This is a genomic window from Sphingopyxis terrae subsp. terrae NBRC 15098 (assembly GCF_001598815.1).
Lineage (GTDB): Bacteria > Pseudomonadota > Alphaproteobacteria > Sphingomonadales > Sphingomonadaceae > Sphingopyxis > Sphingopyxis terrae.
In genome coordinates this window covers 1-56151 of record NZ_BCZQ01000031.1, presented here as the reverse complement: position 1 = coordinate 56151, position 56151 = coordinate 1, and the positions used below count along the sequence as shown (strand labels likewise).

Here is a 56151-nt window from a genome sequence, read left to right as displayed (position 1 = left end):
GCGCCAAGGTCATCGTTGGCGTCGACGCGAGTGCGGGTGTCAACAGCCAGACCGATCCGCTGCCCGTCGTTCTGCGTGTCACCGGACCCGCGCGCTCAGTTTACCAGAACGGTCGGCTGCTCACGACCAAGATCGAAGGCTGCCTCATTAACGGCGCGGCGCGTGCGGAGCTCTCGAGCGAGAAGGTCTATGTGAAGCTTCAGAAGATGACCTGTCCACAACCCGGTGGCCGCTACGCGGTCTCCGAGGTCAAGGGCTTCATAGCCTTTGCCGGCAAGACGGGCATTCGCGGAAGAGTCGTTTCGCGCGAGGGATCGCTGGTCACCCAAGCCTTCATTGCTGGCCTCGCGGGCGGGTTCGGCCGCGGCTTCTCAGCGAACGCGAACTCAGTGTTCCAGGGCACCAACATCAGCACGAACGGCAAGCGTGACAAGCTTTCGGCAGGCGAAATTCTCGAAGGCGGCTTCGGCGAAGGCGTCGCCCAGAGCGGCGACATGGTCTCAAAATATCTGATCGAGCGCGCCGAGCAATACCAGCCGGTGATCGAGATGCCGACGGGCATCGATGTGGAAATCGTCTTTCTGGAGGGTGTCTATGTCCGCAACTGATTATTTGCGACGGCTCCGCGTACGCGCCCGACCGGCGCCCGTCGTCGCTGCTGCCGGCGCGCTTTGCCTCGCCGGGATCGCCCTCGCGGCGGACGCCGGAGGAATCCAGGAAGCCCAGGTGACCGGGCTTCTCAAGACCCGACTTCCCAAGACCGAGCTCACGAAGGTCAATTGTGGGAAGATCGAGGGCCTCTGCGAGGTAACAGCTGGTGCGAACCTCTTCTATGTCAACCACGGCGCGCGCTACCTGATCATCGGCCGTGTCTATGACATGGAGACGCGGCAGGACCTGACCGCCGCCCGGCTGCTCGAGATCAATCCTGACATGCTCGTGGGGGGCGCAGCCAAGGCGAATGCGGCGGCCGCGGACGGGGATAACGGATCGGGCGAAGCTGCGCCACTGGCACCCGTCGCGGCGGCCGCTGGCCGGGCAACGAAGCCCATACGGCCCGAGGCTTTGAGCCTCTCCGGTCTGCCATCCGAAGGAGCGATCGTCTGGGGGAACCGGGCCGCCAAGCAAAGCATCACGATTTTCACCGACTTCCGCTGCGGCTATTGCAGAGCGCTGGCCAACGTGCTCCGCGGCATGGATGTGAGAGTCATCGAGCGGCCCATATCGGTGCTCGGCAGCCGCGATATTGCGGACCGTGTCTATTGCGCGAAGAACCAGGAACAGGCGCTGCATGCAGCCTATGCAGGCGAGCCGTTCAAGGCGCCCGCCGCGTGTGACACGAGCGGCCTTGATGCAAACGAGCGCTTCGCGCGTCAGCACGGCCTGAACGCGACGCCGGTCATTGTCCGCAGCGACGGCGCGGTCCTCGAGGGATATCGGCCCAAGGACGTCCTCGAGGCCTGGCTTCGTGGAGGCAAGCCGTGAAGGCCGCGAGTGCCGGCCACGCGCCGCTCATTCGCGCTTCGACCGCACTCGCGGCACTTGCCTGCCTCAGCGGATGCGCAACGTTCGGTGGAAACGTGAAGGGCAGCTTCTCGTGCGCAGCCCCTGACGGAATCTGCGCGCCCTCCTCGTCGATTGACGATCGCGCGCTCGCGATGATCGCAGGTGAAGGCGCCGCAGAGCCGGCTCCCGCGCGGTCGGCGTCCGCCGGCCGGGGCGCGCCGCTCTCCCGCACCGCCGCCACTGGGCAACAACTGCCGCTTGGCCAAGTCGATGCTCGGCGGACGCAGGAACGGGTGCTACGGATCGTGTTCCAGCCCTATATCGACGAGCGTGGCCGCCTGCACGAGGCAAGCGCCGTTCATGCCGTCGTCCAAAGCGGCGAGTGGCAGCAACAGACGCTGGCCGACGCTGCGCCTATCCCTGATCGGTCCCTCGCCGCGCAAGTTCCCGGACCAGGCTCGCTTGCGGATGCCGTGGACCGTTCCGACCTCGCGAGCGAGCAGGCGGTCGATCCTGGCATTCCCGATCCTGCGGTCGTTGCCGCCGCCCGCGCGCGGCGCACCGATCCGGTGGAGGCGATCCAGAATGACGTTGCGGCTCGTCTCGCCCCTAAGGCGCGTCGCACGCCCGTGCAGCCGGCGATCGCCAAGTCCGCAAAGCCCGCGGGCCGCCAAGCCGAGGGAGGGTCGCCACAGGTGACGGCGCATATGCCGGTGGCTGGCGCCGGCGGCACGGGTCCCCAATCAGCCTCCTCCGCTTCAGCACCATCGTCAGCCGGGAACATGAGCTCGGACACCGAGGCGCTTGCCCGCGTCAAGGCTGCACCTGAATACAAGGCACAGGCGTCGAAAGCTCAGAGCGATGCCCGAGCGGCCGCCGGCGAAGGCGGGGACGTCGATGCACCCAAAGGGAAGGCCACGGTCCGCGCCGCTGGGTTTCCCGCCGCCGTGCCCGAGGAAAATTGAGATGGGGACACTCCTTGACGATCTCCTCTCCGGCATCTTCGGCGACAGCAAGCGGCCAGACGCGCAGCGCCCGGACCTCGCCGTTCCCATGCTTGCGCACTGGCTGCCCTACCGCAGCTATGATCCGAAGACCGGCATCTTCTACAACAGCGCATCGCGCGGTTTTGTCGTCGAGGTGGCGCCGCTGGTCGGCGCCGACGAGCGGACCGGCGAAATCCTCTCGCAGTTTCTTTCAGAAGGCATCCCTGCGCCGGGCTGTCTTCAGTTCCACCAGTGGATGTCACCACGTGTCGGCGAGCAACTGTCCAAATGGTATGTGCCGCGCTACTCGGCTCGCGGCGTCTATGAGCGCATGGCCAAGCATCGGGTTGATTTCCTGACCGGTGGGGTTTGGGAGTCGCTTTCGGCCGACGCGCCCTTTTGCCTTCGCAACCATCGTGTCGCCATCTCCTATTCGACGCCGGAATCCTCCAGCGTCACGATCGAGCAGATCGTCTCGTTGATGGAAGGGCTGATTTCGGCGCTCCAGTCGATTGACGTGTCGGCACAAACGATGGACCCAGTCGCGCTCATCGGCTGGATCGACGATATCACTTCGCCGACCACGGCCGCCGGGGACGATGCCGTCAGCTACAATCCGCTCGATCCGATTGCCGATCAGGCGATCCGCCGCGACATCGAGCTGTCGGTCGAGCCGGATCGCATGCTGCTGCGCACCGAGCGTTTCCGCCCAACCGGAAAGACCCTGAAGGGCGCGCCCGAGATCGGGGAGATCTACCCGGATGTCTTCGACATCCGCTCATTTTCCGTCCGCAACCTTCCAACCCGGTGGGCGCCTTGGGATGTGGCGCGCCTGATTGGCGACATGTTCACCGACAAGCTGCGCATGCCGTGTCCAGTCGCGACCAACCTCTGCATAGAGTTTCCTGACCAGCAGGCCTCAACCAACAAGGCAAGCTACAAGTTCATGCGGACCACCAGTCTCGCGGACTCCAAGTCGTCACGGTTCCTGCCCCAGTTGCGCGAGCAGTCGCAGGAATGGCGCTATGTGAACGAGGAGATCCGCCAGGGCAGGAAGCTTGTCCGTGTCTTTTACAGCGTCACGTCGTTCTCGCCCAAGGGCAGGGGTGACAGCAATGAGCGCGTTCTGAAGTCGGTCTATCGGGCGGCCGGCTGGGACCTCCTCGACGACCGCTACCTGCAGGTGATGGGTCTACTCTGCGCCATGCCCATGACGATGGCAAACGGTCTTTCGAGGGATCTTGAGCGCATGAAGCGGATGCGCACGCTCCTGACGACGACGGCAGCCAACCTCGCGCCGCTCCAGGGCGAATATCTGGGCGGCACGATTCCCCATTTGCTGCTCATCGGTCGCAGGGGTCAGCCGTTCTTCTGGAGCCCGTTCGAGAACAGCGCGGGCAACCACAATGTCGCGGTATTCGGCAAGTCGGGGTCGGGCAAGTCTGTCGCCCTCCAGGAACTCTGCGGGTCCCTCTGCGGTGCCGGCGCCAAGGTGGTGGTGATCGACGATGGCCGTTCATTCGAGCACTCCGCCAAGCTGCAGGGCGGCGCCTTTGTCGAGTTCACAATGAGCTCCGGCTTTTGTCTCAATCCCTTCTCGATGATCGACGAGGCTCAGGCGGCCGAGGACGAAGACTATCTCATCGACTGCATGGCCATGCTCAAGGCGATCATCAACCAGATGTCCCGCCACATCAACGTGCTCGACGACACCGAGCGGGGTCTCATCGACGGCGCGGTCAATCACGTCTGGGAAGCGCATGGGAGCAAGGGGTCGATCGATCTGGTGATCGAGGCGCTCGAAGCTACCGGCAACCACCTGGCATCGAACCTCGGGATCGCAATGCGTCCCTTCTCGGCCGCGGGCACCTACGGCCGCTTCTTCCAGGGCGAGGTGTCCTTCGAATTGTCTGCCCAGCTTACTGTGTTCGAGCTCTCCGATCTCTCTGCGCGAGAGGAGCTGCGCAGCGTCGTCCTCACCGCCATCATGTTCATGTCGCAGCAGATGATGCGCAAGCTCGACCGCTCGATCCCGAAGGCATTGCTGCTCGACGAGGCGTGGCAGATGCTCCGCGGCGGGGCGATGGCCGACTTCATCGAAACCTACGCCCGCACGTGCCGAAAATATGGTGCCTCGCTCGTCACGGCCACACAGTCGCTCAATGACTATTACAAGTCGGCAGGATCGATCGCAGCGCTTGAGAACTCCGACTGGTTCGTGATTCTTCAGCAGAAACCGGAGACCATCGCCGACTTCAAGAAGCACGATCGCTTCGAAATGGACGGCTACACCGATGCGCTCCTGCGCTCGCTGAAGCGCAATGGCTTTGAATATTCGGACATCATGATCAAGGGCCCCGATACCGTCGCGGTCGGGCGCCTGGTCCTCGACCCCTATTCGGCAACGCTCTTCTCGTCGAGCCCAAAGACATTCGCCGCGATCGATGCGCTGATCGCCGGGGGCTTGAACATGGACGAAGCAATCGAGCGAATTGCCTTCCCCGACAATCCCGAAAAATGGGCGGCCAACCTTGTCCAGGCGGACGAGGTTCCGATCGCAGCGGAGTAGATGACATGGCGACAGGAATCGATGATGGCGGCGATCGCCCCCGGTTTGGGCCGAAGCTCACGCACCGAGAGTGGCAGTCGGTCCTCTATTTCATGCTGCACGGCCTCGGCTTTGTGGCCTCGGTTCTTCTGACGACCTGGGGGCTGTTCTTCCTGTTCTTCCTCGCGATCGGAGGCTTCTCGTTTGACGGGTTCATCCATCAGCTGAACAATTTCACTACGCGTTACGTCGCGGCGGACACCGCGAGGACCGGCGCTTTCCTCAACATGTTCGCGATCGCGCATATGATCCTATCCACCGCCCTCATCATCTTCCGCCGTGATCGCATCCTCTCGGCGCGCCGCGAAGAGGGAGTTCCGCGTCATGGCTGACCAACCCCAACTCGATCTTCCCCCTCCCGCGCCTATGACCCCGGCAGCGAAGCGCGGGGTAGGCTTCGGAGGGTTCACGCGGGCCCAGATCCTCGCCGGAGTTTTGCTGATCGCAGTCATCGTCTGGGGAATGTGGGTGACGCGTACACTCACTGCGCCGAAACAGGACCATATCGTCGCTGCCCGCCTCTCGGCCCTTGTGGGCGAATATGTCGAGGCCCAGCGCTTCTCCGGCTCGCCACCAGATCGCGTACGCGTCGAGATGCAGGCGTTCATGTCTTCGCTTGACAAGGAGCTCCAGCGCCGAAGCGCGAATGGTCAAGTTGTACTGGTCGGCGAAGCCGTCCTCACCAAGAATGTGCCGGACATTACCGACAGCTTGAAAAAGGCGGTGTTCGCCTCGGGCGTTCCCGAGCCCAAACGCCTGTCGGCCGAAGAGCTTCAACGGATGCAGGAGCTCTCCGCGGCTCAGGCAGCAATCGCGTCAGCAAGGCAAGCGACGCCGACGACAACGGGCGCAATCGATCCGATGGCCGCAATACCGACGATGGCACCTCAAATTCTCAACGGACCAGCAATTGCGCCGCAACCCACGCCCTTGCCTGCGCCAGGGGCGTCAGTCTCGACTTTCGGAGGGCCAGATGGCAGCGGCGCCCAGTGAACCGGCTGCCCCGCGGTGGCGTCCACGCAAGCGGCTGTGGACGCTTCTCGGCTTTGCCGTCGTCGGGACACTCGGCCTTGGCGCTGTTAGCGCCTGGCGGCGCGATCACGCGCTCTTGATCAACGCGACGGACTCGCTTCCTAACTGGGCGTTCCTCATCAATCTGAAGCAGGTGCCGGCGCGCGGCGACCTCGTGTTCTTCGATCCGCCGAGCAACGATCTTGTGCGACGGCACTTCGGCGCCAAGCCGCAGATGTTCGGTAAGCTCGCCTATGGCATGCCGGGCGATGTAGTCGCGCACGCAGGCGCCACCGTCACGATTAACGGCAAGCCGGTCGGACGCATGAAGTCGCTGACCAGGCTAGGTGAGAAACTGACTCCTGGCGGTGTCGGGCCTGTGCCCCAAGGGTGCCTCTATGTTGGAACGCCCCATCCCGACGGCTTCGATAGCCGCTATGCTGAGATTGGTTTTGTCTGCCGCCATCAATTCGTCGGTGTCGGGGAGCCGATCCTGTGAAGCAGCTGCTGGCAGGTGCGGGCAGCGCAGCTCTCCTGTGCGTTGTCGTGCTCGTCGGTGCGCCGCGTCCGATCGAAGCGCGCGATTATGGTCGGGCAGGGCACACCTTCCCCGTCATTGAGCCGGACCTGCTCTCGGCGATCGAAGCGCGGCTGGAGCGCGCCAAGGCGACGGGCGAACTCGCGCGAATCAACGAAATGTTCGCCAAGCGGGTTGAAGCCACGGTGCGGCGGCCCGTGCCCGTCGCGGGCGTCACCCCGGCTGTCGAAGCACGCGTTTGGGACTTCGACCCAACCGTCCGGATCGAGCGCGACATACATGACCAGAAAGGCAACCTCGTCGCTGCCGCCGGTCAGCGCATCAACCCACTCGATTTCGTCGCGATCAGGCAGGATCTCGTGTTCATCGACGGCGATGACAGCAATCAGGTCGCCTGGGCGACGAACAGATATACCGATCTGAAGGCCAAGATAATCTTCATCAATGGCTCGCCGATCGAGCGGATGTCGACCCTGAAACGCCGCTTTTACTTCGATCAGGGGGGGAAGCTGACCGCCAAGTTCGGCATCGAGCACACCCCCGCCGTCGTTCGTCAAGTCGGCCGCGTCATGCGTGTTTCCGAAGAGGTGCTGAAGAAGGGGAGGGCAGGCTGATGCCGCTGTGGCTCGATCTCCTCCGCACACCGATGGCAGCGCCCGAGACCCGTGCGCTGCGCCGATTGCGTTTGGGGTGGCAGGCGCTTTGCCTGCTCTGCTCAGCGACGGCCGGGTTCTTTGGACCGCTCCATCGTTCGATCGGCCGTCCGGCGGCCTATGGCGCTGCGGTACTGCTGGCGACAACGACAATATGGTCCGCAGTCTACCTAATCCGGAAGCATCGCGCGGATACTGCATTCCTCGAGCGAACCGGTGACGCGGCATGATGAAGCGCCTGTTCCACTCGATCGTCATCCTCGCCGGTATTGTGATCTTTGGGCTTGCTGTCTCGTCCAAAGCGGAGGCGGCGCCGACATGTCACGGGAAGTTCGTCAATCCGATCACGGACGTCTGCTGGTCCTGCCTCTTTCCGCTGTCGGTCGGTGGCCTCAAGATCTGGCCGAGCGGCCGACCCGACCCCAGCAACCCACCATCACCGGTCTGCGCCTGCGCTGATCCGCTCCCTCGTATCGGCATCGCCGTTGGCTTCTGGGAGCCGGCCCGGCTTGCCGACGTGACTATGAAGCCTTGGTGCTTCCCCAATCTCGGTGGCATCCGCATCGCTCCAGGCTTCGACATTGGGCAAGGCTATTTGGCTGGCCCGTCGATGGTCGGCGGGAGGTCCCAAAGCACCGCCAAATGGCACGTCCACTGGTACGTATATCCGCTGCTTTATTGGATGGAGATCCTCACCGACTTCGCCTGCTTCGAGCAGGCCTCGTTCGACATCGCCTACATCACCGAAGTCGATCCACTCTGGCAGGACGACTCCCTAGCCGCGCTTATCAATCCCGAAGCTATCGTCTTCGCCAACCCAATCGCGCAAGCGGCATGTGCCGGCGATTGTATCGCCGGCACCGTCAACCTGCCGCTCGACCCGCTTTTTTGGTGCGCCGGCTGCCAGGGTTCGATGTACCCGCTCAATGGAAACATCCCGGCGTCCATTGGCCATGTGCAATCGTCGCGGCTGGCACTGTCGCGCTTCGCCTACAAGATGCACCGTGAGGCGCTTGCCTGGGGAACAATGGGCTCGAAGGGCCTCTGCAAGAAGTACCTGATGCCGATAATGCGGAAGCAGCAATACCGCTTCCAGATGGTCAATCCGATCCCGACAGTGAACGGGCGCTTCGCCTGCTCCGCGATCGGTGCCTCGACGATGCCGCCGGACGCAGGCCGCGCCTATCCGGTCGGCGGCGAGGACATGGGTTACCTCGTCTGGCGCAAGCGCAACTGTTGCGTTTTCTAGGAGACTGACGGTGCGCCTTATCCCCTTGAGTGTCCTGTCCATCCTCGGCGCCGCCGGGTTGTCCGCCGTCTTGGCGCAGACGGTGGACGGGGTCGACGTCCAGGCCGTGAAGAAGCGCTCCGCCGATCTGGCTGCCGAAGCACAGGCCTTCGTAGATCAGGTCAAGGACCGGGGCGAGCAGTTCCGCGAGGAGGCTACGGCAGTCCGCGAGCAAGGCACGACCAACATGCGGCAGGTCGCGGCCAAGGATCTGCCCAAGGGGCCCGGAGGGCCCATCGACTTCGACGAGATCGTCCAGGGCGCCGCAAAAAACGCCAGTGCGATAGGCGGCGAAGCCCCCCAGTTCATCGTCTTTGCGAGCCTTTCGATCCCGGACACGGCCTTGAAGCAGCTTGTACGTGACACGGCAGCCGCTGGCGGAGTGGTGGTCTTCCGCGGATTTCCGAAAAACTCCGCCAGGGAGTTCGTCGCGCGCATTAGCAAAGTCGTCGACCAAGGTCAGTATGCCAACATCGGCATCGATCCGCGCCTCTTCCGCGCCTTCGATGTTCAGGCGGTGCCGACCTATGTGACGGTTTCCTCGGATTTCGATCTGTGCGCCGGCTTCTCGTGCGCGACCAAGGTTCCGCCGTACGACCGCATGATCGGCAATGTCACGGTCGAATATGCACTTGCAACCTTCGTCGACGGCGGCGGCCCGGGTGCGAAGGTCGCCGGCGTCGCGCTTGCCAACATGAAGCGCGCCAGACCGTGACCGCGCATCGCCTGATCAGCAGCCTGTGCGTGCTGCTCCTACTGACCGAGCCGGTCAGCGCGCAGACGATGACGGTCGACGAGGCCCGCGAAGAGGGCAAGGCGATGGCGCAGGAGAAGAGGAAGGATTCCTCGCTCGTGCCATCCAGCGACGCACAGGCAGCAGCCGTGCCAGGATATACCGGCACCAGCCAACCCCAGAGCATCTACTTCGACGATCCCGACAAACTCATCTCAGACGCGCGGACGATGAAGTCCAGCAACGAAAGCTATCGGACGTCAACCGACGCCGACAGGACCAGGCCATCCTTCAGCAACGCCGAAATCCTGGCGACGACGAAGCGCGCCACCACGGTGGAAAACGATCCCTCCACCTATCTGGAAGGGGAAGCGATCTCGAGCGGCACCGGGGCATGCACACCGCTCCCGCCAAGTATCAGTGGAACCGGCTATTTCGAGGCGACGTGCAATCAGGGCACGAAGATCACCCCGGAACCGCGATCCTGCTCGATCACGCTGACGCCTGAGACGAAGACGGTCGATGCATACAAGTTCTTTGTCGTTCCGAATGGTGCCTACGGCACCCCCTTCGCCAGGTACGATGCGATCACGCCGCACATAGCTGATGGAACCTGCAAGCCCACCGGAGTGGTGATGAAGGCATGCGCGGCCCATCGCCTCTATGGGTTTCCCACCAACAAATTCTGCAAACGCTACTACGCAACGGAATATGTCTGCTCGCGAAACCTGACCGATTTGTCCCAACTGCCGAGTCCGATCACCGGTCAGGGCTGGCATGCTAAGACGACCGAGACGCAAGTGACGATGAAGCGCCTCGACGGTTGCGGCGCGCTGGCGGCAGACTCGACGTGCACAGCCAATCCCGCCGGTGAAGTCTGCACCGAGGGTCCTGAGACCAGGATAATAGGTGGCGTACCGATCACGCAGAAGTGCTGGGCGTGGAAGCGAGACTTCACCTGTAACACACTCACGCCTGCCAATGACTGCGGCGATCTTGAAGCGAACCGCTCGTGCCGCTACATCCGTGACGAGTGCCTTGATGACCCACGCTCCGGCCCGTGTAAGGTCACCGAGAGGGTCTACCGCTGCCCAACGCCGGCGAGCAACGTCACCACCAACAAGCAGTATATATGCGGAGACGATGTCTACTGCCTCAACGGCGATTGCGAGCCGATCGTGCGCGAGGCGTCAACAGAGTTCAGGGACGCTCTGGTCGGGCTTCATGCGCTGGACCAGGCCGGCAGGGAATTCGACGATACCAACTTCCGTGTGTTCACCGGCAAACGAGACACCTGCCATAAACCGGTTTTTGGTCTGATAAACTGCTGCGCTGGCAAGGTGTCCGGCGCGATACCTGTCGCCGCGGGCGCTGCAGCCCTTGCGGGCGGTCCGGCGGCGATCGCCGCGTTCGCGACGCCATTCCTCGTCCTGTTCGCCTGCAGCCAAGACGAAATGAAGCTCGATATCAAGGACCGCATGGGCCTGTGCCACAAACTCGGCACCTACTGCTCGTCGAGCTTCCTGGGCATCTGCAAGACGAAGCGAACCGCGTATTGCTGCTTCGAGAGCAAGCTTTCGCGCGTGCTGCAGGAACAGGGGCGCGTCCAACTCGGCAAGCCGTGGGGCAGCGCCAAGAAGGAGCAGTGCCAGGGCTTCACAATCGATGAGTTCGCGTCGCTCGATCTCTCCAAGATGGATTTCACGGAGGTCTATGCGGATTTCGTCGACGCGGCGAAGCTACCCGACGAGGTCGAGACGCTCTCCGACATCCAAGACAAGATTCAGGCCTACTATGACCTTCACGGCAAATGATGCGGGTACGGCCCGTTCGCCCGCAAAGGCCTCTGTAGAGCTTCAGCGAAGGGGATAGATCATGCCGCCATCCATTCTCGAACTGCCGCTCCTTTTAGCGAGTCTGGCGCATTGGACGGCGCCCACCTTGCCCGCCGTACCGCAGCCGCTTGCGCATCGTTGTGGCGCGAACGTCAAAACCGCGGTCCCGGACTGCTGCCTGCGTCTTGCGGTTCGAAGTGATCCCGGCGTGAACGCACCGCGGCAGCTTCGGACCGAGCGTCCGTTACGAACCGATGAGGAGGTCACGAGCGATGTCAAACAACGCTAATCTGTCGATGATCGTCCTCGCCCTTGCGGGGTGGATAGCGCCCGCAGCGGCTCAGGACGCTCTCGTACCGGGCGACACCATAGAGCAGGACAAGCCCGACGACTTCTACTGCGGTGAGCGGAAACTCGGGCAATGGTTTTACTGCACCAAACCCAAGCCGGCTGACCAGGCGACCACTGCACCCCCAGTTCGGCAGGAGAGCGCCGCAGAGCGGATCGCTGCGATAACCAAGCAGCTCGACGAGCTGAAGGCGCGCGCGATCCTCGAGCCGACCGAAGCGAACGTAATTGCCTATGTGCGCTTCCAACGCGAGCAGCTTGATCGCGCGTCGACCTTCTCCGACACGTGGCAGCGCGCGCTCTGGCAAAACCCGGAGCTCGATTACACGCTACAGCGGCCGGTTACCACCGTCGGCAAGAGGCTCTGGCTCGACAATCGCAAGGCCGATCGGGATGCCGTGCTGACAAACCTGGGCCAGCGTTACGGCCTTTTCTACTTCTACGCACAGCGCTGCGGCGCGTGCGAGGTGTTCGCGCCAATCCTGCGCTCGGTCACTGACAGCCACAGGCTGACGGTGATGGCCGTCTCCATGGACGGCGGACCCAGCAAGGACTTCCCGAACTATGTGGTCGACTCCGGGCAGCGCGCCCGGATGGGCGTGCCCGGCAATGAGACGCCGGCCCTCGTCCTTTTCGACACCCAGACCAAGCGGACAATCCCTGTTGGCTACGGCGTTCTGAGTGCGGATGAGATCATGGACCGCATCTTCATGCTTACCAACACGAAGGTGGGGAGCGATTACTGATGGCACGTTCAGGAAAGAAGCGATCGGGCCGATTGCTAGGGCAGAGGCTCGCAACTGGTCTCGCCCTGGCGGCGGCATCGCATTTTGCCATGACCGGCGTGGCGCGGGCCGACGTCGCGTCCCAGATGAATGGTTTCTTCAACGATGCAGGCGGCGCCGCCAACGTCACCGGCCCAACCGCCTTCCAGGGGCAATCCGCGGGGTACTACTCGCTCGGGAATGTCTGGACGCGTTTTCCTCAGAAGAGCGTGTCGCCGTTCAATCTGCAATTACCGGGCGCGCGGGCTGGGTGCGGCGGTATCGACCTGTTCGCCGGCAGCTTCTCGTTCATCAACGCCTCGGAGATCGTGGCGATGCTGAAAGCCACGGCCAACAACGCGCTGGGTTTCGCGTTCAAGCTGGCGATCGACTCCGTGTCGCCCGAGATCGGTAAGGTCATGGATGAGTTCAGCCAGAAGGCTCAGCTTCTCAACCAGATGAATATCTCGAGCTGCGAGACGGCGCAGGCCCTGGTTGGCGGCATCTGGCCGCAGATGGAGACCACACGCGCCACGATCTGTGAGGCTGTCGGCAACAGCCAGGGCGTTTTCTCGGATTGGGCGGCCTCGCGACAGGGCTGCAACAACGGAAACAGACGCGACAGCACCATAGCTGGCAACACCGATGCCAGCATGAAGGACCAGCTCGTCGGCGAGCCCCATAACTATACGTGGGAGGCCCTGAAGAAATCCGCCAAGTTCGGCGCCTTTGACCAGTCCTTCTCGGAATATATCATGACGTTGGTCGGTACCGTCGTCACCACACCCTCAACCGACCCATCGGTTGGCGGCAAGGTCGTGATGTTCGGGCCGGCGGAAGAAGCTGTGGTGACGGCTTTGCTCGATGGCACTGCCGATGCCCCGGCGGTGAAGATGCTGAAATGCAACGACACCAATTGCTACGATGTCGGGGAGCAAACACTCACCGTGCCGGCCTCGTCTGCGTTACGGCCCCGTATAGCGTCGATGATCCGATCGATGAGTAGTAAAATCCGGACCGACACGGCGCTCGATGCTGCCGAGAAGCAGCTGCTCAACCTGGCGACCGTGCCGATTTACAAAATCCTCGCCGTTCAGGCCTACGCCCACTATGCGCTCACGGACGGCGAAATCCAGACGCTGTCGGAGATCGTGGCAGTCGATCTCCTGGCGGCCATGCTCGACAATATGCTCGACCGCGTCGAGCAGGCGCAGACGCACTACCAGACCTTCGATCAAGCGACCGCGACGCAGTGGAAACAGCAGATTGCCGCAACCCGGCAGAAGTTCGCGCAGCGCGATGTGAAGCTTTCGAACAAACTGCAGGTGACGATGCAGATCATCGATCGCAGCATCATGCTTGAGTCGACCCTTCAAAACTCGATGACACCCGGGATGTCTTCCGCCCTCAACTTTTCTCGCGGGCTAAACGCCCAAGGCCTGATGTAGGAGCGTGGGAGCGAGGCAATGCTGGAGGTTTTCACGGTCGGCGGCGGCGAGTATCTCGTCAACACCTTCAATGCCGTCGCCGCCTGGTCTGGAGGCGGGGGGTATCGATCCCTTATCCGCGTCGTCATGGTGATGGGCCTGATTTACTCGCTGCTCGTCGTTGCCTTTACGCTAAATTTCCGCGTCTGGATGAACTGGTTCCTCCAGTCCACCTTGATCTATCTCTGCTTAATGGTGCCCACCATCGACGTGAAGGTGACCGATCGAATAAACCCTTCGCTCGCACCGGCGACCGTCGCCAACGTTCCCTTGGGACTCGGAGTGTTGGCGAGCTTCACGACCCAGATCGGCGACTGGCTGACCCGAACGGCCGAAACGGTGTTCGTCATGCCTGGCGAGCTCAGCTATTCGACGAACGGCATGGTCTATGGCGCACGACTATTCGATGCGACCCGCAATTTCATCATCCGCGATGCCGAGTTCTCGACGAATCTCGAGGAGCATTTCAAGAAGTGCCTGTTCGGCGATGTCATGCTCTACCGGAAGTCGCTCACTGTCCTTGCTCAGTCGAAGAATCTGTGGAGCGACATCGGGCCGGGTTCGGAGGCCCGCTCGCAGGAATGGCTGGAGCGACAAGGAGACGGGACCGTCACCAGCGCGATCGTCACGTGCCGGCAAGCCTATCAGATGCTCGATGCCCGCTGGGCACCGATGATCGAAGCGAACACCCCGTTGTGGGGGAAGGAGCTATATCCGAAGCTCAGCAATGCGTTGGCTGCTGACAAGCTCAAACATGATCTGCCGATCGCGAACGCCGCGTTCACCGGCTCGGGCAGCAGCTATAGCGATTCCATGCGGCAGAACACGGCGATCAACGCGTTCATGCAGGCGCGAAATAGTATGGCGGGTGGATCGGGCGCGGCGACGATCGACACGTTCGCGCAGACCCGAGCCGACATCCAGGCGCGCAACACCTACAATTCGATCGCGCAGCAGGCGATGGCTTGGGTGCCGATTCTCAATATCGTGCTGACCGTCGTGTTCTTCGCGATGTTTCCGGTGATCTTCCCGCTTTTTCTGATGCCGCAAACCGGGCTCGCGTCGCTCAAGGGCTATGCGATGGGGTTCTTCTATCTCGCTGCCTGGGGACCGCTCTACGTCATCCTCCATATGATCTGCATGACGCGGGCGGAGGCTGCCTCTGCTGGCGTCGCCGCCGGCGGGGTCACGCTAGGCACCTACGCCGGCATCGGCGCGGTGAACGGGGAGACGGCGACGATCGCCGGCTTCATGCTGATGAGCATTCCGTTCCTGGCCGCGGGGCTTGCGCGCGGTGCGATGTCGATCGCGGGTCAAGCTACCTCGATGCTCGCGCCAGCGCAGAATGCTGCCGAGGCGGCGGCACTGGAGCAGACTACGGGCAACTATTCCTACGGCAATGTGAGCTGGGCAAACGCGACGTCGAACATGCGGCAGAGCGATCAGTGGTCCGTAGCGCCGAGTTTCATGGGCGGCGCGACCAGCGTCGGTTGGCGACAGGACAATGGCGCGGTCGTGTCGGGCTTTGGCAACGGCCAGGACGTAATTGATATGAACGGGGCAATATCGCGCCTCGGCTTTACCCCGACCATGAACAGCGGGACGGTCGCCGAATGGCGGGAGATGGCGAGCCAGGCGCATCGACAAGCCCAAGCCTACGAAAATGCGGCCCAGGACATTCTCACCAGCACTCACACGAACCGCAGTGCGTTCGGTACATCTTCGGAGCGCTCGTCCGGCTTCGAGTCAGGAAGCGGGCGCACCGCGAACACCAACCTCGAACAATTTGATCGGACAACGGGGTCCAGCTCGCAGGGAATGGAGGAACGCTCGTCGACAGGCCAAAGCCAGAGAATTTCGCAAGGCCACGAGCGGTCGGCAGGAACGCTCGACCAGGTCACAGGCGGGCTGACAGGCGGGATCGGCGGTGCTGGACGGCAGGGTGGTGGAAAATCCGGTGGCCGCGGACTGCTGCCCAATGTCGGCGGAAACATCGGAGTCAGCAAGACCGGCAACCAGCAGGATACCTTGCGGTATGGCACGGACGAAACTCGTTCGACGGATAACTCGAGCTCGTCGTCGAGCGGCGTCCGGGACGAGCACTCGAGCGGTAGTGGAGCATCTACCTCCGACGGCACTTATGTGCGTTCAGGGACATTCAGCCGCGGATCGTCGACGGTTTCCTCCTCTCAAGGCACCGAGGACGCGCTTTCCCGGGCACGATCCTATTCCGAAGCTGCCCGGCGCATGGAAGAATTGTCGCAATCGCTCGCGCGCGATGCCAGCTTTGCTGAGTCTCACGGTATGCAGCTCAGCGAGAATATGAGTCAGGACCTCGCGCAATGGTATCGGCAGCAGCAGGCGCTTCATCCGAATATGGATGCCCCCGAGCTTTGGGCAACCAATCTCACGCCGCAGCAGCGCGCGGTGCGTGAAGCGATGATCCAGCAATGGGCCCAGGAGAAACGCGACGCGCTTTGGACCGAGATCAGCGGCAGTTTGCAGGATCCATCGCTGGTCGACGTGAATCGTATAGACATCGGTAGTGCCGACAGCATCCGCGCGACCTATCGCCCGCATGGCGTTGACCCGGTCGGCAAAGGAGGCGGTGCGGGAGACCCTGGCGCTGCCGCGAGAATTATCGCTGACGGGCGGGCGAAGCTCGATGATGATAGAGCAGCGGCGCAGGCCGCGCGAAATAATCGCGGCCAAGCGAACGTCGATTTGCAATCAGAGGTTGCCCGCGATCACGATCGGGGCTTTTTCAATGATACTGATCTACGGAAGTAGAATCAGGTTCAGAGCACGAGGAAAAGGTAGATCCCGGTCGCAGCGAGCAGGAAGAGTGATATAATACCGCCGATCATTCGCCCCCGCGTCAAAGGCGCGGCGTCGCCATCGTCACCATAAATCTCATGTGGCATCGGCTCGGCGGGCCGAATGATAGGTCCGGCAGCGTTGTGCTGTGTCAGCAAATACGTGGTGGTATCGACCATATCGCAAAATCCTGGCGCCGCTTATATCCGGTTCCAGGTCTGATCGCAACGAATTGAAGGACATCGCAGGCGTTTCGCCACGGCTACGGCGCCATAGGTGGGTCGCGCCAAGGGCCTCCCTCCATCATCAATTGACTGGACCCGGAAATTGCTTGTCGATCGTGGCTATAGGCTGATCGAGCCCTGAGGCGGGCCGACCGGTTACGGCGCAATGCCGCACGCGGGCAGATCGAAAGGACCTGCCAGCCAGGCACTCAGATATTCGGCCACCATTGCGAGAAAGCGCTCGCGCTGGTCGGGAGCGGCCCGGGTGAACATCTCAAGCGGCCAGGCAAGCAGGCTGTCGAACGGACGCGGATGGATGGCGAAGCGTGGCGCGAGCGGGATTGCCAGCTCGGTCGCCGCGGCTGCGAACAAGGCGCGCTGGACGTGGCCGTTGCCATCGAGAAACGGGTGGATCTTGCCGAACCAGCAGAACAAATGGGTCAACGTCAGCAGCTGCACGAAAGGCGTCGCGGACCTGGCCGGCACCAGCTCGCGACGGACCTCGGACAGCAGGAAATCGAGTGCCGCCACGACTTTCTCCGGCTTTTCGAAGGAGAAGCTCTTTTGCGGGCTAAGAATCTGCGGAGCGCCCATGCGGCGGCGCTCGAGTGAAGTCCCCACCGTGCCCCTGCAGGTGCCGGCATATTCGGAAAAACCGGGCGGGGTGAATTCTTCAAACAAGGTTCGGTGAAGGTTTCGCGGATCGGTCAGTATGGATGACCGATAGGCGGCGTCGACAAGGATGCGCCGTTGGAGATCGGTGCACGCCTGTGTCATCGCCGCATGGTAATTCGGCATGGTGTAGGCCTGCCATTCTGGCACTGCGCCAGTAGCCGGCACTACAGAAACTCCTCACCGGCATGATCGTCGAACATCGCAGCATCGCGGACATAGCCCGCGACCGTGTCGAGCGACTTGTGCCGCGAGTGGTCCTTCATCTTGAACAGGTTCGCACGTTTGGCGGCCGCTTCGGTCAGAAAGCCGGCGCGCAGCGAATGTCCCGAGAACAAGGCCGGGTCGAGTCCGGCGGCCGAAGCGCATGCCTTCACCAGCCGGGCCACGGTCTTGTCGGTGATCGGATCGGCCGTCAGCTCATCCCCCCGGGTCAGCCGGCGAAACACTGGGCCTTCCCGCGGCTTGCCGTTTACGGGATCCGGTCGGGTGAGATCCGCAGCCTCCAACCAATCGTTGAGCAGGTTTACGGGCCGGATGTGTCGGCCTTCGGGAATTGCGATCTCCTGGCCTTCCGCATCTTGATCGCCTTTCGAGCGTGGGACCGTGATCCGCGCACCGGACGCCTCGAAGGTGAGGTCGGGTAACCGCATGGCGGCAATTTCAGAGCGGCGGAACGCGCCGGCCATGCCGACCGCTAGAATGGCGCGATCGCGTTTGGCGCGCAGACCTTTGCCCTTGATCGTCGCGAGCATCGCTGTGAGTACGTCCGCTGCCGCTGGCGCTTTCTGATCCTTCTTGCGCGCATATTTGCGGCGCACGCCCGCCATCATCTGCGCGATGAGGCCGGCGGCGTCCCGCGCGCTCGGCGAGGCGAGACCCGCGTCCCTGTGGTGATGGTTGATCGCTGCGATCCGCCGGCCGATCGTCACCGGCGCGATGCCTGCCTCAGCCTCGACATGGGCGAACAGGGCTACGATGTCGGGGTGCGCCGGCAACGCCTCGACGTTGCGGGCGTCGCAAAAGTCACAGAAGCGCTCCCAGTCCGAGGAATAGGCTTTCTGGGTCGACCCAGCTTTGGAGGCAGCCAGCGTGTCGCGCGCGCCTTCGATCTCCGCGAGAAGGTCGGCTGGAAGGTTGGTCGAGATCGGAAGCAGGTCGCGGGCCATCTCGTGCAGCCTAACGGAGCCACCTCTCAAAGCCAAATCCTATGTCCGAGAATCGCGTTTATCGGACACAAGCCGCCGCCATCTCGTGGCTCGCCGACGCTCGATCGCCTCAGGCTTTGATCGGCTCGCGGCCGGCGACATCAGGATTTCGCGCTTCATGTTTGGTCACCTGTCCGATCGACGGACCGAGGCGGCGCGCTCGCGGCGACGATCGCGGCACTGTGAATGCTTGCAAGCCTGCGAGCCTGCCGAAAATCGAGGCGCACCGCCATGTAGTTCCGCTTGTCAGGCACAAATTAGCGTGAAGCTCAGCGTCTGCGCAGTACTGCCAACACTTCAGGGGTCACGGTATAGACCGCCTCGCGCTGTGCGCCGCGGTTCTGATGGTCGACCCGGTATCCCTGATAATGGCGGCGTAACAGGCCAATCTTGCACAGATCCGATACTGCGCGACTGACATTGCATCGACCCGAACGGCGCACGCGCTCTCGAACCTTTGCTTCGACATGACGTTCAGCTTCTGCAGGATCGGCGGGAAGCGCCTTGGCCTCTTCAAGCTCCACGCGCACGGTTTCGACTGTCGATCGGCGCCTAGCATCGCGCTGCGCCATCGGGACAAGCGCATCGCAGAGCCAGTCCCTGACAGGAACGGCGGCGCCGTCGATCAACACGTTCGGGCCTGCGCTTCCTCGTTCGTCTGCAATCTCCGCAATCAGCTGGAGAAGCATATAGCTGAATTTCGGGCGTGGAGATGCTGCAGCGATGGCCGCCATGAGCGCCGGCATGTCCATGCTCTTGCGGGCAACAGCGGCCTGTTCGAAGAAATCTGCCTGATGGAACATAGAGTGAATCTACGTCTCATCAAAGCCAATGTGAATCCCTCTCATCGCTCTTCAGGGATTTTTTTCTGCCCGATTCAGCGGTTCTGGGGTCGGGCTCGGAAAGCGCAGCTTGACTCCTTCGGTCATCGGAGAACAAATAAGGAACGAACCAACGTCTGCCGAGTCTCTTGAATGCCATGCGTCAGTCCACCATCCTCGAAGATCTGCGAGCGCGCATTGCGCGTATCGAGGGGACGGGCGCTCAGCACGGCGCGATTCCGTTTGGGATCGGCGAGCTAGATCAACGATTGCCAGGCGGCGGCATTGCCGCGGGCGCACTGCATGAGATCGCCGGAAGTCCCGAACTCGCTGACGACGCGAGTGCGACGATCTTTTTGGCTGGAATCCTTGCCCGCATCAACGGGCCGGTGCTTTGGTGCCTTCGCTGGCGCGACCTGTTCGCCCCCGCCCTTCATCTCGCGGGCCTCCATCCCGACAGGGTGATCTACGTCGAGGCGGGCAGCGACACCAATGTCCTGCTCGCTGTGGAGGAATGCCTGAGGCACGCTGGCATTGCCGGCGTTGTTGGAGAGGTAGCGAAATATTCCACTACCGCATCGAAGCGGCTACAGTTGGCCGCTGAGAGCTCGGGCGTCACCGCGTTCATCTTCCGGCGCGCAGCGAAGGCCGAACAAGCGGCAGAAGGAACGGCCGCGGTAACGCGATGGCGGGTCACGGCTTCGCCGAGTGAGGATCTCGGGATACCGAGCCTGGGGCGGCCACGCTGGCAAGTGGATTTGGAACGTGTGCGCGGTGGCAATCCGCACGCCTGGATCGTGGAGGCGTGCGATGCGACGGGTCGTATCGCTCTTCCTGCCGCACTGGTCGACCGACCGGCTGCGGCGGAAGATCGCAAAATTGTCGCCTGACCGCCGGGACGGCCTAGCCCTGGGGCATCCAATCGCGACGGCAATACCGGATCATGGAAGGCGGATCATCGCCGCAATCGATGCCGAGGCCCGAGCGCTCGGTATCCGCACAGGCATGACCGTGACGAAGGCGCGCTCGCTCGCGCCAGAACTGCAGGTCGTCGATGCCGAACCCGAGAGCGACCTCCAAGGCCTGCGCGATCTCGCGCTATGGGCGGGGCGCCGATATTCCCCGTTCGTCTCGCCAGACGCGCCCGATGGGATATGGCTCGACATCACAGGCTGCGCAGGGCTTTTCGGCACGGAAAAGGCCCTGCTCAAGGATCTCCACCGGCGGGTGGCGGCATCGGGCCTGAACCTGCAGATCGCGGTCGCCGACACCGCCGGCTGCGCGCATGCCGTGGCGCGGCATGTACCCGCCGGGCGGCCGGTGACGATCGAACCGGGCGCCCACCGCGCGGCTATCGCAATCCTGCCGATATCGGCGTTGCGATTGCCGGCGAGCGATGTCGATGGCCTACGCCGGCTCGGCTTCGAACGGATCGAGCAACTCATCGGAACGCCCCGCGCCCCGCTTGCCAAACGGTTCGGCCGCGAATTGCATCGGCGATTGGATCAGGCGCTCGGGCTCCTGCGCGAGCCGATCGAGCCGATCCTCCCTGAGCATCTGCCGCGCGCGCGGCGCGGTTTCATGGAGCCGATCTCGACGCCTGAAGCTTTCGCCCAGGTGATTGGTGATCTGGTGAGCGATATAGTCGGGCAGCTCGCCTGCATCGGCAAGGGCGCGCGCAGGCTCGATTGCTATTTCCATCGCGTGGACGGCCACAACCAGGCGATCCGCATTGGCACAGCGGTGGCGTCGCGCGATGTCCGCCACCTCGCCAAGCTTCTCTGCGCGAAGATCGAGACAATCGAGCCAGGCCTTGGCATCGAAGCGATGACCTTGGTGACGCCGCTTGTCGACGCTTTGGCTGCGCGACAGGGCGAAGGACTGGAGAACCCCCGGCGCGGACCTGACCTCGCCTCACTCGTCGACGCGCTCGCCAACCGCTTCGGGCAGCGCAGCCTTCACCGTGCGCAGCCGCAGGCGAGCGCCATGCCCGAGCGATCGAGTACCTCATTGCCGGCGCTCGCAAAGCAGAGCGGCGCGAACTGGGATGACGACCTACCGCGCCCTGCCCGCATGTTGGATCGGCCCGAACCGATCGACGTCGTCGCTCTCTTGCCCGACGACGCGCCGCGCCTCTTCATATGGCGGCGTAAACGCTACCGGGTGACACGAGGGGATGGCCCGGAACGCCTCCACGGAGAGTGGTGGCGAGAAAACGGTGACGAAGCGGATAAGGCGCTGATCGTCCGCGACTATTACCAGATCGAGACCGAGACGGGCGGCCGCTATTGGCTGTTCCGGCTTGGTGATGGCGTCAATCCGGCGACCGGCACGATGCGCTGGTTCATCCACGGCGCATTCGCATGAGCAGCGAGGAAGCCAACTATGTCGAGCTGCAAGTCACCACGCATTTCAGCTTCCTGCGCGGTGCATCATCGCCCGACGAGCTGTTCGCCGCCGCCGCGCTGCTGGGATTGCCCGCCCTCGGTATCGTCGATCGCGGGTCGGTCGCCGGCATCGTGCGGGCATGGGATGCTCAACGAACGACCGGCGTCCGCGCAATCATCGGGTGTCGGGTCGATTTGAGCGACGGCACAGCCCTGCTGCTCTATCCCACGGACCGCGCGGCCTATGGCCGGATGTGCCGGCTCCTCAGCGTCGGCAAGGAGCGCGCCGGCAAGGGCGCTTGCCATCTCGACTGGACGGACATCGAACAATGGCATGAAGGGCTCATCGCGATCCTCAGTCCGGACCGGGCTGACATGGCGACCGAGATGGCGCTGGCACGAATGAAGCGGATTTTCGGTGACCGCGCCTATCTCGCGCTCTCGGTTCGGCGTCGGCCGAGGGATGCGATCCGGCTGCGCGACCTCGCGAACCTTGCCGCCGCGGCGCGCGCTCCGACGGTGGCGACCAATGACGTGCTGTATCACGCGCCGGACCGCCGGATGTTGCAGGACGTGGTCACCTGCGTTCGCGAGGGATGTACCATCGACGAGCTGGGAGGCCGCCGCGAACGGTTCGCGGACCGCCACCTGAAGCCCGGCCAGGAAATGGAGCGGTTGTTCCGCCGCTACCTCAAGGATGCATCGCCAGTCACGCGCACGCTTGAGGTTGCCGCGCGGTGCGCTTTCAGCCTCGAAGAGCTTCGCTATCAATATCCCGATGAGATCAGCGTGCCCGGCCGCACGCCGCAGGAGGAGCTCGAGCGGCTGACTTGGGAGAAGGCACCCGAGCGCTATCCCGAAGGGGTCGACGACAAGGTTCGGGTTCAACTGAAGCATGAGCTGAAGCTCATCGCCGAAATGGAATATGCGTCGTATTTTCTCACAGTCCATTCGATCGTGGCGGAAGCGCGGCGGCGCGAGATCATCTGCCAAGGGCGTGGCTCAGCGGCGAACAGCGCCGTTTGCTATGTGCTGGGCATCACCTCAATCGACCCCGTCCGCTCGGAGCTCCTTTTCGAGCGGTTCGTGTCGGCCGAGCGGCGCGAACCGCCGGACATCGATGTGGATTTCGAGCATGAGCGCCGGGAGGAAGTGATCCAGTGGATCTACGAAACTTACGGACACACCCACTCTGCGCTGACGGCGGTCGTGACCCGCTTTCGCGCTCGCGGCGCGGTCCGTGATGTCGGCAAGGCTCTGGGGCTGAGCGAGGACATGATGGCGGGACTCTCAAGCTCGGTCTGGGCCTGGAGCCGCGAAGGTGTCGAGGAGAAGCATGCCGAGGAGCTCAATCTGGACCTCGGCGATCGACGGTTGGCGCTGACCTTGGAATTGGCCCGCCAGCTCATCAACACGCCTCGCCACCTTTCCCAGCATCCTGGCGGCTTTGTGCTGACGCGCGACCGCCTGGACGAACTCGTGCCGATCGAGCCGGCCGCCATGGAAGACCGCCAGGTCATCGAGTGGGACAAGGACGATATCGACTTGCTGGGCTTCATGAAGGTCGACGTTTTGGCCTTGGGCATGCTGTCGTGCATGCGGCGCGCGTTCGAGTTCATGGAGAACGACAAGGGGCTGAAGCTTGATCTCGCGACCATTCCCGCCGAGGATCCCGCGACCTACGCGATGATCCGCAAGGCGGACACTTTGGGTGTCTTCCAGATCGAGAGCCGGGCACAGATGGCGTCCATCCCCTTGATGGCGCCTCGAACATTCTACGATTTGGTCATCCAGGTCGCGATCGTGAGACCCGGTCCGATCCAGGGCGACATGGTCCACCCTTATCGTCGCCGTCGCAATGGCCAGGAGAAGGTCACCTATCCGACCGAAGAACTGCGGCGCGTGCTCGAGAAGACCTTGGGCGTGCCTCTGTTCCAGGAGCAGGCCATGCGCGTAGCTATTGAATGTGCTGGCTTCACCCCAAGCGAGGCGGACCTGCTGCGACGCGCGATGGCGACCTTCAAGCTGACGGGCGGCGTATCCCATTTTCGGGACAAACTGATCGATGGCATGGTCTCACGCGGCTACGATCAGGATTTCGCAGAGCGCACGTTCAAGCAGATCGAAGGCTTCGGTTCCTATGGCTTCCCCGAAAGCCACGCAGCGAGTTTTGCGCTGATCGCCTATGCCAGCAGTTGGGTGAAGTGCCATCACCCCGACATATTCTGCGCGGCCCTCCTGAACGCCCAGCCCATGGGCTTCTATGCGCCGGCGCAGATCGTGCGCGACGCGCGGCAGCACGGGGTCGAGGTTCGCCCGATCGACGTGAACCACAGCCGCTGGGATTGCACGCTGGAGCCCACGGGCGGCCGCTACCTCGCTGTGCGTCTGGGTCTGCGCATGGTGACTGATCTTGCCAATAAGGACGCCGCGGCCATCGTCACTGCGCGCGCCGATCAAACCTTTGAGAGCGTCGAAGAAATCCAGCGCCGATCGGGCGTAGGCCGGGGCGCTCTCGACCGTATCGGCGAGGCCGACGGATTTGGATCGCTGGGGAGCACCCGGCGCCAGGGACTATGGAGCGTGAAGGGACTCGGCAACGCGGCGCTGCCGCTGTTCGCCGCGGCGGACGAGCGAGAGGGCAAGTTGCGAGAGGAAGCGATCGAACCGACGGTCATTCTTGCGCCGATGGGCGCCGGCGCTGAAGTCGTCGAGGACTATCGCGCGTCCGGTCTGTCGCTACGTGCCCATCCCCTCGCCTTCCTGCGCGACGAGCTGCGCAGCCGCAAGATAATCACATGCGAGGAACTTCAATCCGTGAAGGACGGCCGTTGGATCAATCTCGCCGGGATCGTGCTGGTCAGACAGAAGCCGGGCTCGGCGAAAGGGGTCATGTTCATCACCCTCGAAGACGAAACGAATGTCGCCAACCTCGTCGTCTGGACGAATGTCTTTGAGAAACATCGACGCATCGTGCTGGGTTCGTCGATGATGGGTGTGCGGGGTCAGGTCCAGCGCGAGGGCGAGGTGATACATGTGATCGCGCAGCGGCTCGAAGACCTGTCGCCGCTGCTCGCGAGCGTCGGCAACCGGGCAGATGTCGCCGATATCTACCGGGTAAGCCGTGCCGACGTGGTCAAAAGCCCGATGCGCCCTGATCCACGCGACCCGGAATCGCCGCTCGGCCGGCAGCCGCGCGACATCTTCAGTCCTGATCTGCGGCTAGGCTCGGGCATCGTTCCGGGCCGGCAGACCGAGGGGATCAAGGTCAAGCCGCGCGACTTCCGCTAGCCGCCGAGAATCTTCTGCTCGCCGAGCCCCATGAGATAGCCAACATAGTCGTCTACGCCCTCGGGACCTTCCGGAGGCGGCCGGCTTTCTGCCTCTGCCATGGCGTCGGTCGCGAAGCGTGCAACCGCCACGGCATCACCTCGCCACCATGGCTCCACTCTCGCAGCGAGCGCTGTCTCGAAGCCTGCCATGTCCTCGGCGTCGATAAAGAGGAGCGGCGCGATCTCAGCGAGCGCTCTGTCGGCTGTTGCCAGCAGGAACCGTTTGGTCTCGTAAGGCTCCGTCATCGCTCTCCGTGACAGATCACTCAGATACGTGACATCCCAGGCGGCATTGCGGATTCCGGTCAGCGCTCGCTGCCGATCCGGCGACCGGAGCTGCTTGAACAGCCCCGCCTTGGCGGCGAACGGCGAGAAGAACATCGAGCTATAGAGCGCTGCGGGGCCTGCGATAATGAAATCGCTGGCCATCCACTGATAGAGCCTCTCGGCACGCTCGCGCGGACTCATCGGTGAGAGTTCGAGTTCAGCAGCCTTGAGCAGCACCACGTAATTGCAGCGCCAACGATGGAATGGCTGCGCGAGGTCATACTCTTCGCGGTCGGCCGGGCCGGTCGACGGAAGGGCGTCAGCCCTGCCGAGAGCCACATCGATCCAGGCATGCGCCTGCCCGACATCGGCGGAACGAAACCACTGCAGTTCCTCAAGCGCGGCTTCGTTTCCGTGCGCGTGCGCCAATTCACGAAAAGCGATCACCGGCTCCAGGTCCAAATTCATGGATTGAGACAAGGCCATGAGGTCGACGGCAACCTGGGTTGGACCATCGAGCGGCCTGCACACCCCTTCCTTCGCAATCTTCGCCATCCGCGACGCGACATTGCGATCAACGAGCACGACGGTGCTCGACCGGTCAATGAGCTCCGCATAGAGAAGAGCTTCGATCGACACCAAGCCCGCCGCTGGCGCGATGAACCCTGGGATGAGGCTGTTAGAACCGGCGAGCCTCGACGCAATCGCCTCGACATCCTCTCGCGGGAAATCGGCCGAAATCCGAAAAAAGATGTTGGCGTCTTCTTCGAGGTTCATCGGCTTCTTCTATCACAATGGGAGAGGGTTCAAGGCTCGGCGAGCAGCCGCGGCATCGGAAAGTCAGACAGGCTATTCGGGCCCGCGAGAAACGGGCTCGAGGAAGCGATCTACGAGATCATAATACTGCCTGTTGTCGGCATAGACATATTGCTGCGCGCTCTGGATCGATATGCGGTTCGCGCTGTCGATCAGCGCTGGCGGCTGAAGGGCATCAAGCTGATTCAGGAGATCACTGCTGTAGCTGGCAAGGAAGATCGCCGTCGGCGACAACGGCAGCGAGATCAGGCAGTCCGGTGACGCGAGCCCGGGCAGCATGCAGATCGGGAAGTCGCTGGTAACGAGTCCGTAGGGCCCGTCGCGAAAATGAAAGACGCGCCAGTCCATCCGCGCAATGTCGGCTTTCATCTGCGGAAGCTCGACCAGGCCGGGGATAAGGGTGGTGCCGAAATCCTCGACCAGGCCATTAATGCCACGCTCGCGCAAAAACTCCATGAGCGTCGGCGGATCGGTAGCCCGCCGCAGCGCTTCATATTCCTCGGGCCGCTTGACGATTTCCTGCGCCAGCGTCTCTGACGCATCGGCCTTCAGTTGCCTGAGAAGATTCGGCAGGCGGACAAGCAAGGACATGAGGAAACGAACCCACGCGATGCGCAGATCCATCGGCAGGACCGGCCGGGTTTCGCTCAGTAGGATACGCAGCGCCCGCGAAGCCGGGTCGTCCACCTCCGGCCCCATGAATTCACGCTCGATCGCGTTTCGATGCTCCGGCGCCGCCCCGATACCCCGACCGTATCGCGGTCGGCCTGCACATTGCGATCGGCAGGATCGACGTCCGCGTCCGCGTTCACAGCGCGGATGGCGCGATCCAATGCGTGCTGGATAAAGCCGCGGCCAATTCGATTATCGGTGTCGCTCTGCCAGGAGTAGAAGATTTGGTGCGGCATTCAGGTGACGATTCTCGTTATTGGCCCAGGCCCCCTAGCTAACATGCCTTCATCGTTCGGGCAGCAGTTACAGGAAAGCCCCCCTCCTTCAGCCAAGTGATTGTCATCAATGACACTTTACCAAGCGTTTCTGGGTAAAGTGTCACGGATGGCACACCGTGGGTGATCTTATCTTCGAGTTCCTTGACCCCGTACCAATTGATCCCACAAACAGCTCGAATGGATTATGATTTCTCGTCACTCTCCCACTCCGATTTCGAGGATCTCGCGCGTGACCTGATCGGGCGGGAGTTCGGCGTCCGGTTTGAGGCGTTTCCCGAAGGGCCAGATGACGGCATGGATGGCCGCCATGCAGCGGCCGACGGCAACATCATTCTGCAGGCAAAGCATTACATCGGGTCCGGCGCTTCGAAGCTGAACTCGAAGATGAAGAGCGAGCGCACCAGTATCGATGCGCTTCAGCCCACGCGCTACGTCCTCGCCACGTCGGCGCCGCTCACTCCGAAGAACAAGGCAACCCTGGTGGCGACAATCGGTCCCGCGCTCCAAAGCACCGGCGACATATTTGGCCCGGGCGACCTGAACGCCCTGCTGCGAAAATATCCCGATATCGAGACGGCGCACCAGAAGCTTTGGGGTCAGAACACGGCCGTCCTCAAAACGATCGTCACCGCGGCGGTCGCCGACGCCCTCCCGAAGCCAGCACCGATCCCGCCGGCGCTCGCCAACCTGCTGCCCGTGCCGGGCGACGCTGACTCTTCAGCAGAGCCTCCGGCTCGAGACACGCTCTTCCTCCTCAAGTCTTCCCCAGCCGATGACGAGTTCGCATTGTGGCTCGCGCCGAAACTCGAAGCGGAGGGCTACCGGGTGTTTGCCGACATCCTGACATTGCAGCCAGGTGACCGCTGGCGGCGCGAAATCAACCGCGCCATTGAGCACCGCGCCGCCAAGGTCTTGCTCGTCTGCCGCAATGCCACGGCCGACGACCAAGCGATACAAGACGACCTGGACATCGCGCTCGATGTTGCGAAGGCGATCGGCGACACGCGCTTCATCATCCAGCTGAAGCTTGAGCAGGGCCGCAAGATGAAGGGTCTGGGCGACGCGATCGCAGTCGATTTCGTTCGCGGATGGGGAGAGGGTCTGAGCACGCTTTCTGAGGCTCTCAAGCGCCAGAAAGCTCCTCGCCGCACGGAAGGGGCTGTGATTGACCCGAACTGGGAGCTGTTCCGGCGGCGGGGTGCGATACCGCTCAAAAATGAGCCCGAACGGTTGACGTCAAACTGGCTTCGTGTCGTTGAAGCGCCGGATGCAATCCATTTTTACGAGGCGACTGGCGTGATCGATGCCGATCGCCTGAAGCGCGCTGCCGCAACCCACGCTTACCCCATCGCGGTACAGGGCCGCGGCTTCCTGTCATTCGCGGACCAAGACGAAATCGACGACGGCTTTGCATCGGTCGGGCGCTTTAAGCTCAAACGCAGCATACCCCTCAAGACGTTCGTCGAGAACGGCGACGACAAGCTCCGGCTTGAGAAGCAGCCGGCCCAGAACATCATCAACGTGATGCTGAAGAGGGCTTGGTACGAGTTCTGCAAAGAGCGCGGACTCCTGGAATATCAATATTCGGGAGGTGTGGGATTTCATGCTTCGCCGGATCTCGCCGCCACGGGCCAGCGCATTCCATGGGGCAAACAAGGTGCGCGCAGGTCGTCGATGCTGCGCAACGTCGCGAAGGGCCATATCTGGCAGTTTGGCGTGACTGCCCTCCCCGCTTTTTGGCCGTTTTGGCACTTTAAGCTCAAGTCGCGGGTGCTCTTTGCAGGTGACAATGGCACGCCGGCGGGCCTCGAGATCGAGGATGCCAAGAAGTTGCATCGTCTCAGGCGGACGATCTGCAAGGGCTGGAGGAACAAGCAATGGTATGGCCGGATGCTGGCATTTCTGGAGCTTATCTCGGGCGAATCCGCTTACATTAGGCTACGCCTTTCCGCGACGGCGGACGCGGTGTTGGAAGCTGCCCCCATCTTGTTCTCGTCGCCTGTTAGCACCGACCTTCCCGACGCCCTGGACGCCGATGAGGAGGAAACGGATCTCAGCACGCTTGGCCGCCCCGAAGCCGACGAGGAAGAGGTGGCAGCATGAAGTTCGCCGAGACATCGCTGATTGTCGAACACCTCCACGAACCCGAGCTTGAGTTTGCTTATGGCCAGCCAAGTCCGCACCCGAAGGACGGGCTCTTTCTCTATGGGCCGCATGCCCGCGCCAAGAAAACGCGCGAAATTCGCGTCGGTGTTGTTGGCACGACAGACGGCATCAGCCATTTCCGTGGCTGGGCGCGCAAGTTGCAGCAGGTGGTTGCGGTCCCGCCGCCCGGCAAAGGCGAAAAGCAGGACCGACTGCATCTCGCCAACTTCCCCGGTCTAGAAGAGACGTTTGGCATCACATTCGAGCCGGACGAGGTGAGCACCCTCTCGATCCCGCTGGCCGACATCGACAAGGCGACCAGCATCCTCAACCTGCACGAGGCCGTCGACAAGGTGGCCAAACTCTACATCGATCGGGTGCGCAAGCATCTCCGGAACGAGGAACAGGCGGTCGACGTGTGGGTCCTTGTCCTGCCCGAGATCGTCTACGAGCGCTGCCGGCCGGGTTCGAAGCGCGCGGGCGTTGCGATGGAGGTGGGCGACTTCAAACGCCGACAGAAGGTGAAGGAGAGCCTCCCACTACTCGCCGCCGCCGGCGTTATCGACCAGAGCAATGAGGATATCTTCAGCGACGTCCCAGACTTCCATCGGCGTATCAAGGCCGAGTTCCTGACGATCGCGCCCACCCAGCTCGTCCGCGAGACAACCCTGGCGCCCGACGCGTTCTTGAACAAAGCCGGGTATCCGGTGCGCAAGACGCAGGACGCCGCCACGGTGGCGTGGAACCTCGCGACCGGTCTCTATTACAAGACCCAGCCGAAACCGCCTTGGCGCTTGGCGACGGTTCGGCCCGGTGTCTGCTACATCGGTTTGGTCTATAAGAGCCTGCCCCAAGATCCTGAGGGTCATGCTTGCTGCGCTGCTCAGATGTTCTTGAATGAAGGCGACGGCGTCGTCTTCCGCGGCGCGAACGGTCCGTGGAAGACCGGCGACTACGAATATCATCTCAAGAAAGTCGCTGCGAAGCGCCTCCTGAGCATGGTCCTCGAGACCTACACCGAGATGCATGGTGAGCCTCCAAAGGAGCTATTCATTCATGGCCAGACCTATTTCAACGACGAGGAGTGGGATGCCTTCTGCGCGGCGGCACCAAAGGGCACCAACGTCGTAGGCGTGCGTATCCGGACGACGGGCGGCGAAACCAAGCTGTTCCGCGACGGCGACTATCCCGTCCTCCGCGGCACCGCGCTGCTGCTTGATCAGCAGACCGCCTACCTTTGGACGACCGGCTACGTGCCGCAGCTCGACACCTACATCGGACCTGAGACGCCCAATCCGCTTCATGTCACGGTGATGAGGAGCAAAAATGCGAAGCCCGACATTCGCACGGTCCTTGCGGACATCATGGGCCTCACCAAAATCAACTACAACAGTTGCAACTTTAATGACGGCCTGCCGGTGACGGTGCGATTTGCGCGAATGGTAGGTGACGTTTTGACGATGGGATCTGCGAAAGGACAGGAGAAGCAGCCCTTCAAATACTATGTCTGATGGCGCTCGTCGGCATCAGACATAAGGGAGTGAGCCAGATAGAAGCCGATGCAGTCAGTGTCCCTAATCGAAGGGTAGCGCAGCGGCAGAGCCGCCGCGACGCGATCGTTCAGGTCGCGGCTGGATATTTCTTCGAGCACGGCTATTGCCGTCCTTGATCTCGGTCAGAACCAGCCGTCCTTGCGCCCTTCGTTGCTGTCGCTCAAGCGTCGGCCGTCGACTGCGGAGCGGCGGACCTCCAGCTCGACTTGATCGCCCTTCCGTCGCGTCCGAAAGTCAGCCTCGCTGAGGCCATTGCGGCGCGCGTAATCCTCGGCCGCCTTCTCGCTACCGAACTTGCCACCTTCGTCAAAATCCCATGCCATGGTCAGTCTCCTTTCATCTGGCCGGCACCGCGCCGGCGCTTCGCTACAAATCGAGGCCCAGGCTCCACTCCGGGAGCGGCGGCAGCAGGTCCGCCTTGTCGGGCTTGAGGTCGGCGGGCGCCTTAAGATCATCATCCTTGGAAGGCGCCGCCGCCGGCAGCGGGCCCTCCGGAAGCGGCGGCAGGTCAGCGAGGATGTCCTCCTGTGTGACGAGGTTGATGCCGTCGATTGGGCCGGGGTCGAACTTGACTCGCTCGGACCCGGCCTTCTTGCCGTCGATGTCGAGGCGGCCGAGCGTTTCGAGGGCCGAGGTCTTGTTGCCCGGATTGGCGTCGAGCTGACGCTCGAGTTTCTCCTTATCATCGACGACCATGGTAAGATCGTCGCGGACACGGGTCACGCCCACGTTGAACAGGCGCTGGTTGGACAGGTTGCGCTCGTGGCTGTCCATGACGGTGATGGCTTTGTCGGTCGTGATACCCTGCGCCATGTGCATGTTGAGCGCGTAGGCGAGGTCCAGGCGCGAGAGCATCGGATCGCCTTGGTCGAGGGTCAGGGTCTGCCTCGCCGCGGTCTCGACGGTGACGCCGCTCGCATCGGCCGACAGCACGCGCGCGAGCGCGGCATTGTGCAGATCCCGCGGTTTGTCATTGGCGGTCCAGCGGATGCGGTCGCCCTCACGCACATGGAGATCCTTCTTCTCTGTGAGTTCGAGGCGATCACGCTTCTCCGTTGGCGAGAGCTTCTGGGGGTCGAACCGGATCTTGCGCCGACCGTCTGACAGTTCGACCTTGCCCGTGGGAAGGACCTTGGTGACGTCGTAGCGTCCCTCCCCGAGCCCCACGTCCTGCGCTCCGCCGCGCCCGACATCGAGGGTTTGGCCGGGCCGATAGGAGGAGGCATAGCGGAGCTCCTCCCGGGTGAGATTGACCCGCTCATAGACTGTCAGGTGGATACCTTCGCCCCGCACGCTGCTTTCGGCCGCGAGCCCGTCCTGGATGCGCTGGTTGATGATCGCGCGGGACTCGCGCCCCGAGGCGAACACGGCGGTGGCTGCGCGGTCGTCGTCACCGAGCGCGAGCCACATCGCGGCGGCGGTCTCGGGCGGGCTTTCGCTTTCATGGACCTTGTCGCCGAGGACCCGCATCGCCTCGCCGGCTTTTCCGACATTGGCGAGCGCGGCGACCGTGCGCAGCGTGTCGGTGCGCTGGCGGATATTCTCGTCCATGCGCGCCATGGTCCCGCCGCCGGCCTGGATCATCGCGAAGGATTTGCCGGCGTCGATCGAGGAGAGTTGCTGACGATCGCCGACCAGGACGAGCTTGTCGACCCCGAGCGCGCCAGCGATCTGGTGGAGTCGCAGCATGTCATTGCTCGACACCATCGAGGTCTCGTCGACCACAAGCATGGCGCCGGCGAGCTTGGCGCGCGCATCCTCGAACTGCGGGCCGTCGCGCTCGGTCACGAACTTTTCGTTGGCGAGGACGAACGAGGCGATCGTCTGGCTCTTGATCCCCGCCCCCTCGGCGAGATCGGCGACCATCTTATTCTGGAAGGCGAGGCCGAGAACCTTGCGACCCTCCGCTTCGGCAACGCGCGCGACGGCCTGGAGCGTGGTCGACTTGCCGGCGCCGGCGATGCCCTGGATCGCAACCGTGCGATCGGCCGAGGAGAGGATGAGTGTCGCGGCACCGAGCTGGCCCGCATTGAGCGGCCGGTCCGCCACTGCCTGCAGGCGTTCGGGCGCGTAAGTCGCCGCCAGAATCGGCGCCGCCTTTCCGGCACCCTTCTCGACCGCGGCAAGGATGCTCTCCTCGGTGCGCAGTGCCTCCTGCGTCGTCAGCATCTCGACGCCCTTGTCGCCAATGCGCGCGACCCCCTGGATGAGTTGGCGGTTCTCGATGAGCTGGCCGATCCGGTGCTCGACCGTTTCGATCGTCACCCCCTTGAGGCCGAGGTCCAGCGCGGTCTTGGAAAGTTGATGGTGGCCGAACGCCGCCTCGCGCTCGGAAAGGATCCGCACCGCCGAGGCAACCGCGAGCTGCGAGCGCGCGACAGCCGGCGATTTGGTGGCGCGGGCAAGCCCACTATCGACCATCGGATCGGGCGAGCGAAGGAAGCCGCCGATGATCTCGCGGGCGCCGGTGATCGCATCAGTGACCGCGCGAAAGCCCCGTTCGAGACGGCTGTCGGAAAGGCCTTGCCCAGCCCGCGCCTCGGCCGAGGCGAGCAGGCTCTTGCCGTCGAACCCGAGCGCGGCCGCCTTGTCGATCCAGCCCTGGACGAGGGTTCCCCGGTCTTCGACATTGAGCTTGGGATCGCGGGTCGTGCTGGTGACGCCGTCGCGCCCCTTGGCGGAAACGATGCCGAGCTCGGCAGCCTTTTCAAGGATGGCCTCACGCCGCTGACTGAAGGCGTCGATCACTGCCTTGGGCACACCAGCGATTTCGAAGGTGCCGTGCTTGCCCTTCGTTTCGACCTGGTAGCCAAGCTGCTCGAGCCCCGCGCGCAGGAACGCGTGGTAGATGGCGCCGATCGTCGTGTTGTTGCTCCAGATCTTGTCGGCATGGAGCGCCTGCCATTTGCCGTCGGGCATGCGGGTCAGATTGGCGACGACGGCATGGACGTGGGCCTGTGGATCGAGGGCCCGGCTCGTATCGTGCTGGAAGAGCGCATAGACGAGATTGCCGGTGCGCACGGGCACCTTGCGGCCCTCGACGTCTTTACGACCCTCCGCGAGATTCTTCTCGACCCAGGCCATGGTCTTCTGGACCGCGCTCATGTTCGCGGCGAGCACGCGCTTGTCGCCGGCAACATAGGCCATGACCGACACCGACTTGGGCACCGAGAAGGTGAGATCGATGCCATTGCGGCGGTTCTCGACCTGGGCAACGCCCTCCCCGCTGGGTAGAAAGCCGCTCAGCGTTTTCTCGAAATCGTCGCGTGCGACCCCGCCGGTGAGCCCGAGGCTGGCCGCCCCTTCCCCGCCCCAGGCGCTGACCTCGGCCGAGCGGTCGGCCGTATAGTAATTATCCTTGAAATCGTCCTTCGCGAAATAGTTCGCGGCACCGGCTGCGGAGCGGACCGAGGCGATCGAGTGCATGGGTCAGATCCCCATGTCGAGATCGTCGCCGTCGCGCCCGGCCGCAAACCCCTGGCGCAGCTCGATGAGGGTCTGATCTTCGACCTGGGGTGCCGGTGAAACGGCGCCGCGAGCATCGCGACGATCACCCTCGCCCCGCGCCGTCGTCGCCTGCTCGCCATTCTTTCCGAGCGCCTTGTCGCCTGCCCGCGCTGCAGGGGCCGACTGCTCGTTCTTGTCGTCATTGCGCTGGGTGGCACGAGCCGGGTCGGCGCTCTCTTCCTCGGATGGTGTCTGAAGGATCCGCGCCGCCATCTCCTTGGCGACATTGCTCGCCTCGACCACCTCGTCGATGATCTGCGCGGCACCGTCGCGGCCGCCGGCCTCGCCACCTTCTTCGCTAAATGCTTCCTCGCCGCGCCTGGAGCGAACGGGCTGCATCGAGGGGCGCGGAATGAAGCCGCGCGCGACCTCAGGATAGTCCTTCCACTCGAGCAGGATCCGCGCAGCCGGAAAGCCGTCCGGGAATTTCACGAAGCCGTGCATCGAGGGCAGGTTCGTGATGTCGTCGGCAATGACGAGAGGCTCCACCTGCTTGCGCGGAGTTAGCGTCGAGGCGTCGCGGTTGTTGTTGTAGCCGTAGCTGTAGGCCTCATCCATCTGCCGCACTTCGCGGTTGCCGATATATTGCGAGCACTCCTCGGCGGTCTTCAATTCGCTGGTCGCAAGGATGAGCTTGGTGCGCGCGAGCGAAGCGAGATTGCGGGCGCCTTCTTCGCCATAGACCTCGACCAGTTTCTGGAAGCTGTGGAGCCCCAGGATCATCGCGCCGCCGAAATTGCGGGCGGTCTGCAGGCCCTTCTCGATCGCGGGCAACCGATGGAGCGCGCCGACCTCGTCGAACATGAACCAGGTGCGCAGCGAGCGCGTGCGCGGCAGGGTCATGAGGCTGGTGATGGCGAGGTTCATCCACAAGGTCAGCAGCGGCTTGTTCATCTCCAGATCGTCGTAGTCGGAGGTGACGAAGAGGATGGATCCGGGTGCCCGGTCGACGGTCATCCACTGGCGGATCGAGAACTGCTCGCCCTCGTCGGGGAGGAAGCGAAGAACCTGCGCGTTGGTGTTGAACACGGCGCGGATCGATTCCGCCATGCGGGCGGCTTCCGGGGCGGTCAACGGGTCGGCGATGGTGTTGGCAAGGAACCGGTGAACGCGCTTCAGGTCGGCCGTCATCAGGTTTTCGGAAAGCGCGAGATTGCTGGTCTGGCCGCGCTCAGCCAAGCGGACGCACATCTCGATGAAGAGCGTGCGCGCCGCAAGGGCCCAAAAGGGTTCGGAGGAGCCGCCGTCCGACGGGATGAGCGCCGCGGCGGCCGAGGTGAAATGGCTGTACGTCGAGCAGTCGTTGAAGATCGACCAGGCCGGGCAGCGCTGGTCCATCGGGTTCAGGATCGTGTCGCGTGCGGGATCGTAAAAGGCTTCGACATAGGCGCCGGTAAGGTCGAAAATGACCGCATTGTCCTGCCGGGCCCGCATCTGGGTGACGAGACTCCGAAGCTCTGTGGTCTTGCCCGCGCCGGTGGTGCCGATCAGCATGGTATGAGATTGCTCGAGCCGGTGCGGATAAGAGACGCCGGCGAGCGAATAGGGATGATGAATGCCGCCCGCCTTGCGCTCGAGGAAGGGCAGCCGGAGCACGGCGGCGGGCGTCATCCGGGGGAAGAATTGGTGCGCGTCCTCCTTGAATTTGGCGAGGTTATGCTGGGCGATTTCCGAAGCCAGCATGTCCCGATCAACGAGCATCGCGCCGCGCTCATGGCGTTCCTGAAGGATCGTCTTGCCGCGTCGGCGGGAGATGTCGATGAACCAGATCGCGAGCGGCGCGACGACGAAAACCGACACCAGAAGCGAGCCGATCAGGGCGCGAATCGTGGTGTCCCAGGCCTTCTGGACGGCGGGGATATAGGGCACCGCCGGCATGATCGTTTTGAAGACTTCCCCATTGGGCAGGGTGACGTTGACGCGCTTGTTCGGATTGAGGTCGACCCAGTTCCACAGCGCGGAATAGATCTTCATGCAGACGAGCTGGAATCCGTGCTCGTCGAGGCGGATCGAGAGGATCAGGAACCAGGCGGCCAGGAAGGCGAAGAACCACGCCAGCAGAGGCAATTTGGCCCCTGAGAACCACATCAGGATCTCGTGGGTGAGAAGCTGGGAGCCGCGCGTGAAATTGCCCGAGTTTCGCTGCACGCGGCCGCGCGCGGAATGGTGGGTCAGCGGGATGTTTTTCCCGTTCGAGCGGATGTCCTCACGCGCCATGATATTGCACCAGGCGCTTGTCGGTTTCGGCGACGAGACGGTCGCGCAGTTCGGGATATTGCTCGCGGATGATGACGTCCAGGGCGAGCTGCTGGAACTCGCTGATCCGGGCGAGCCGGCGCTGGCTGGCGGTCAGGACATCGGAGGATGACAGGAAGACGTTGAGGGCCGACCGGATGATGTCGGCGACGCTCAGTTTCTGCTCGGCGGCAATCGCGCTGAGGCGGTCCCACTGGGAGCGCTCGAGGCGAATATTGTAGTGCCTGTAACTGGTAGCCAAGACCAACCTCCTAGCAGGGAGGCTGGTGGGGACTGAAGAACGGCTCTATTTATAGCGCTCGGGCCGGTCACGGGCAAGTTGAACGTCATGCCCCCTCCCCTCGTAGTCTCGCATACTACGCAGAAATGGCCGATTTCCGCCGATCTCATGCGCCGCCATCGCCGTACTACAACATACTCTCTTTTCCTTCCGCGCTAACCCGTTGTGTAACAACGGAAACCATGCACCTTCAGGTGCGTAGGGTGTGCTAATCCTAAGAGACCGATCCCAGGTCCCGGGCCTGTCTGATGATGGTCGGAGGGGGCCTGTAGCCAGGTCCGGCCAGGCAGGGTCCGCCGTGAGGCGGAAGCGAGAGTCATGACGTCGCGGCGCGGCCGGTCGCATCTCGAAAGCGAGGCAGATGGATCCTCACCGCGCTCGGACGCAGCGCCGAGGCGCGGAACCAATGGCGGCCGTCAGGCCCCATTGGCAGGTGAGGATCGTGACCCGAACGGGCGGAGACAAGGCTTTGCCTTGGCTCCGTGAGCTTGGCCGGCGGCGTCCCACAAGGGGCGTCGGCCGCCCAGCGAATAGAGCCGTCATCGGGCCAAAGCCCGATGCGCCCAGAGCCTCAATTCTTCTTCCGGCCGCCCCATGCTGCCGCTATACTCGGTCCGTTCATAGCCCGATTAGCCTTCACAAGAGGCACCTATGGCAAAGACATTGGAACAGGAGCGTTTGGCACTCGAAGAGGACGAGCGGAAGCTGGAGAGCCGACGCAAACTGCTCGAAGAGAAAGAGCGGCAACAGGCAATTGCGACGATCGAAAGATCGGGCCTGTTGAAGCTCGAAGCCAACCGTCTCTCGGCCCTCATGGATCGGTTCAAGACCCTCGGAATCGAGGCAGTCGAGAAGCGATTGACGGCCTGACCGTCCTGCCGCGGCAACGCCGCGGCACGGCTATGGGGGGTTCGATGCCCCCCATGGCCGTCTCTCTCCCAGCAAAAAAAGGGAGAGGCCGTAGCCCCTCCCCTGATCCTTAGAACTCGTCCGACATGCGGCCCGGGACCGTGTAGACCACCCGGTCGATGAGCCGCATCGGCAGCGCGTCATAGTCGCCTTCGTCGATGGCGATGTAGCGGCCGGGCTCCTCCTCGATGACATGCTGGTCGAAGAAGCTGTGTAGGGCGCGGCGCTCGGCGAAGGCGAGAGCGGCGAGATAGGCAGCGGCGTCGGCGTGGGCGGCGGTCGAGATGATCTGCATGGCAGTGCTCCTGTCGTCTTGAATGACAGGGAAATGGCCGTCGTTGAGGGAGCCGGCGGGTCAGGGACGCCGGCATAGCCGGCGCCGCGAAGCGGGGAGTGGGGGTGCCGATTTTGTCGTGGCTGGAGCGCAGCGAAGCGGAGCGGAGGTCGCGGCAAAATTGGGGGCACCGCTCATCCTTGACGCGGCGGTTCCCTCAACGACATCCTCGGAATTCTGTGAGAGATTTTATCCTCTGAAGGGTGCGCCAATGTCGCCCCAAGGATCATCAAAGCATGATCCCGCGCGGCGGCGGCCGAACCGCTGGACAGGTCCATTAGCCCGCGCATAGCAGGTGCGTCTTTCGGACGGTTGTCACCCGTCGGGTTGGTTCGACCGTGCGCCTGTGTTAGGTCCCTGATGCGCTGCAGAACGGGCAGCGCCGGGACTGGTAATCCCGTCGAGAACGGCAACTCGGGGTGAGCTTTTACGCCGGGGTGCCTGCGCATATGTCCAGGTGCCTCGGCACTAAAAGCGTAGGCGCATGTCTCGACGTGTTACCAGCCCCGGCTCCCGCGCCCAGTGCGCGGGAGTTGATCTGGTCGGGGCGTGCCGGCATCTCCTTGGAAGCCTCAACGCTCGGGGTGATGCTATGGATCGCAATGCGAACGCGCCGACCGTCCAGCGGGCGCTCGGTCTGGCGCTGATGCGGCAGGCACTGGAGTATCTATCCAGGATCGGCGAGGACGAGGCGTCGCGTCATCTGAGCAATGCGATCGACGCGCTGTTGAAGCCGAAGAATGGTCGGGAAAAGACCCCGGCCGCCTGATCGCTGAGCGAGCCGATAGCTAAACGCGAAAGGGCGGCAGGCTCTCGCCCACCGCCCTCTTTCACTTCTTCTTGCCGCCCTGCTTTAGGGCGGTGATCACAGCCGCGAGTCCAAACAGGATCTCTGCGAAATTGTGCCATTCCATCGCTCTGACTTTCAGCGATGGGGACGCGCCCCCAGATTGAAGGGGAATACGTTGCAACGCGCTTGTCCGGTGTTTTGAGGGGCCGACCCCTATTGTCCTGGTTCGCTTTTCTGGATCTGGGTTCGCTGTTTGCTGGCTTTTCGGGTTCGCTGTTTGGATCTGAGTTTTTGCTGGCTGTTTTCGGTTTGCTGTTCTTACTGTCTGGGTTTTGATTTTTCGGTTTTGCTGGTCTGTTTCGCTATCCAAGTGAGGGCGTGGCCACACCCTCCCCGGAGAGATTGGACGCGACCCTTCGGATTTCAAGGATGCCGCGCGCGGGACGTTGATGAGCTTGGGCCATTGGGCCAAAAAAGGGCGCGCCAGCATGTGGCGCGCCCTTCTTCATACCGTCGATCGGGCGGAGGCTTTGCCCATTCGAGGCGGGAACTATCGTCGGCATCAGCGATCGCGAGAAGACGCTCGAGCCGCTCGAGCATGGTGGAAATTCCATGTGCTTCCGCGCGACGCCGTATCGCCGGATTGGCAAGCCGACCACGGATCGTATCGATCGGGATTTCGCCGACATCGTCGGGGTTGAGCCCGAGGCCTTCGAGCAGTGCATGGGCATCGCTCTCGGCGAGATCGAGCTCATCGCCATGATCGGATGTGAGCGATGGACGCAGACGGATCGCGCGATCACTTTCGTACCACCAGACCGCGATCCGCCGGCCCCGGAACTGGGCTTCGTCGAGCACGGCGATCACCGCGGCATCATGGTCGAAAACGCGCGCGAGCGAGGCGAGCGCGAGCGGACAGACGCGTGCTTCGAAGTTGAGCGCGAGCTCGCGCTCGTCGTCGCTGTCGGGATCGAGCAGGGCGAGGCCTAGGCGCTCCCCCTCCTCCCGCAGATAGGCACGGAAGGCAGCGAGCTGGCGGGCATTGATGGTGGCGACAGGCCCGGGTTGATCGTCGGAGGCGGTAGCGATGCGGAACGTGATGGACATGGGCGTCCTCCCTCGTTGGAACTGCTCCCTCGCTCCTCCTCTCCTCGATCCGTCCCGGGGGTTTCGGCGCACCAACGACCGAAGGTCAGTCCCCGGCGGCGCGAGGGGGCTCGATGCCCCTGAGCGCCGCATAGCGACATGAGAAAAAGAAGGAGAGGCCCCGACCGAAGCCAGGACCTCTCCGCTCGGGGCTCACGCTCCCTGTTTGATGCGTTGGTGCGCGAGGCGGACGATGTGCAGCGGAACGCCCGCCTGCCGAAGCTTCTGGGCGAGGTTCTGCTGGATGCCCGAGCCTTCGCAGACGACGGCTTCGACCGGCTTCAGACCCAGGATGCGGTCGTTGCGCACGAAGGCCGCCCGGTTCCCCTGGCTCTTGTCGAGGCGGAACTGGATCACCTTTACGCCGCGCGATGCCGCCCATGCGTGGGCCACCGCATCGCAGCCCTTGGCCTGTGCGGTTGTGGCGAGGATCATTTCCGGAACGCGTGCCTTGATGCTGTCGAGACCGTCCCAGAGCAGGTCGACATCTTCCCAGACCTGACCTCCCGAGAAGGCGACCACCGGGCCTTCGGGTGCGAACTGCTCGCGGCGTTCCCGTGCGCGTGAGGCCAGATAGTCGCGCGCGTCCACCATCGAGGCGGTCAGAGCGGACGAGACCCGGCTTCCCCGGACCGGCGAGAAGGGCTTGCCGGTTTCGACGCGGTAGACCTCGGCGGCATGGTCGCGCATGCACTCCATCGCCTCGCGGCACCCCTGCAGCGTCTGGCAGAGGAGCTGCGTGTCTTCGAGTTCGAAGGCGTAGCTTTCCGAGGGGTCGTAGTTGCGCGCGAGGTCACCGAGCTTCTTGGCGGCGTCATCCTCGCGGCCTTCGATCCGCTTGGCGACGACATGGAAGCTGTTGGCGAACCCCCAGGCGAGATCGCGGGCGAACTCCTCCATCCGGGTGTCGCGCAGCACATCGAACATCGTGGCCATCATCATTTCGACGGCGACGCGAACCTGATCCGGATCGGGCATCTCAGCCTTTTCCGCCGGATCGACGATGGTCATCTTCGCCATTTCGTCATGCTCGAGGAACGCACCCTCGTAAGTTTCAACCTGGGCATCGTTGCCGCGGCTCGCTGCGATGTGGCTGGCAAGGTCTGCGAAGTTCGTGAAATTGGTCATGATAGCCTCCGTTGGATCTCATCCACTCGATGAGGCTCTCCTCAGGACGTGCGGTGGTCGGGGCAGTCAGGGACGTTCACCGGGGCCGGACCCCGGTTAACGCCGCGCCAGCGGGGAGCGGGGGAGCCGATTTTCTCGGGTCCGGTGCGAAGCGAAGCGGAGGACCGGGCGCGTGAAAATTGGGGGGACCGCTCATCCTTGACGGGCTCGGATCCCCGCACGTCATATCTAGGAAGTCATAAGAGAGAGATTTTTTAGGGCACTCCCCTCGCCCCCGGACCCCGCAAGGTGATCGTCACCCGGCAGGGCGGAGACCCGGAAACCGGGGCTCCGGGAGCCGCAGGCGAGTAGAGCACCGGGCCCGTCCAGCGGACGGGATGCCCCGCCTCTTCCGCGGTTCACGCTGGTGCAGCGAATGTTGGTCGAACCCTGCCCACGAATCTGGCAAGTGGCGGACATGACGACGAACAATCCCTTTGGGCCAGGAAGCCCGCTCAACGATCTCTACAAGCGCCAGCGCGAAATGGCCGATTTGCTCAAGCTCGCGCGAGGGCCAGGCTATGAGCTGCAACAGCGCATGAAGGCGCTCGAAGGACCGTTGGCGGCCTATCGCGACCTGGAGAAGACCGGTGTGCTGGCGCAGATCGCCAGCATTCAGAACAGCGGAGTGCTGAGCAACCTGCTTTCGAGCAGCACCTTTCATGCGGCCAATATGGCAGCGCTGCAGGCGCGCTCGACGCCCTCCTGGATGCTGGCGCTTCAGAGCACCGCGCTGAGCGTAGCGCGCAAGGATCTCGGCATCCTCAAGACCCAGCAGCTGCTGGCCGCGTCGACGGGCGCCGATATCCTCAAGCTCGCAGGGCTGGTCGACACCAATCGAACCTTCATCGAGAAGATGGTGGCGGGCTCGAAATGGACCGAGCAGTTCCGCGCTCTCTCGGATCGGTTCGCGCCGAACCTCGCCGGCATCAAGCTGGCCGCCGAGCAGGCCCGGATGCTCGACATGATGACATTGCGTGCCAGCGCGGAGCTCGTTGCCAAGAGCACGGTGGTGATCGTCGCCGAACAGGTGCTCGAGGCGCACGGACTGATCGAGGCGATCGGCCATGCCGACAGCCAGGCGCAAAGCATCGGCCTGTTCGCACAGCTCCTGTCGCTGGTCGGCACGATCTTCGCGGGGCTGCAGGAGAACACGCTCAAGGAGATCAAGGGTGTCGGCGCGATCAAGCTGATCGAACTGGTTCTGATCGCGATAACGATCTGGCACTTGATGGTGCCTGCCGACTTGTCGCCGGCCGAGCAAAAGGCGTTCACGGAGATGAACGTCAAGATCGAAGCGGTGCAGGACAAGCTCGACAAGATCGTGACGGCCAACGAGGCGGCCGACGCATCCTATGTCGAGGGCCTGCCGCGGGCCGAACTGAAGCGCGACGCGGCGATCCGCCGCGAGCCGCAAGGAAAGGCCCCGGTGCTGATGCACGGGGTCGAGGGAACGCAACTCGCGGTCAAGGAAACGCGAGGGAAATGGCGCCTCGTGGTCTACCGCGATCTCCTGACCGACCAGCTGTCCGAAGGCTGGGTCTATGCGCCAGCGGTGCAGATGCTGGACGAGCCCGCTTCCTGACGAAAAGGTGGATGGGCGGCGCCGGAGCGCCGCCCTTGCTGGTCAGAAGAAGTCGATCTTGTCGGCCCGGATCTCGCAGCCGTAGCGGGTGATGCCTTCACGATCCTCCCAGCTCGAATAGTGCAGGCTGCCGCTGATCGCGACGACGTCGCCCTTCTTGCGGGAGGCGCCGGACCGGGCGAGGCCGTTGAAGCAGGTGACCTTGTGGAATTCGGTCTCCTTGGCGGTGTAACCGGTGGCCTCGTCGACATAGGTCTTGCCGTCCTTGAGCTTCACGCGGTCGGTCGCGACGATGAGGGTGGTGACGCTGCCGCGGGTCTCGGGATCCTTGGCGACGCGGCCGGCTAGATTGACGTTGTTCATGGTTGTGCTCCTCGTTGGGTCCAGCGGCCTTCCCGCCGGTGACACCGAAGAGCGGCGTGCGGGATCGGCGTGCACCGCAGCGCAAGCGAAGGGGAACCCCTGGAGGGAGCTGGCGCGGGCAGCCGCGTAGCGGCAACACGGGCGACCGGACCGGGTTGCGGGCCGGGACCGTTCGCCGCAGGTGTCGGGAACAGGCGAAGGAAGGACGCTGGACTCAATCGGGCACCGGCCCACGACGCATCGATCGCCGGCAGCGCATGACCAACCTGGAACCTGGCTGCGCTTCAGACCCCGGTCATGACGCCGGGTGGACGAGGATGGTGACTGGCTTGCCGCGAAGAAGCCCGGCTCAGCCGGGAATAATCGTCCACAAGGACAATGTGCCGTCCTTGCCCTCCCAGTCACTGCCGACCCGGGTGAAGCCGGAGCGCTGGAGGTTGTTCCTCATGGTGTTGCTGGAGGTCGTCGCGAAGGTCGGTTCGGTGATGTGCGCGACGATGGCGTCCACCAGCCCGCCCGAAAGGTGCCTGCCGCGCATATCGGACGCGATCACGACATAGCCAAGTTCGGGCGCGACCTCGAACCCCGCGATCGGAACGGCGGCCGCGGCGAAGCCTTTGCGCCGATAGGTCGCGGCCGGGGTCTTCCATGCGGCGGCAGCGACGATGGGGTTGGTGTCCGTCTCCCGTAGCAGCGCCACGCAGCGGGTCCGCTTGAGGCGCATGAGAAGGTCATCGACCGTTCCCGTGACGGCTTTGCCCTTGACGACAAGCTCAACGACCGCGCGCTGATCGATCGGATCGAGCGCGTTGAAGTCACCGGACCAGGGAAAGGGATCGTCAGCCATGCACGTTTCTCGGTTTCTGGGATGGTAGCAATGCCGGTTATGTGGTGGGCGCGTAGTAGATAGCATCGAGCATGGCGACGCGCGCGTCCCACAGTTCCATGTCGCGGCCAGATGGCCGGGCGGCATTGTACCAGGGCGCTTGCCGGATGGGCTCGATCACCCAGTCCCAATAATTGTCGAGGGTCAGCATCGTTGGGCGAAAATCGAGCGCAACTGCCAGGCCGGGCTTGTTGCCGCCGTTGACGCAAACGAAGACGTCCGGGCGCTTCATGGCGAGCAGACGGGTTGCAGGCCCGAGCCGGGCGGTCCGGGACGAGCCGTAAAAGGCGTCGGTGAATGCCTGGACATAGTCGCTGAACTGGGTTTGCGTGACGGCTCCGCGCTTGGGGATCGAATCCAGCGCCGCGGCGAGGGCCGCGTTCTGCTGGCCGATCCGCTCGGCGAATGTGCCGGCGCCGCCCATGGATCCGAACCAGCCCCAATCGAAGTCGTCGAGACCGGCGGCCTCGGCTTCGATCCCGCCAAGTACGCCGGCGGTCCCCTTCCATTCGGCGACGGAAAGATCGGCAAAGGACGCGGTCTTGGCGAACATCTGCTGGATCTCGCGAACGAGCTTCATGCGCTTTTTGAAGTCGTGGTGCGTGTCCTTGCGGGCGAGCTTTACGAAGTCCCGCCAGGACATGATCGCGAGCGGCGAGGTGATACGTGCCCAGTCCTTGGCCTCGGCGGGCAGGACCGGGTTCTTCGGCCTCGGCGCTTTGCGCGCGGCCTCGGCCTGACGGCGATAGCTATCGGCGAGCTTGCGGGTGATCGGCAGATGAAGCGGCGCATAGCCCGCGAGCTGGTCACGCACCTGTTCGAAGAAGGCATGGTCGGCCGCGCCCTTCACATGGACGCTGGCCTCATGGTTCGATCCGAGACCTCCCTTGGTGAAGTTGGCGCTGCCGACGATCGCCTCGGCCTTGGCGCCGGATTGAAAGTAGAAGATCTTCGGATGGAAGCAGCCCGGCCGGTTCTTGGCAACGAAGGCGCCCGGAACATCGGCAAGGCGCTCGATCAAATCGGGATCGGTGGCCGAGAAGTCGGCGCCCAGCAGCACCGAACCGAACTTGGCCTTGGCGGCAAGCAGGGTCTCGGCGATATCGGTCAGTTCGCCCCACGCGACGGCAATGGAGATCCGTTCATGCTTTTCGATGAGCGCGGTCAGGCGGCGCGCGATCTTCTTTGCGTCCAATAATGCGATTTGCATACCCCGCCCCTGTACCCCCGCTCTATTTGGTAAGTGCTTAGCCAGGTGCTTGGGACACGCATAGAAATTCCCGGAGATTGACCGGGATCGGGCCAATCAAACGAAAAAAGGGCCCGCTTCGCGAGGAAGGCGAAGCGGGCCCGAGAGAGGAGCGGTTGGCGGGGGTCAGTCAGCCATTTCAGGCGTGCGACCACGGCGACGACCGCCGCCAGCCGGTGCCTCGCCGCCGAAAGCGCCTTCGGCCGAGGACTCGCCCAGACCGTCACCGGAAGCGGGCGGAGCGGTTTCGCCGGCACCCGGCAGCGGCGGCAGACTGTCGTCGGCGGCAACCGTGTCGGTGGGCGCGTCGCGCCGGCGGGTGGGACGGGACCAGACGACGTTGTATGAGCCGTCCTCCTGGCGGAAGGCCGAGATGTAGAGCGGCTTGTCGAGGCTGGGATCCTCGATCTTGCCGTTGAGGAAGCTCTCGCCGGTCGCGTTGGACGACAGTTCGAACAGCGATCCGACCTGGACCCACTGACGGGCGGCCGAGAGCGCGAGGATCTCGAACTTGGGAGCGCGCGGATTGGCGGACTGGACGGTGCGCAGCGCGATCACGATCGCCAGCGTGAGGGTCGAAATCTTGCCAGTGTAGGTGCCGCTGGCGTTCTGGGTGATGGTGCCGATGTTCATGGGTCGTCTCCTGAGAAAGTTCGCTCGAACCCCTTGTCCGAACACCTTCTCTCACCCCCTCCCCTCCTCGGCCGTTCGGCCGAGTAAGGCGCGCCAGCGCCGCTCCGATCGGTGCCACTGCGGCGCCGTCGGTCGTTTCAGGTCATCTACAAGCTGTCCCGGGTCTCAGGTCCCTGGCCGCGATGCCGGCGAGCGCCACAGGGCGATGATGTCCTGCATCTCCTCGGCAAATCCGAGGCTGTCGATATAGACCGCACCGCGATCGTTCTGGCCCAGGAAGCCGATGACGGTCGTGATGTCGTTGGCGATCGCGACGTCGAGCCCGAAGATATCGGCTATCTGGAAGTGGCCGAGGTCGGGCCCGTTCCACCAGGCCATGAGAAAATCGGCGACGCGCTTCGACTGCCCGGTGTCGCTCATCGCGATCGGGATCAGCCGGGTCAGCGCGGCCCGCGCTGAATCATAGTCGGTCGCAACGGTCGTCATCGACGGTCTTCCCGCTGAGGCTCAGACATCTTCGTAATCGATCGAGAGACTGGCCGCGAGTTTCTGGATCTCGTCATGGCAGACGGGATCGGCGATATCGCGCTTGCTCAAGCCATCCAGGATATCGTCCGGCACACGATCGCCGAACAGGAGGACCGCGAACTCGGGACCATATTGGTAGGACGTATAATAGAGCCCTTGAGCGGACGGACAGGCGGCGTGAATCTTTTCCGCCCAGCCCCGCGTCACCGGATAGGTGCTCCTTGGACCAGCCAGGAGGGCGTTGCCATTCACGCCGATCTTGCGTTGACCCGTGATCGTGATGCTGACCAGGTTGAGGTCATGCTTCGTGCGCACATAACTGTGGGCGTGTAGCCGGTAGTCATCGGGGTAGACGATCTGGGGGGGCGCGACCTTCGTGCGATTGCGCTGCGGGCTGTCAGGGCAGCGCAGGATAATCTCACATGCAGCACATTCGAACGATTGCGCCGCATAGATGGTCGGGATGATGGCGCCGCCAGCATCGCGGATCGGCGAGAAGCGCGCATTCCCCTTGTTCGTGCCGTTGAACTCGGCCGAGCCGAATTCATCGAGATGAACTCGATGCAATTCGGTCCCGGCCTTGAGCAGATGATAGTCCTCCTTCCCAACCTTCATCGTGGCTGGGTTGGGGATTTTCAGGCTGACCCGCATCAGCCATGGACCTCGGGCTCGATCTCACGCTCGAAGGCGGCGATCACAACCTCGGGTTCACTACCCAGCGACGCGCCAGGCGAGTCCTCGAAATCGAGATGAGGCCGGGTTAGCCAGTGGAGCAGCCGAAAGCTGGTCCAATGATCGGGCTTCTTGGCGATGATTTCGCTCAGGGCCGGATAGATCCGGCGACCCTCGACATCGAACTGCAGCAGCGGATAGGCGGCTCGACCATCGACCGTGAAGCGGAGCAGCTCGTTCTTTTCCTCCTTGCGCTTCATCGTGGCCGACGGATTTGCGCCGGAGAGACCGAGCAGCTCACAGGCCTGGGCCTGATCCGCCATTTGCGTGCTCGCGAGGATCCGCTCCTGAAGGCGAGCCCGATTGAGCGCGGCCTTGAGTTGCGCGTCGTCACCCGTCGCGAGATTCTCGCGGAGCATCAGTCGATACTCCGAGATGAGTTTTTCGAACTCGGTGGAGAATTTGTCCTGGAGATAGCGTGCGGCAACCTTCTCGAATGCCGTGACAAGAAGCTTGACCGCGGCTGCCGGCAACTTGGCGCCGCTCGCCTTGGGTGCGGCCTCGGACGCACTCAAGGCAAGTGCTTCTCTGAGAACGACGAGATTGTCTGGATCCTGCCCAATCGAGAAATCGACCACGACATGACCATTGCCGGCGACGGCGGCGATCCGCGGCGATGCGTAGAAGGCGCGCTTCTTGCCGCGCGCCCGGCGCGGCGTGCGGACACGGGCCTGTGTATCGAGAGTGGATGCGGCTACCATCGGTATATCCTAGTTTCGCTATATCGTGTGCTCCATATAACACAAATAGCAGAGATTGCGAGTCCATTGTGATCGGCGAAGTGGGAGTGACCATCGTCCAACCGGCAGGACGGCCTGCTAGTGGACCGATCCGAAGAGCCTACGCTTCGCCGCCGCTTGGTGGGATCCGTCCTTGACGCCGATCGTCTCGCGCATCTCGTCCCCTAGCCTGACGGCGAGATCTTCCGGGACAATGGCATGCGGCTCGACAATCGCGATCGCGGCCTCTGGTGTCAGCAGCTCGCCAGGCTCGGTGCCGATCCAGATGAGAGCCTCCCCTTCCTCGGGCTCGTCCTCCGTGACGAAGAAGACCTGCGCGAAAAACGTCTGCAATGGCCTGTCCCAACCGATGGTGGCGCACACGACATGGGGCTGATCGGCCTTGGGCTGGAGATCGTGACGGCTCATCCACATGTCCTCCGAATACGATGTTGAACATGACGCGCAGCGCCCTCGGCGCTGCTGATCGCCTTGCCTGCGGCCGAGGCAGCCTGACGGGCACCGGCCTGGCGCAACAAGGTACGGGCTTCGCGCAAACGCTCAACTGCAATCGCGATCGCTTGCCCATGCTCGGGCGTCGCCGGCGTGATCCGACGCATTGCATTTCTCCTGATGATCTGTTGAAGGGGGAAACGAGACAGCCTAGTCGTCGCCGGGAAGCATGATCGTCATGACCCGTGTCGTGACGCTGGGGTCGGCCGGGTTTTCGGACCCCCATTCGAGCGCCCGATCGTAATAGTCGATCGTGAAGCGGACGGTTCGGCCTCGAAGGATCAGCTCGCCGCGCGCTCGCTCGGGGCCGTCCTGGGGCGCGAAAGCGTAGCGGCGAACGGCCCCAAGCACCTCGGCCTGGGCGAGGATCTCTGCTTCGGGCCCTTCGGCCTCGGTCAGCGCCGCGAGGTAGGTGGCGGTGATGACGGTTCGCGCCGTGCGGTCGAGGCCGAGCCGACAAAGGTCGTTGAGCTCGGCGATGCGGGTCGTCTGGTCGGTCATGCTGCCTCCTTGAGTCCGGCATTGAAGCTGTCGATCCAGGCCTCCATGGTCGGGCGCTCGGAGAGCGGCACGAAGCTGGCGGCGTCCTGGAAGCGGATGAGGTCGGTCGGGGCGTCGCGCTGGATCGCCGCGACCTCGGCCTCGGCGAGCAAGCGCTCGGCGCGGATGAAATCGGTAATCTTCCCCGGCTTCGTCTTGGTCGAGCGGCGCCAGAGTCCCTCGACGGTGCGCAGTCGTGGTTCCGCGCGGGCCTCAATGAGGACGATGAGACGCAGGCACCATTGCGGGAGCGCGCGCACCTCCTCGGGTCGGATCGCGCCGCAAAAGAAGCAGCTCGACTTGGGCGGAACGGGCAATCCAGCCTCGACGATGCGCGCTACACAGCGATCGCGTGTCCAGTTCCAGTCGCGGAGCGGGCATCGGCAATCGAAGAGAGGGTCGTCGATCGTCGCGGCATGGGCATAGCGGCGGCTGTCCGCTGGGGACGCGTCATAGCCGATGAGGCGGATGACCCGTTGCCCGCGCGCCCATGCGGCCTGGGCCGGTGCCCATTGCTTTAGGAAGGTATCCTGGGGAGCCACCTTCCATTTGAGCGAACAGCTATGGCGTCCCATGCTGATGCTGGGAAGCGTCGCATTGGTCAGGACATTCTCCAGGATCGTGAAATAGGGCGGCCAGTTCTTGAACCGCCGCGGCACATAGCGGACGATCTCGTAGGGGATGCCGCGAGCGGCCATCCACCGGGCCATGATCGCCTGAAATTCGTAGGTCTCGGGCTTCTCGGCGCCGGGATCGGCGGAAAGAACAAGATCGGGCGGTTCGCCCCTTGCCTCGAGTTCGACAAGGAGGGCCGTTGAATCGACGCCGATACCATAGGCGAGGACGACGGGCGGCGGGGCAGCGACCAGGATGGTGTCCACCAACCGCGTGCTGTTGGGAATGTGCATGGGGTTCTCAGCCTCGATCGCGGCCCATCGCCGCGACCTCGAAAACCCCCCTCCCCTCGCTATTCGCCGGCTGCGCGGCCCTCGGCCTCGTCAGGGAGGTCGAACTGAAAGGTCGGATGGGCCAGTGGCAGGGCTTTGGGGTAAGGCAGGCGCGGCAGCGCGCGGCCGTTACGACGGGCTTCGCGCGTCAGCTCGAAGCAATAGGCGTAGAGACCCGGCTGCTGATGGCGCAGGAGGTGGCGGTCGCGCTGGAGCCGCCAGAGCCATGCCGCAGGTGTCTCCCCGAACCCCGGCGCCGGCAGGCCAAGCGAAACGAGCTGATCGATCGCACCGGAATGGCCTCGTTCGCCGAGACGGATCTTTGAGAGCGTCCGCCCAGCGATCGTCGTGTTTCCGGCGCGCAGGACGGTCCGTGGCCTCGTGACCGCCCGGTGGGCTGCCGAGAGCGCGCAGTAGACGCGGCCAATATGTCCGACGCCTGGATCGCTGTAGGAAACCACGGCCTCGATGCCAGGCTTCTCACGACGGAGATGGCGAAAGGCCCGCGCGACGAAGAAGCTCTCCCCGTTTTGGGGCACTGCGTCTGTCAGGATCAGACGTGCCAGCACGCAGCCGCGGTCCGGATCGGAAAAGCCGGTGTGCCGTGTTATCACCGCGCCGGTGGTTGGCACGGCGAAGACGGCGACCCCTTCGAGCGAGGCCCCGGTGCCATAGAGCCCGACGGCGAGTTGGGCCGCGGGGTAACTCGGGAGATAATGGTGGCACTCGATGAAAGCACGCGCGAGGTGATGGTCGATGATCTCGACAGTGTAGGATTTAGGGTCGATGACCGTGAGATCACGAGCCCATAGCGCCCGGCGTTCGCGCCAGCGCTGGCTGCGGGTCGTTTCCATGCTTTGGGTCCCCAGAGACTAGCGGGCGGCGAACCTCGTCGCCCCGCCGAACAAGCGAAGCGCGCGCGCCATCTCGTCGCGCAGCCGGGCCTTGCTTCCGACGACAATGGTCGGAACTAGCAGGTCGCCGTCAGAGCTGGTGAAGCCGTGCGCCAGTGCGCCGCACTGTTCGATCGAAAGGAGATGGCCTTTTCCAGGCGCTGGCCCCTGATAGCGCGCTGTAAGCTCGCCGAGCTTGGCGGTGAGGCCCTTGGTCGCCTTGGACCAACGAATGTGGCCTGCGCCGACATTCTTCCCGGCCTTGCGGCCTCGGCCCATCCATAGCTTTACATGCGCCTTGACCTGCAGCGGTGTGTTGCGAGTGCGCTCCCGATTCCGGCAGGTCGGTAGTGCGGCGGCGTGAGCGTCGATAACCCTCAGATATTCTCCATGTAGTGCGACAAGGATGTCCTCAACGTCCATGCCCGCCAGAAGCGCGCGAAGACGATCTTCCTGCTCGGCACTGGCAATGAGTTCATCGGCACGAGCCGCCGTCAGTTCGTCGCCGTCTGGCACGGTGGACGCGCCGGAAATGAAGCCGTGGGCCGCCGTGAGGATGATCGCACGGCCGCCGTAGCGACCTCCCGTCTCGCGAAAACGCTCGAAGATCTCGCCTCGACCAAGCGCCGATGCCGGGTGATCGCCAAGGATGATGACCCGGCGTGACCACGCTGTCGGTCGAGGCCCGTCGCTGGGTTTCGGCCAATCCGAGGGGAACGATCGCGCCGCTATTTGGGGGCGCAGCCGGATAGGCGTTCGTTCGGCGGCGAGATTGGTTCGGCGGGCCGCATCGAAGAGATCATCGACGTCGCCGCCACCGTCGGCGAACCCGCGATCATAGGCCGGCCGCTCTACGGATTTGGATGGCGCGCGATGATTCCAACCCGCCTGAGCCGCATGCCAGCCATCGGCATAGCGGATCGCCTGGTTCCAGTCATAGCCATAACGGTCCCTGCCGCGCAGGATCGCCGTGTCGCGCTCGTCGCCGCGTCCAGCGATGGCGCGCTCCTCGGTGAAGCTGAAATTGCGTGCCTGGCGCTCGGCCTCGGCCTGTGCGGCAATGGCATCGTTGACCGGCTTCATCGCTTCGACACGCGCACGGGTGCGCGCCATGCGGTCTGCCGCCGCAGATGTCGGCGGCAGGTCGGGATAGTCGCGCCAGGCTCTCGCGAGCGCCTCTGCGTGATCGGGCGCGCGGCCACGGGCTAGCCAGGTGGCGGTCGAGCAGGGATCGAAGGGGGAAATATTCTCGGCACGGATCATATGCTCGGCCTCCGTCGACGTCAGGCAAAGAGGCGCATGGGCTGTTCAACCGGCGAGGTAAGGCGCAGGTCGCGCACCAGGCGGGCGGCGAAACGGTCGGGCGCCATGAGGTCATTGACCGATGCCCAGTGATTGCGATCGCCGCAGTGGTCGTCGCGGCCGCTAACCCGGCGATAGAGGACTTCCCGGCCTTGGCCCGAACAGCCCAGCGAGAGCTGCACCCAGGCCTCCTCGCCATGGAGCGTGATTTCGCCGGAGACCGCGGGGCCGCCCTTGTTGGAGCGAATGTCGTAGCTTCCGTCGGAAAGACCCAGGGCGCCGGCCAGGCGCCGCATCGCGGAGCGGCCCTCGGAATGGAAAAGCCGCTTGGCGGCCTCGTCATAGCTGACACCGCGATAGGCCAGGTTTCGTAGTACCGGGGTCCGGCGAATTTCGGCGATCTGGCCCATGCAGGTGCGGCGAAGCTCCAGGCTGGACGGCCGACCCTCGCACACCGCATTGAGATGGCGGACGAGCAGGATCACGGCAGGATCGGTTTCGGCATCCTTGCCAGCATTGCGGCAGTCCTTGATCGCGGCGCCGATGGCGTGGAGAGTGGTGCCGATTGTGATCAGCGAGCTAGGATCAAGCGCTTGCTGGTGGCGCATGGCGACGTCGTAAGTCATGGGGAGATTCTCCGGTCTCGAGCACCAATCGGCTCAACCGCCCCTCCCCCTCTCTCCTTTCTCTCCGGTCAGCTGGCGAAGCCGTCCCGGTAGATGTCGGCCGCCTATTGCTCGATCCACGGGAAGGTCAGCTCATCATGGTCGAGATCGCCGGACTCGATCAGGGCGCGGATTTCTGCGCGGGCCTGGGCAATCGCCGCTTCCCACGAATCGCTCGGTGTCACGTCGATCGACAGATGCGCGATCGACGGAAGGCGTCGCGGCCGCCGTGAGAGCCGGTCGTGCTGGGCGCCGACCCAGTCTTCGAGGTGTTGGGCGACAAAGCGGTCGGTCTTCGAGACTCCGGCCTTGCGTGCCGACTGGCGGGCGCCGATGCCGTAAGCTTGGCTGTCGATCGAAGCGACGCGGTGGCTGAACGGGAGAAGGAAGGGCAGCACCTCGCCCTTGGCGCCGAAGACGTGAAGACGCACGCCCACCGGCAGGATCTGGTCGAGATGATCGATAACGGCGATCAACCCTTCGGGTCCGTGAACGGGCCGGCGGCACATGCTGCCGACGCCGATAAGGGCGCCGGGTTTCATCGCCATCCATAGAGCGTCGACACAACGCCCATAGTCCTCGGGCAGGCGGCCTTGGATGACAGGCATCAAGGTTGCGCCAATATCGTGATCTTCAGCGAGCCTGCGGCAATCGCGATTGGCGCGAATGGTCCGCGAAATGCGGTCGATGACCACTTCACGATCGCGCACGATCTCGGCCTCGACGCAATAGTCGGCACTGGCCCACCAGCGGAACGGGTAGGCCGCGGCCAGCGCGACATAGTCGGGAAGCGACCAGGGAAACCCGCCATAGCGGGCGGTGGCGACGAAGCCGGCGGAATCAAGACAAAGTGCCGCGAGACCATCAGCGTTGGCGAGGTGGCGCAGCCGCCATCCGATCCATTCCCGCCAGCCCCGCTTCTCGGACCAGCGGGAGAGGCAGTTTGCGGAAATGAGCGCGGCTTGGCGCAACGACCGTGCCCGCGCGAGGATCGGGCCCTCACCGAGATGCGGAAGTCCGACGATGACCTCGATCGACATGGGGTGCTCCATGGAATGGCGGTCGCGGTTGACGGCCTCGGATGTTCACGTTACGTTCCGTCGCGCAGGAGATTCGCCATGACGACAGACAAATTTCGCGACCGCTTCGACCTCGACATCACGCTGCGCGACGCGGCGCTGGATGCCGAGAATCGGCCGACGCGCCGGATGATCGCGAACGCGTCGATCGGCATGGACGTCGAGGACGCCTATTATTCAGTGCGCGAGCTGCGACAGGCGGTGGCCTGGGTCCATGAGGGCGAGCCCTCGGGCAAGGCAAAACTGACTGCGATCCTCGCGAACGATGGGGCGGACGATTTCCAGCGCTGCGTCTATTTCTGCCTCGCAGGACGGGGCGTTGTCGCGATGCTCGACGATCTCGAATGGCTTGAAGACCTTCTTGAGCGCCGTGGCCGGGTCGCGGGCGAGCAGAAGCGGCGGAAGGGTTCGCGGATGCCGCTGACCAATCCCTATGTGGCCGATTCGCCCGACGGGCCGATGGTCAAGTTGGATGCCGATTTCGAGCAGGGCCCGTCCTGGTGGGCGGACCCCGCGCTGATCGACTGAATCGTCAGCGCTCGCAGCGCAGCCTTTCGCCATGCCGCCAACGGGACGGTTCGAGCCACGTCCCGGCAAAGGCCCCTGCCCTGCGGGCTCTCGCCTGGGTGAATGCCGACTGATATCGCGCCGCTCGGGCCGAATCGCCGCGCAGATATTGGGTCTCGGGCACGGCGAGGCCGGCGCGGATCATCCGTTCGCCAAGATCCTGCCCATCGACGGTCACGATTGCGACTGGGCGACCGTAGCTGGACGAGGGCGTCAGCTGGATCGTTGCTTTCTTCGAGCGGAGCGCATTCGCCGCGAAATCCTGTGCGGCCTTGCCGCATTGCCAGCAGCCGGCGACCTTCTGACACAGCTGCCGGCGCTCGAACGCATCAACCCCAAGCAGCCTGAAATTCACCGCGACCGTATCGCCGTCGAGGGCTCGGGCTTGCGCATCGAAGGTTTGCGGCCTCGCCGACGACGCCGCGGCGGTCATGGCAAGCGCCGCGAGCATGAGGCCGGTCGTGTGCCGCATCACGAAACCATCTCCACCTCGACCATGTCGGTGGCTGACGGCGAGCTGCAGACGCGGAAGGGTTGGAGTGGATTGACCGTGCGCACGATGCTCAGCGGCTCGCACCGCTCGTCGAACAATCGCGACGCCACGCGGTTGGCGTTCTCTCGGCTGCAGAGCAGGAAACGCTTGGGTGACAAGTCGTCAGTCTGGGCGAACATGGGTGCTCCTCGTCGATGGAGGCCTGATACAGGCAAGGCGCCTCAGGCAAAGATGGTCTTATGGACCTTGGTCACCGGCACCAACTGCCATGCCCGGTCACGGAAGCCCGTGATCCGGTAGCGTTGGCAGGTCTCGGGATCACGGAAGCTGACCCGTCGGCCGCGCTTCTCGACGATGAACTCCGACCCGGTATGTCCGTCGACGAACTCGAGCGGCGTTTCGAGCCTGATCCGGTCGCCATCCTCGATCTTGCGGGTGCGCCGCTCGAGCCGGGCGCGGCAACGGCGACGCCAGTCTTGGGCGTGACCATTGTCTGTCGGGGTCAGGAGATCGAGGATGCTCTGCGGACAACCGTCCTCACAAGGACCCATGGATTCCTCCATGTCCTTATAGCCGAACTGTTCGCCGGTCTTGCTGCCGGGGCACCAGTGGACCTTGCAGACGATGGCAAAGATCTCGCCGCCGACGCCATTGGTCATGACCTGGGTGGCAGCATAGTAGGTGCGGTTCTGGGGACAGGATGAAGCCAGAACCCTCAGCCCTTTGGAGCCGCCATCGACCTCGCGCGTGTAGGTGAATTGGGCATCGAGATAAGCCTTGGCGGTGGGGTGCCCGCCCATCGAGGCAAAAGGCATGGTGAGCCATCCCATGACTGAACTCCTTGTCAATTGAATGGAGGAAAGCGCCGGGTCAGGCGGCCTCTGCGAGTTGCCCAGCGGACCCGGGCCGAACGTCCGCGGAAACGGTCCCGACCTCGGTCGCCCCGAAGGCGCGCAGATAATTGAAGGCCTGCTCGGCCTTGGAAGCGGCGTGGATGATCGCGGTCTTGTCGGCGCGCAGGATGCCGAGCCAGTGGGCGACATAGCTGGCATGATTGTCATGCAGCTCGTTCGGTAGCCCGAGATGGGCGCAGACGAGGCCGCTTCCGATCTCGGCAAT

At 63.5% G+C, this 56151-nt stretch carries 55 protein-coding genes (1 of these 55 only partly in view); 23 read left to right on the top strand and 32 right to left on the bottom strand.

Annotated elements, in window-relative coordinates; translation table 11 throughout:
- The 14 genes from STE01S_RS16420 to STE01S_RS16355 all read left to right on the top strand — a co-directional run.
- On the top strand, window positions 1-608 hold the 3' end of the coding sequence (locus STE01S_RS16420) for a TrbI/VirB10 family protein (RefSeq protein ID WP_062769795.1). It extends 724 nt beyond the left edge of the window; only the last 608 of its 1332 coding nucleotides appear in the window; the start codon falls outside the window, past its left edge; it ends in the stop codon at window positions 606-608.
- Window positions 595-1485 carry a DsbC family protein gene (locus STE01S_RS16415; RefSeq protein ID WP_062769793.1) on the top strand — a complete coding sequence of 297 codons (891 nt, stop codon included), beginning with the start codon at window positions 595-597 and terminating at the stop codon, window positions 1483-1485. Before STE01S_RS16420 ends, STE01S_RS16415 begins: the two co-directional genes overlap by 14 nt.
- On the top strand, window positions 1482-2471 hold the full coding sequence (locus STE01S_RS16410; protein ID WP_255265998.1) for a TraV family lipoprotein: 990 nt from the start codon (window positions 1482-1484) through the stop codon (window positions 2469-2471). Before STE01S_RS16415 ends, STE01S_RS16410 begins: the two co-directional genes overlap by 4 nt.
- A gap of 1 nt (window position 2472) precedes the next feature.
- On the top strand, window positions 2473-5061 hold the full coding sequence (traC, locus tag STE01S_RS16405; RefSeq protein WP_062769791.1) for a type IV secretion system protein TraC: 2589 nt from the start codon (window positions 2473-2475) through the stop codon (window positions 5059-5061).
- 5 nt (window positions 5062-5066) lie between these two features.
- Window positions 5067-5432, top strand: coding sequence for a hypothetical protein (locus STE01S_RS16400; RefSeq protein ID WP_062769788.1), 366 nt, complete (start codon window positions 5067-5069; stop codon window positions 5430-5432).
- Window positions 5425-6093: a TrbI F-type domain-containing protein gene (locus STE01S_RS16395; RefSeq protein ID WP_062769783.1), complete on the top strand. Its 669-nt coding sequence runs from the start codon at window positions 5425-5427 to the stop codon at window positions 6091-6093. Before STE01S_RS16400 ends, STE01S_RS16395 begins: the two co-directional genes overlap by 8 nt.
- On the top strand, window positions 6074-6610 hold the full coding sequence (locus tag STE01S_RS16390) for a S26 family signal peptidase (protein WP_062769780.1): 537 nt from the start codon (window positions 6074-6076) through the stop codon (window positions 6608-6610). Before STE01S_RS16395 ends, STE01S_RS16390 begins: the two co-directional genes overlap by 20 nt.
- Complete coding sequence (gene traW, locus STE01S_RS16385; RefSeq protein WP_062769777.1) at window positions 6607-7263, top strand: type-F conjugative transfer system protein TraW; 657 nt, start codon at window positions 6607-6609, stop codon at window positions 7261-7263. Before STE01S_RS16390 ends, traW begins: the two co-directional genes overlap by 4 nt.
- A 268-nt stretch (window positions 7264-7531) precedes the next feature.
- The gene (traU, locus tag STE01S_RS16380; RefSeq protein ID WP_062769830.1) at window positions 7532-8551 is read left to right on the top strand and encodes a conjugal transfer pilus assembly protein TraU; all 1020 of its coding nucleotides are present in this window, start codon (window positions 7532-7534) and stop codon (window positions 8549-8551) included.
- A 10-nt stretch (window positions 8552-8561) separates the two neighbouring features.
- Window positions 8562-9305: a type-F conjugative transfer system pilin assembly protein TrbC gene (gene trbC, locus STE01S_RS16375; RefSeq protein ID WP_062769774.1), complete on the top strand. Its 744-nt coding sequence runs from the start codon at window positions 8562-8564 to the stop codon at window positions 9303-9305.
- A 68-nt stretch (window positions 9306-9373) separates the two neighbouring features.
- The gene (locus STE01S_RS16370) at window positions 9374-11137 is read left to right on the top strand and encodes a conjugal transfer protein TraN (RefSeq protein ID WP_409371995.1); all 1764 of its coding nucleotides are present in this window, start codon (window positions 9374-9376) and stop codon (window positions 11135-11137) included.
- A 293-nt stretch (window positions 11138-11430) separates the two neighbouring features.
- Window positions 11431-12252, top strand: coding sequence for a conjugal transfer protein TraF (locus tag STE01S_RS16365; protein ID WP_120694213.1), 822 nt, complete (start codon window positions 11431-11433; stop codon window positions 12250-12252).
- Between the two features lie 65 nt (window positions 12253-12317).
- A complete protein-coding gene (locus STE01S_RS16360; RefSeq protein WP_062769827.1) occupies window positions 12318-13718 on the top strand; it encodes a conjugal transfer protein TraH in 1401 nt (466 codons plus the stop codon).
- A gap of 18 nt (window positions 13719-13736) precedes the next feature.
- Window positions 13737-16547 (top strand): conjugal transfer protein TraG N-terminal domain-containing protein, encoded by a 2811-nt coding sequence (locus tag STE01S_RS16355; protein ID WP_062769765.1) that lies wholly within the window; start codon window positions 13737-13739, stop codon window positions 16545-16547.
- A gap of 8 nt (window positions 16548-16555) precedes the next feature.
- Here STE01S_RS16355 and STE01S_RS16350 read toward each other — a convergent pair whose 3' ends face one another.
- From STE01S_RS16350 to STE01S_RS16335, 4 genes are all read right to left on the bottom strand, one after another.
- Window positions 16556-16753, bottom strand: coding sequence for a hypothetical protein (locus STE01S_RS16350; RefSeq protein ID WP_062769762.1), 198 nt, complete (start codon window positions 16751-16753; stop codon window positions 16556-16558).
- Between the two features lie 201 nt (window positions 16754-16954).
- A complete protein-coding gene (locus tag STE01S_RS16345; protein ID WP_255265997.1) occupies window positions 16955-17638 on the bottom strand; it encodes a Fic family protein in 684 nt (227 codons plus the stop codon).
- Window positions 17638-18639, bottom strand: a complete 1002-nt coding sequence (locus tag STE01S_RS16340) for a site-specific integrase (protein WP_062769756.1) — start codon at window positions 18637-18639, stop codon at window positions 17638-17640. The genes STE01S_RS16345 and STE01S_RS16340 overlap by 1 nt, the downstream gene beginning before the upstream one ends.
- A 308-nt stretch (window positions 18640-18947) precedes the next feature.
- On the bottom strand, window positions 18948-19481 hold the full coding sequence (locus STE01S_RS16335; protein WP_062769753.1) for a hypothetical protein: 534 nt from the start codon (window positions 19479-19481) through the stop codon (window positions 18948-18950).
- 176 nt (window positions 19482-19657) lie between these two features.
- On the opposite strand from STE01S_RS16335, the gene STE01S_RS16330 reads away from it, so the two are divergent.
- The 3 genes from STE01S_RS16330 to STE01S_RS16320 are packed head-to-tail and all read left to right on the top strand — an operon-like array spanning window position 19658 to window position 25177.
- Complete coding sequence (locus STE01S_RS16330) at window positions 19658-20389, top strand: ImuA family protein (protein ID WP_062769750.1); 732 nt, start codon at window positions 19658-19660, stop codon at window positions 20387-20389.
- Window positions 20310-21866: a Y-family DNA polymerase gene (locus STE01S_RS16325; protein WP_082813390.1), complete on the top strand. Its 1557-nt coding sequence runs from the start codon at window positions 20310-20312 to the stop codon at window positions 21864-21866. Before STE01S_RS16330 ends, STE01S_RS16325 begins: the two co-directional genes overlap by 80 nt.
- On the top strand, window positions 21863-25177 hold the full coding sequence (locus STE01S_RS16320) for an error-prone DNA polymerase (RefSeq protein WP_062769747.1): 3315 nt from the start codon (window positions 21863-21865) through the stop codon (window positions 25175-25177). The genes STE01S_RS16325 and STE01S_RS16320 overlap by 4 nt, the downstream gene beginning before the upstream one ends.
- Here the strand turns inward: STE01S_RS16320 and STE01S_RS16315 are convergent.
- Complete coding sequence (locus tag STE01S_RS16315; RefSeq protein WP_062769744.1) at window positions 25174-26262, bottom strand: hypothetical protein; 1089 nt, start codon at window positions 26260-26262, stop codon at window positions 25174-25176. The genes STE01S_RS16320 and STE01S_RS16315 overlap by 4 nt on opposite strands.
- A 72-nt stretch (window positions 26263-26334) precedes the next feature.
- Window positions 26335-27135, bottom strand: coding sequence for a DUF4238 domain-containing protein (locus tag STE01S_RS16310; RefSeq protein WP_082813389.1), 801 nt, complete (start codon window positions 27133-27135; stop codon window positions 26335-26337).
- A gap of 293 nt (window positions 27136-27428) precedes the next feature.
- Between STE01S_RS16310 and STE01S_RS16305 the strand changes: the two genes are divergently transcribed.
- Window positions 27429-29354, top strand: coding sequence for a toll/interleukin-1 receptor domain-containing protein (locus STE01S_RS16305; protein WP_062769737.1), 1926 nt, complete (start codon window positions 27429-27431; stop codon window positions 29352-29354).
- Entirely contained in the window at window positions 29351-30907 is a 1557-nt protein-coding gene (locus STE01S_RS16300; protein ID WP_062769735.1) for an argonaute/piwi family protein, read from the top strand. The genes STE01S_RS16305 and STE01S_RS16300 overlap by 4 nt, the downstream gene beginning before the upstream one ends.
- Window positions 30908-31071: 164 nt before the next feature.
- Here the strand turns inward: STE01S_RS16300 and STE01S_RS16295 are convergent, their stop codons facing one another.
- From STE01S_RS16295 to STE01S_RS16280, 4 genes are read right to left on the bottom strand one after another with little or no spacing between them, the layout of a single operon-like run.
- Window positions 31072-31272 carry a hypothetical protein gene (locus STE01S_RS16295; protein ID WP_062769733.1) on the bottom strand — a complete coding sequence of 67 codons (201 nt, stop codon included), beginning with the start codon at window positions 31270-31272 and terminating at the stop codon, window positions 31072-31074.
- A 43-nt stretch (window positions 31273-31315) separates the two neighbouring features.
- The gene (gene mobF, locus STE01S_RS16290) at window positions 31316-34375 is read right to left on the bottom strand and encodes a MobF family relaxase (protein WP_062769730.1); all 3060 of its coding nucleotides are present in this window, start codon (window positions 34373-34375) and stop codon (window positions 31316-31318) included.
- A gap of 3 nt (window positions 34376-34378) precedes the next feature.
- Window positions 34379-36673 (bottom strand): type IV secretion system DNA-binding domain-containing protein, encoded by a 2295-nt coding sequence (locus tag STE01S_RS16285; RefSeq protein WP_062769727.1) that lies wholly within the window; start codon window positions 36671-36673, stop codon window positions 34379-34381.
- Window positions 36663-36953 (bottom strand): hypothetical protein, encoded by a 291-nt coding sequence (locus tag STE01S_RS16280; RefSeq protein ID WP_062769721.1) that lies wholly within the window; start codon window positions 36951-36953, stop codon window positions 36663-36665. The genes STE01S_RS16285 and STE01S_RS16280 overlap by 11 nt, the downstream gene beginning before the upstream one ends.
- 690 nt (window positions 36954-37643) lie before the next feature.
- Between STE01S_RS16280 and STE01S_RS16275 the strand changes: the two genes are divergently transcribed.
- Window positions 37644-37862, top strand: a complete 219-nt coding sequence (locus tag STE01S_RS16275) for a hypothetical protein (protein ID WP_062769718.1) — start codon at window positions 37644-37646, stop codon at window positions 37860-37862.
- 109 nt (window positions 37863-37971) lie between these two features.
- Here STE01S_RS16275 and STE01S_RS16270 read toward each other — a convergent pair whose 3' ends face one another.
- Window positions 37972-38196 (bottom strand): hypothetical protein, encoded by a 225-nt coding sequence (locus STE01S_RS16270; RefSeq protein ID WP_062769715.1) that lies wholly within the window; start codon window positions 38194-38196, stop codon window positions 37972-37974.
- Between the two features lie 631 nt (window positions 38197-38827).
- On the opposite strand from STE01S_RS16270, the gene STE01S_RS20470 reads away from it, so the two are divergent.
- Window positions 38828-39004, top strand: a complete 177-nt coding sequence (locus tag STE01S_RS20470; RefSeq protein ID WP_162928306.1) for a hypothetical protein — start codon at window positions 38828-38830, stop codon at window positions 39002-39004.
- A 444-nt stretch (window positions 39005-39448) separates the two neighbouring features.
- Here the strand turns inward: STE01S_RS20470 and STE01S_RS16265 are convergent, their stop codons facing one another.
- Both STE01S_RS16265 and STE01S_RS16260 read right to left on the bottom strand, forming a co-directional pair.
- The gene (locus tag STE01S_RS16265) at window positions 39449-40132 is read right to left on the bottom strand and encodes a hypothetical protein (protein ID WP_255265996.1); all 684 of its coding nucleotides are present in this window, start codon (window positions 40130-40132) and stop codon (window positions 39449-39451) included.
- A 192-nt stretch (window positions 40133-40324) separates the two neighbouring features.
- A complete protein-coding gene (locus STE01S_RS16260) occupies window positions 40325-41299 on the bottom strand; it encodes a DUF2493 domain-containing protein (RefSeq protein ID WP_062769713.1) in 975 nt (324 codons plus the stop codon).
- Window positions 41300-41876: 577 nt separating this feature from the next.
- Here STE01S_RS16260 and STE01S_RS16255 point away from each other — a divergent pair.
- Window positions 41877-42923 (top strand): SH3 domain-containing protein, encoded by a 1047-nt coding sequence (locus tag STE01S_RS16255; protein WP_162928305.1) that lies wholly within the window; start codon window positions 41877-41879, stop codon window positions 42921-42923.
- Window positions 42924-42965: 42 nt separating this feature from the next.
- On the opposite strand, the gene STE01S_RS16250 is transcribed toward STE01S_RS16255, so the two are convergent.
- The 15 genes from STE01S_RS16250 to STE01S_RS16185 form a co-directional block, all read right to left on the bottom strand.
- On the bottom strand, window positions 42966-43286 hold the full coding sequence (locus STE01S_RS16250) for a single-stranded DNA-binding protein (protein ID WP_062769707.1): 321 nt from the start codon (window positions 43284-43286) through the stop codon (window positions 42966-42968).
- Between the two features lie 349 nt (window positions 43287-43635).
- Complete coding sequence (locus STE01S_RS16245; RefSeq protein ID WP_062769704.1) at window positions 43636-44133, bottom strand: hypothetical protein; 498 nt, start codon at window positions 44131-44133, stop codon at window positions 43636-43638.
- 37 nt (window positions 44134-44170) lie between these two features.
- Window positions 44171-45382, bottom strand: a complete 1212-nt coding sequence (locus STE01S_RS16240) for a restriction endonuclease PLD domain-containing protein (RefSeq protein ID WP_120694212.1) — start codon at window positions 45380-45382, stop codon at window positions 44171-44173.
- Between the two features lie 165 nt (window positions 45383-45547).
- Entirely contained in the window at window positions 45548-46054 is a 507-nt protein-coding gene (locus STE01S_RS16235) for a DUF736 domain-containing protein (RefSeq protein ID WP_062769698.1), read from the bottom strand.
- 165 nt (window positions 46055-46219) lie between these two features.
- Window positions 46220-46540, bottom strand: coding sequence for a DUF7673 family protein (locus STE01S_RS16230; RefSeq protein ID WP_010124609.1), 321 nt, complete (start codon window positions 46538-46540; stop codon window positions 46220-46222).
- 21 nt (window positions 46541-46561) lie between these two features.
- Window positions 46562-47233: an RES family NAD+ phosphorylase gene (locus tag STE01S_RS16225; RefSeq protein WP_062769695.1), complete on the bottom strand. Its 672-nt coding sequence runs from the start codon at window positions 47231-47233 to the stop codon at window positions 46562-46564.
- The gene (locus STE01S_RS16220) at window positions 47233-48015 is read right to left on the bottom strand and encodes a hypothetical protein (protein ID WP_062769692.1); all 783 of its coding nucleotides are present in this window, start codon (window positions 48013-48015) and stop codon (window positions 47233-47235) included. Before STE01S_RS16220 ends, STE01S_RS16225 begins: the two co-directional genes overlap by 1 nt.
- Before the next feature lie 117 nt (window positions 48016-48132).
- A complete protein-coding gene (locus STE01S_RS16215; protein WP_062769823.1) occupies window positions 48133-48462 on the bottom strand; it encodes a hypothetical protein in 330 nt (109 codons plus the stop codon).
- The gene (locus tag STE01S_RS19780) at window positions 48459-48653 is read right to left on the bottom strand and encodes a hypothetical protein (protein WP_082813388.1); all 195 of its coding nucleotides are present in this window, start codon (window positions 48651-48653) and stop codon (window positions 48459-48461) included. The genes STE01S_RS16215 and STE01S_RS19780 overlap by 4 nt, the downstream gene beginning before the upstream one ends.
- A gap of 43 nt (window positions 48654-48696) precedes the next feature.
- On the bottom strand, window positions 48697-49047 hold the full coding sequence (locus STE01S_RS16210; RefSeq protein ID WP_062769689.1) for a DUF3768 domain-containing protein: 351 nt from the start codon (window positions 49045-49047) through the stop codon (window positions 48697-48699).
- Window positions 49044-49994, bottom strand: coding sequence for an adenine nucleotide alpha hydrolase family protein (locus STE01S_RS16205; RefSeq protein ID WP_062769686.1), 951 nt, complete (start codon window positions 49992-49994; stop codon window positions 49044-49046). Before STE01S_RS16205 ends, STE01S_RS16210 begins: the two co-directional genes overlap by 4 nt.
- Before the next feature lie 59 nt (window positions 49995-50053).
- On the bottom strand, window positions 50054-50887 hold the full coding sequence (locus tag STE01S_RS16200) for a Mom family adenine methylcarbamoylation protein (RefSeq protein ID WP_062769683.1): 834 nt from the start codon (window positions 50885-50887) through the stop codon (window positions 50054-50056).
- An 18-nt stretch (window positions 50888-50905) separates the two neighbouring features.
- A complete protein-coding gene (locus STE01S_RS16195) occupies window positions 50906-52189 on the bottom strand; it encodes a hypothetical protein (RefSeq protein WP_082813387.1) in 1284 nt (427 codons plus the stop codon).
- Between the two features lie 20 nt (window positions 52190-52209).
- A complete protein-coding gene (locus tag STE01S_RS16190) occupies window positions 52210-52854 on the bottom strand; it encodes a hypothetical protein (protein ID WP_062769680.1) in 645 nt (214 codons plus the stop codon).
- A gap of 104 nt (window positions 52855-52958) precedes the next feature.
- Window positions 52959-53933, bottom strand: coding sequence for a deazapurine DNA modification protein DpdA family protein (locus tag STE01S_RS16185; RefSeq protein ID WP_062769677.1), 975 nt, complete (start codon window positions 53931-53933; stop codon window positions 52959-52961).
- A 78-nt stretch (window positions 53934-54011) separates the two neighbouring features.
- Between STE01S_RS16185 and STE01S_RS16180 the strand changes: the two genes are divergently transcribed.
- Window positions 54012-54500 carry a hypothetical protein gene (locus STE01S_RS16180; protein ID WP_062769674.1) on the top strand — a complete coding sequence of 163 codons (489 nt, stop codon included), beginning with the start codon at window positions 54012-54014 and terminating at the stop codon, window positions 54498-54500.
- 4 nt (window positions 54501-54504) lie between these two features.
- On the opposite strand, the gene STE01S_RS16175 is transcribed toward STE01S_RS16180, so the two are convergent.
- The 4 genes from STE01S_RS16175 to STE01S_RS16160 form a co-directional block, all read right to left on the bottom strand.
- Window positions 54505-55011 (bottom strand): thermonuclease family protein, encoded by a 507-nt coding sequence (locus STE01S_RS16175; RefSeq protein WP_062769671.1) that lies wholly within the window; start codon window positions 55009-55011, stop codon window positions 54505-54507.
- The gene (locus STE01S_RS16170; protein WP_062769668.1) at window positions 55011-55211 is read right to left on the bottom strand and encodes a hypothetical protein; all 201 of its coding nucleotides are present in this window, start codon (window positions 55209-55211) and stop codon (window positions 55011-55013) included. Before STE01S_RS16170 ends, STE01S_RS16175 begins: the two co-directional genes overlap by 1 nt.
- Before the next feature lie 42 nt (window positions 55212-55253).
- Entirely contained in the window at window positions 55254-55862 is a 609-nt protein-coding gene (locus STE01S_RS16165) for a DUF6927 domain-containing protein (protein ID WP_062769665.1), read from the bottom strand.
- Between the two features lie 40 nt (window positions 55863-55902).
- Window positions 55903-56151 (bottom strand): zincin-like metallopeptidase domain-containing protein (locus STE01S_RS16160; protein WP_255265995.1); only part of this gene is annotated, 249 nt, incomplete at its 5' end.

Bases quoted from the DNA above. Each gene is read 5' to 3' on its own strand.
- STE01S_RS16215 (WP_062769823.1), bottom strand. From the start codon at position 48,462: ATGAGCCGTCACGATCTCCAGCCCAAGGCCGATCAGCCCCATGTCGTG.
- STE01S_RS16305 (WP_062769737.1), top strand. From the start codon at position 27,429: ATGGATTATGATTTCTCGTCACTCTCCCACTCCGATTTCGAGGATCTC.
- STE01S_RS16250 (WP_062769707.1), bottom strand. From the start codon at position 43,286: ATGAACAACGTCAATCTAGCCGGCCGCGTCGCCAAGGATCCCGAGACC.
- STE01S_RS16350 (WP_062769762.1), bottom strand. From the start codon at position 16,753: ATGGTCGATACCACCACGTATTTGCTGACACAGCACAACGCTGCCGGA.
- STE01S_RS16285 (WP_062769727.1), bottom strand. From the start codon at position 36,673: ATGGCGCGTGAGGACATCCGCTCGAACGGGAAAAACATCCCGCTGACC.
- STE01S_RS16325 (WP_082813390.1), top strand. From the start codon at position 20,310: ATGCGACGGGTCGTATCGCTCTTCCTGCCGCACTGGTCGACCGACCGG.
- STE01S_RS16220 (WP_062769692.1), bottom strand. From the start codon at position 48,015: ATGGTAGCCGCATCCACTCTCGATACACAGGCCCGTGTCCGCACGCCG.
- mobF (WP_062769730.1), bottom strand. From the start codon at position 34,375: ATGCACTCGATCGCCTCGGTCCGCTCCGCAGCCGGTGCCGCGAACTAT.
- STE01S_RS16390 (WP_062769780.1), top strand. From the start codon at position 6,074: ATGGCAGCGGCGCCCAGTGAACCGGCTGCCCCGCGGTGGCGTCCACGC.
- STE01S_RS16200 (WP_062769683.1), bottom strand. From the start codon at position 50,887: ATGGAAACGACCCGCAGCCAGCGCTGGCGCGAACGCCGGGCGCTATGG.
- STE01S_RS16370 (WP_409371995.1), top strand. From the start codon at position 9,374: ATGACGGTCGACGAGGCCCGCGAAGAGGGCAAGGCGATGGCGCAGGAG.
- STE01S_RS16275 (WP_062769718.1), top strand. From the start codon at position 37,644: ATGGCAAAGACATTGGAACAGGAGCGTTTGGCACTCGAAGAGGACGAG.
- traC (WP_062769791.1), top strand. From the start codon at position 2,473: ATGGGGACACTCCTTGACGATCTCCTCTCCGGCATCTTCGGCGACAGC.
- STE01S_RS16365 (WP_120694213.1), top strand. From the start codon at position 11,431: ATGTCAAACAACGCTAATCTGTCGATGATCGTCCTCGCCCTTGCGGGG.
- STE01S_RS16300 (WP_062769735.1), top strand. From the start codon at position 29,351: ATGAAGTTCGCCGAGACATCGCTGATTGTCGAACACCTCCACGAACCC.
- STE01S_RS16205 (WP_062769686.1), bottom strand. From the start codon at position 49,994: ATGCACATTCCCAACAGCACGCGGTTGGTGGACACCATCCTGGTCGCT.
- STE01S_RS16415 (WP_062769793.1), top strand. From the start codon at position 595: ATGTCCGCAACTGATTATTTGCGACGGCTCCGCGTACGCGCCCGACCG.
- STE01S_RS16320 (WP_062769747.1), top strand. From the start codon at position 21,863: ATGAGCAGCGAGGAAGCCAACTATGTCGAGCTGCAAGTCACCACGCAT.
- STE01S_RS16195 (WP_082813387.1), bottom strand. From the start codon at position 52,189: ATGATCCGTGCCGAGAATATTTCCCCCTTCGATCCCTGCTCGACCGCC.
- STE01S_RS16400 (WP_062769788.1), top strand. From the start codon at position 5,067: ATGGCGACAGGAATCGATGATGGCGGCGATCGCCCCCGGTTTGGGCCG.
- STE01S_RS16315 (WP_062769744.1), bottom strand. From the start codon at position 26,262: ATGAACCTCGAAGAAGACGCCAACATCTTTTTTCGGATTTCGGCCGAT.
- STE01S_RS16170 (WP_062769668.1), bottom strand. From the start codon at position 55,211: ATGTTCGCCCAGACTGACGACTTGTCACCCAAGCGTTTCCTGCTCTGC.
- STE01S_RS16395 (WP_062769783.1), top strand. From the start codon at position 5,425: ATGGCTGACCAACCCCAACTCGATCTTCCCCCTCCCGCGCCTATGACC.
- traU (WP_062769830.1), top strand. From the start codon at position 7,532: ATGAAGCGCCTGTTCCACTCGATCGTCATCCTCGCCGGTATTGTGATC.
- STE01S_RS16175 (WP_062769671.1), bottom strand. From the start codon at position 55,011: ATGCGGCACACGACCGGCCTCATGCTCGCGGCGCTTGCCATGACCGCC.
- STE01S_RS20470 (WP_162928306.1), top strand. From the start codon at position 38,828: ATGGATCGCAATGCGAACGCGCCGACCGTCCAGCGGGCGCTCGGTCTG.
- STE01S_RS16330 (WP_062769750.1), top strand. From the start codon at position 19,658: ATGCGTCAGTCCACCATCCTCGAAGATCTGCGAGCGCGCATTGCGCGT.
- STE01S_RS16260 (WP_062769713.1), bottom strand. From the start codon at position 41,299: ATGACCAATTTCACGAACTTCGCAGACCTTGCCAGCCACATCGCAGCG.
- STE01S_RS16245 (WP_062769704.1), bottom strand. From the start codon at position 44,133: ATGGCTGACGATCCCTTTCCCTGGTCCGGTGACTTCAACGCGCTCGAT.
- STE01S_RS16335 (WP_062769753.1), bottom strand. From the start codon at position 19,481: ATGTTCCATCAGGCAGATTTCTTCGAACAGGCCGCTGTTGCCCGCAAG.
- STE01S_RS16190 (WP_062769680.1), bottom strand. From the start codon at position 52,854: ATGACTTACGACGTCGCCATGCGCCACCAGCAAGCGCTTGATCCTAGC.
- STE01S_RS16340 (WP_062769756.1), bottom strand. From the start codon at position 18,639: ATGGCCCGCGACCTGCTTCCGATCTCGACCAACCTTCCAGCCGACCTT.
- STE01S_RS16180 (WP_062769674.1), top strand. From the start codon at position 54,012: ATGACGACAGACAAATTTCGCGACCGCTTCGACCTCGACATCACGCTG.
- STE01S_RS16185 (WP_062769677.1), bottom strand. From the start codon at position 53,933: ATGTCGATCGAGGTCATCGTCGGACTTCCGCATCTCGGTGAGGGCCCG.
- STE01S_RS16225 (WP_062769695.1), bottom strand. From the start codon at position 47,233: ATGCGGGTCAGCCTGAAAATCCCCAACCCAGCCACGATGAAGGTTGGG.
- STE01S_RS16265 (WP_255265996.1), bottom strand. From the start codon at position 40,132: ATGTCCATCACGTTCCGCATCGCTACCGCCTCCGACGATCAACCCGGG.
- STE01S_RS16255 (WP_162928305.1), top strand. From the start codon at position 41,877: ATGAAGGCGCTCGAAGGACCGTTGGCGGCCTATCGCGACCTGGAGAAG.
- STE01S_RS19780 (WP_082813388.1), bottom strand. From the start codon at position 48,653: ATGCGTCGGATCACGCCGGCGACGCCCGAGCATGGGCAAGCGATCGCG.
- STE01S_RS16235 (WP_062769698.1), bottom strand. From the start codon at position 46,054: ATGAACATCGGCACCATCACCCAGAACGCCAGCGGCACCTACACTGGC.
- STE01S_RS16165 (WP_062769665.1), bottom strand. From the start codon at position 55,862: ATGGGATGGCTCACCATGCCTTTTGCCTCGATGGGCGGGCACCCCACC.
- STE01S_RS16210 (WP_062769689.1), bottom strand. From the start codon at position 49,047: ATGACCGACCAGACGACCCGCATCGCCGAGCTCAACGACCTTTGTCGG.
- STE01S_RS16230 (WP_010124609.1), bottom strand. From the start codon at position 46,540: ATGACGACCGTTGCGACCGACTATGATTCAGCGCGGGCCGCGCTGACC.
- STE01S_RS16240 (WP_120694212.1), bottom strand. From the start codon at position 45,382: ATGCAAATCGCATTATTGGACGCAAAGAAGATCGCGCGCCGCCTGACC.
- STE01S_RS16295 (WP_062769733.1), bottom strand. From the start codon at position 31,272: ATGGCATGGGATTTTGACGAAGGTGGCAAGTTCGGTAGCGAGAAGGCG.
- STE01S_RS16270 (WP_062769715.1), bottom strand. From the start codon at position 38,196: ATGCAGATCATCTCGACCGCCGCCCACGCCGACGCCGCTGCCTATCTC.
- STE01S_RS16355 (WP_062769765.1), top strand. From the start codon at position 13,737: ATGCTGGAGGTTTTCACGGTCGGCGGCGGCGAGTATCTCGTCAACACC.